The following is a 57671-nucleotide window of genomic DNA, read 5'->3' on the forward strand; positions in this document are numbered from 1 at the left end:
ATTGTCATGATAGGAACACTACCTACCTTACGACTGGGACTGAGCTTCGCTTCATTATGGGGAGTCATCTCTTTCTCCATCTCCGGATTTTCATTTCCGGTCATGGCGATGCATCCTGTTCTTCAGGCACTAAGCAACTTATTCCCACTACGTCATTACTTCCTGATTTATGTCGATCAGGCATTAAACGGATATAGCATGGCTTATTCATGGTCTAACTATATGGCATTGCTAATATTTATGATGCTTCCTTTCTTTGTGGTTCACCGACTGAAAGAAGCATTGATTTACTATAAATATATACCCTAAATGAAAGATATAAAATTAAAAGATAAGATAGCCCAAGGCATCAATGACCTGTTTTATATCTGGAAACATGAGTTTCAGACGACTTTCCGTGACCAGGGAGTACTGATATTCTTCCTCCTAGTCCCATTGGGTTATCCTCTGGTTTATAGTTTCATTTATGACAATGAAGTGGTTCGTGAAGTTCCCGCGGTTGTAGTAGACGATTCACACTCTTCTTTAAGTCGTGAATATCTCCGCAAAGTAGACGCTACACCAGATATACAAATTGTTTCATACTGTGCGGACATGGAAGAAGCTAAGCAAATGCTCAAGAACAGACGTGCATATGGAATCATTTATATACCTTCTGATTTCAGTAATAACATTGCCAAAGGCGAACAAACTCAAGTCAGTATTTACTGTGACATGAGCGGACTGTTATACTATAAGTCCATGCTACTCGCCAATACAGCCGTTTCATTGAACATGAACAAAGATATCAAAATAGCCCGAAGCGGAAATACAACGGAACGGCAAGACGAGATTACAGCTTACCCGATTGAATACGAAGAAATCTCTATTTTCAATCCGACTACCGGCTTTGCTGCTTTTTTAATCCCTGCGGTACTGGTCTTGATTATTCAGCAAACATTATTATTAGGTATCGGACTTGCTGCCGGAACTGCCCGTGAGCACAACCGCTTTAAAGACCTTGTTCCTATCAACCGACATTACAACGGAACATTACGAATTGTATTAGGAAAAGGACTCAGTTATTTCATGGTTTATATACTGGTGTCATTCTATGTTCTTTTCGTCGTCCCCCGTTTGTTCAGCCTCAACCAGATAGGACAACCAGAAGCCTTGGTGTTGTTTGTGTTCCCCTATTTAGCGGCTTGTATTTTCTTTGCAATGACAGCGTCTATCGCCATTCGCAACCGGGAAACCTGTATGTTGATCTTCGTATTCACATCAGTACCTTTATTATTTATTTCGGGGATTTCATGGCCCGGAGCAGCCATCCCTCCTTTTTGGAAATATGTTTCTTACCTGTTTCCATCAACTTTCGGAATCAATGGTTTTGTAAAGATCAACAATATGGGAGCTACTCTTAGTGAAGTTGCCTTTGAGTATAAAGCTTTGTGGATACAGGCCGGAATCTATTTTATAACCACCTGCCTGGTATATCGGTGGCAAATCATGATGAGTCGGAAACATGCAATTGAGAGATATAGAGAATTGAAAGAAAAAAGTATCATGAAGGAAGAATAATTTTTCCAATCTTCATCTTTAGAGAACTACAGTCTACAAGACCTAAAACCTGCAGACGTACAAATATATCTAGAAAATAAAAATCCCTTGCTCAATCGAACAAGGGATTTTTTATAAATATAGTATAATAAGTATACTAATCATTAGAACTTATAACCTACACCAATAGTAAAGTTCATATTTTTTGCAGAACCGTCAGAATCACCAAGCTTGGTCAATCCAAATTCACCAGTCAAATCAAAGAAAATCCGGTCAATTTCATAAGCAACACCTACACCCAGTCCACAATCAAATCTGTTTGCACCATTGTCTCCAAAGAAATCAGTCTTAACATCTCCAATTTTATATTTACCGGCAACACCACAAGCAAAATACGGACCCACTTTAACTACTACATTTTGATTATCAACAACTGCAAATCTAGCTGCAGCAAATACTGGTAATTCCAAATACATAGGAGTAGCTTTTACACCACTAACTTTAGCTCCTTTAGTAGTAAACATCAAAGAAGGTTGGATAGACCACATTTCAGTGAATTGATACTCCATACCAACACCGGCTTGGAAACCAACTTTCATATCCCAACCATCAGTAGTAAAGTTACTCATGTTCATACCAACTTTGGCATTCCAAGAAGTCTGTGAATAAGAAACGATAGAAATAAGTGCAAATAGCACGAAAATCAAACCTTTTTTCATATCTTTCAGTTTTTCTTGCTTTCCTCTTCCCCTTGGTCAGCATTGTTTATAAATCCATAAGTGCAGGGAAGACTTTCATTACTTTTTAAATAATGAAATGCACCTTTTATTTAATATTCGTTTTTCAGGTACAAAGGTATTTGATTTATTTTATATAAAAAAGACTTATGTAGCAGTTTTCCTGTGAAAATAAGTCATCAGTTTCCAACCCAATCATATTTACTAATGATAATAATACCACTTTCCAGACTCAATCACATTCCCCTTTAAAACATTGACACATATTCAATACATTTGCAATATTTAACCTGCTATCTATTGCTTGATTACGAATAATTCGTAGATTTGCGAAAGATTCGTAATTAAACAAATATCTCCATGGAAAAGTTAAGCATACAAGAAGAAGAAGTAATGATCTACATTTGGGAGTTACAAAGTTGTTTCGTAAAAGACATCGTAGCTAAGTTTTCACAGCCAGTGCCCCCTTATACAACTGTAGCATCCATCGTAAAAAACCTCGAACGCAAAGGATATGTAAAACCCAAGCGTGTAGGCAACACTTATGAATATACTCCCGCTATCCGCGAAAATGAGTATAAACGTCATTTTATGAGCGGAGTAGTGCGCAACTACTTTGAAAACTCATATAAGGAAATGGTTTCCTTCTTTGCTAAAGACAATAAGATTTCGGCCAATGACTTAAAAGATATCATTGACCTGATAGAGAAAGGAAAAGAAGAAAATAAATAAAAATATATTTTGCCATGACTCCGGAACTTACTTATTTTCTAAAGATTAACGTAGCAATTGCATTGTTCTACGCATTCTATCGGTTGTTCTTTTATAAAGACACCTTCTTCCGGTGGCGACGGACGGCTCTGCTCTGTTTCTTTGCAATATCTATCCTTTATCCTCTGCTGAATATACAAGAATGGATAAAGGCCAATGAACCTATGGTAGCAATGGCGGATCTTTATGCAACGATCATACTGCCAGAACAGACAATAGTAATGTCGCCGGAAACAAATTTCAATTGGCAAGAGCTACTTACATTAATTCTGGAATACGTTTATTGGGGAGTTCTATTACTTCTTTTACTACGTTTTCTGATTCAATTAGGCAGTATCATACGATTACATTTTCAATGTTCAAAAAGTAATATACAAGGTACAAATATCCATCTTTTAAAGAAGGAAAGTGGACCATTTTCTTTTTTTAATTGGATATTTATCTACCCACCTACTCATACGGAATCGGAAATTAGTGAAATAATCACTCACGAGAAAACTCATGCCCGCCAATACCACTCAGCAGATGTACTTATCAGCGAAATAATATCCATCGCTTGTTGGTTTAATCCCTTTATTTGGTTGATGAAACGCGAAGTCAGAAGCAATCTGGAATATATGGCAGACCATCAAGTATTAAAAACCGGACATGACAGTAAATCATACCAGTACCATTTATTGGGATTGGCTCATCACAAGGCTGCAGCAAATTTATCTAATAGTTTCAATGTTTTACCACTCAAAAATCGAATCAAAATGATGAACAAAAGAAGAACAAAAGGAATAGGAAGAACAAAATATCTAATGTTTCTTCCATTAGCAATACTGTTGATGATTGTCAGCAATATTGAGGTGGTGGCACGCACTACCACAAAATTTGCAAAGGAAATGATAGATGAAGTATTTGTGCAATCTACTCCTTCTCCGGCAGAAGTAACGATTCCACAAATACAAGAATCCGAAACTCCCAAAATTGCGAAACCACAACAACAAAAGGTAGCTCAACAAACGGAAATAGCTGCTACCAAAGACACTATTCCGGAAGATGTTGTTTTCGAAGTTGTAGAACAAATGCCTCAATTTCCAGGAGGGCAAAAGGCATTTATGCAGTTTCTGGGAAGAAACATAAAATATCCTACAGTAGCTCACGCAAAAGGAACTCAAGGACGGGTAATCGTACAATTTGTTGTTGGAAAAGACGGTAGCATATCAGACATAAAAGCTATAAACAACGTAGATCCTTATCTCGACAAAGAAGCCGAAAGAATCATTTCAAGTATGCCCAAGTGGATTCCCGGTCAGCAACGTGGCAAAACGGTCAGGGTAAAATATACAGTTCCTATTATGTTCCGGCTGAGCGGTCCAACGGCAGAAACAAAATTGACTGCACTAACCGGAAATGTGAGCCCATCTCTGCCATTAGAAGAAGTGAAAAAAGCTGTTCTATCAGAAGTGGTGGTTGTAGGTTATGCCCCAACCGAAACATCCAAAGAAGAACCTGTCGCTGATACAATAGAAAAGATGCCCAAATTTCCGGGAGGCGAAGCGGCCTTAATGCAATTCTTAGCCAAAAGTATCAAATATCCGACAATCGCGCAGAAAAATAAAGAACAAGGTAAAGTGATTTTAAGGATGACTGTCGGGAAGGATGGCAAAATATCAAATATAAACGTACAACAAAGTGTATCGCCTCATTTAGATGCAGAGGCTATCCGCGTAGTGAGTACAATGCCAGAATGGGAGCCGGGAGAAGACAAAGGACAACCTGTCAATGTAGAATTTACATTACCCATTACATTCCGCTTGCAATAGGTTATAGATATAAAAATAAAACTTCTTTCAAAAAAGAACTAGAAAAGGACAATACTTTATATATTGTCCTTTTTTCTGTTATAATGGGAAAAAGTACAAATATTTAATTATATTTGTACTACATTAAATATAATACTTATGAGAAAAGTCACATGGATTATGAGTTTTCTGTTTTGTACTCTCTGTATGGTACAAGCAAAAGATAGAGTTATTGAATGTCCTCCTTTTACTGCTTGGAATTCAACCACTCTCGAAATTGAAAAGATTGTCCTTAGTGATACATCCACAACTATATATATCAAAGCATTTTATGAGCCCAAACATTGGATAAAGATTGATGCAGGAAGCATTCTCAAAGATAATAATGGAAACTTATATCCAATCCGTAAAGGAATTGGCATTACACTAGATAAAGAATTTTGGATGCCAGAATCCGGAGAAGCCGAATTTCAACTCATTTTTCCACCGCTACCTAAAAATGTCACTTTTGTCGATTTTATAGAAGGAAATGATGAAAAAGCATCTAAGATTTGGGGAATTCAGCTCAACAAAAAAGCATTTGAAAAGCAAAAATTACCACAAGAAGTTATTGTACACAAGATTAACAAAAAAGCAGCTTTACCCATTCCAAAACTATCTTATGGAACAGCTGTATTGAAAGGAAGAATTCTGGATTATCAAAAAGATATGCCAAGCGAATGTAGAATACATGTATTCAACCCTGCTTTCAGAGAGGACAACACAAGTTATCTTAAAATCAATGCAGATGGGACCTTCCAAACAGAAATAGGAATTCCAACAGTTACAAATGTTGCACTAACTTTCCCTTACGGCAACGTATTATGTCTTGTAGCTCCACATGAAGAAACATATCTTACGATAAATCCTAAAGAGCTTTGCCGTCAGCAATCGCGCTTACAAAAGAAAACAAAAAGTTACGGAGCTACTGCCTATTTTAAAGGTTATCTCGCTAGTTTACAACAAGAGTTCTTAACAGTAGATTTAGATATGACACTAGGAGATCATGATTACATGGCTCACCTCAAGGCTATTGCCGGAAAAAGTGCAGAGGAATATAAAAATTATATATTGAAATCTATTCCAACAATCCGAAAAAAGATTGCACAATCTAAATATAGTGAAGCTTGCAAAGAACTATTAAACATTCAATTAGATATTATAGCAACATTCTGCATTGCTACCACAATCAGAGATTTAGAATATGCATATATAAAAATCAATAAGCTGGATAGAGAAAAAGCTGCCGAATATTTCAAAAATAATCCGATCAATACTCCGGAAGAATATTATAATGTATTGAAGGAATTTTCATCCATCAATACCACTAAAGCTTTATATAATGATAGGTATGCATCAATGGTGAATATTTTGGATATTATACCCGACAAGGAAAATGTCCTCAAAGAAGCATTAGGCACAGACAAAGGTTCTTTATTTGACTATATTGAGGTTAAGAAGATTTATTCAGCTTTAAAAGATCTTACACCTTTGACAGCAGAACAGAAAGTTCAATTAGAAAAGCTTTCCTCACCTGCTTACACGGAACTACTTACTCAAACAAACAAAAAACTACTAGAAACCATAGAATTGAATAAAAAGAAGAGTGGATTCACAATCAATGAAGCTGGAGAAGTTATAAACGAAGAGTTATTTCCCTCCATCATTTCAAAATACCGGGGATATGTGTTAATGGTTGATTTTTGGACAACTTGGTGCGGTCCATGTCTTAGAGCACACAAAGCATTGATGCCAATGAAAAAAGAACTGAAAGATAAAGATATTATCTATCTATACATTACTGGAGAAACTTCCCCCAAAGAGATCTGGGATAAAATGATACCTGATATTCACGGAGAACATTTCAGAGTAAAAGATAATCAATGGGATTATTTAATAGAAAACTTAAATATTCGGGGAGTACCAACATATTTAATCATTGATCGGAAAGGAAATATATCCTATAGGGAAACTGGATTATCTAAGGTAGAAGTTATCAAAGATCAATTAATGAATGCTTTGGATAAATAAAAGCTAAAATAATAATAAGAAATAAGCTGCATTAAAAGAGAAAATTGTTATCTCTTTTAATACAGCTTATTTCTATTATGAGAGATCCCTCAAAGAGATTCGTAATAGAATAACTATTTTTTCATTTCTACCACTTGAGTTGGTGCCATCTCTACATTCCGACGGTCGACTTGCCTAACAACACTTGCAGCTAATGACAAGAAAGCACGACCTGTTACTGTATTTTCATCTAACGCAACCGGTGTACCATTATCCCCACCTTCACAAATACTCTGCACAATAGGAATCTGTCCAAGCAAAGGTACATTCATTTCCTCAGCCAGTTTCTTAGCTCCCTCTTTGCCAAAAAGATAATATTTATTTTCGGGAAGTTCAGCAGGTGTAAACCAGGCCATATTTTCTACCAAACCGAGAATAGGAACATTTACCTTGTCATTCGTAAACATATTAATTCCTTTACGAGCATCAGCCAAAGCAACCGCTTGTGGAGTACTGACAACGATTGCACCCGTCATTGCTAATGTCTGAACAACAGTCAGGTGGATATCACTAGTTCCGGGAGGAAGATCAATCAAGAAATAATCCAAATCTCCCCAGACAGCATCACCAATCAATTGCTTCAAAGCATTGCTTGCCATACCTCCACGCCAAAGTGTAGCCTGATCGGGATCAACAAAGAAACCGATAGATAAAAGCTTTACCCCGTACTTCTCAACCGGAATAATCATGTCGCGACCATCCACACGTTCTGCATACGGACGAGCATCTTCTACCTGAAACATTTTTGGCATAGAAGGACCAAAGATATCTGCATCAAGCAATCCCACTTTATAGCCTAGTTTAGCCAATGCAACAGCAAGATTAGCCGACACAGTAGATTTTCCTACTCCGCCTTTACCGGAAGAAACGCCTATGATATTCTTTACTTGCGGAAGCAATTTTCCAACTTCAGGACGAGATGTCTGTTTGCTCTCAGTGGTGATTGTTACCTGTACATCTGGAGATACGTATGTATGAATAGCTGTCTCAGCAGCTTTCAACATCGATTTCATAAAAGGATCAGTCGGTTTCTCAAAAATCAAAGAGAAACTAACTGCCATACCATCAATGCGAAGGTTGTCTGCAACCATCTCCGCTTCCACCAAATTCTTTCCCGATCCGGGATAACGCACTGTTGCCAGCGCATCTAATATTAATTTTGGATAGAGTGTCATAATTTATAGTTTTTTATTTCGAAGTCTGCAATCCGCTCCGCTTGCTACGATTATAGCTACGGTACGAATCAAGTTCTATTTCCACATCCGGTTCCTTTAACTGACCGTCATGCGGAAGCCGGAACTTGATATACTTGATACTTAAACCACGATCAAGCCATTGTTGTTCATAATAAGTCTTGATACCTAGAATGTCATCAACCAGGTTTGAATGATATAAATCTTCTGTTATAAAATCAATGGGAAATTGATTGGTTTCAATCATATACTTGGTATAACTAAACATGAAGTTACTGTCCGTCTTGAGATGAACAATTCCATTCGATTGCAAAAATTTGCGATACCGTTCCATAAAATAAGTGGAAGTCAGCCTTTTGGTTACTTTCTTCATTTGAGGATCAGAAAAAGTAAGCCAGATTTCACTCACTTCACCTTCGGCAAAAAAGCGTTCAATAACCTCAATATTAGTACGCAAAAAAGCTACATTCTTCATTCCCGACTTTAATGCCTCCGTCGCTCCTGTCCACATACGAGCACCTTTGATATCAACTGCTATGAAGTTTTTTCCCGGGAACATTTTACCTAGTCCGACAGTATACTCACCTCGTCCACAACCAAGTTCAAGTACTATTGGATGATCATTCTTAAAAAACTCCTGATGCCATTTTCCCTTCATGTCAAAAGGCACATTATCTACTGCTGAATAAGGATATTCAAACACGTGCGGATAACTTGCCATATCGGCAAACTTCTCTAATTTATTCTTTCCCATCTCATTTCACTGATTAGAGCACAAAGTTACTTACTTTTGATGTAAACGGCAAAAACTATTCTGAATTTGTTAAAAACCACAGGTGAAGGAGATATTAGATCCCGATGTAAATATTACGGCCCCAAATCAGTAATTCAAAGAAAAGAAAGGGAAAAAGAAGAAACTTGTTGTGCAACAATTTATCAACATTTATATAAAGACGATACAATCGGTTCCCCCTCGTAAAAGCATCTGTAAGAAGTAGAACAGTCATGACCAACAAAGCCAACAATACGAGAAAACTATTAGGATTCATACAGAATGCATCCAACGGTTGGCCATGAAGGAACATGAAAATACCGCGAGTAGTGCCACAACCTGGGCAAGGCAAATGAAAAAAAAGTTTTGAAAGACAGGGGGTAAAACCTCCCTGTCCAGCAAAACATGAGTGATAATATAATCCAATATATGCACACACACAAAGTAAAGTACATAATTTATAGAATCCTTTTGGGGACATCAATTTAAAGGAATAACTGCAATTTCTTTAGATTTTCCTCGCGTGTAGCTTTGCTGATCAAGAACCAGTCAATAATAGCCCAGACACCCAGACCGCCACAAGTAAGCAATTTACCAACTCCCAATCCAACATTGCCAAGATAAAAACGGTCAATGCCATATGCTCCTAAAAAGATAGAAAGCACCAAAGCCACAGTAGTACTTTTAAACTGCAAAGCTGATACTATGGGCCACTTTGTATCGTCCAATTCCAATAACTTTTCTCTAATAATCATATTCTGCTCTTCAGGAAAGTTCTTTCCATTGGTAAGCATAAACATATCAACTTTTTGTGTATCCATAATATTAAATATAAAATTAATTATTCTACAATCGTCACCCATCCATGTGTATCCGGTTCGTCGCCATACTGAATACCACGCAGTTTATTGTACAACTTCGTACAAATCGGTCCCGGCTTTCCATCCTTGGAAATAACATATGATTTACCATTCTCCAGATCATCTATACGTTCAATCGGGCTAATAACAGCAGCTGTGCCACAAGCACCTGCTTCCTCAAAAGTAGCAAGTTCTTCTTCTGGAATAGGACGACGTTCTACTTTCAATCCCATATCTTCGGCCAATTGCATCAAACTCTTATTTGTGATAGACGGCAGAATAGAAGTAGATTTCGGAGTGATATATGTATTATCCTTGATTCCAAAAAAATTGGCAGCACCACATTCGTCGATGTATTTCTTTTCTTTCGCATCCAGATAAAATTCACAGGAATACCCTAAATCATGTGCCTTCTTATTAGCACGCAGACTGGCAGCATAATTACCACCGACTTTATAGATACCGGTTCCCAAAGGTGCCGAACGGTCGAACTCACGGATAATAACATACGGATTAGTAGAGAATCCACCTTTGAAGTAAGGACCTACGGGAGTTACAAATACCACGAACATATATTCATTAGCAGGATGTACTCCCACCTGAGCACTTGTACCAATCAACAATGGGCGAATATAAAGAGAAGCTCCTGTTTCATAAGGAGGAATAAAACGTTCGTTCAACTTCACTACTTTCAAAATAGCTTCCTTGAAACGTTCCGTTGGCAATTCAGCCATCAAGATTCCCTGGCAAGTAGATTGCAGACGTGCAGCATTTTCTTCCAAACGGAAAATACGTACTTTACCATCTTTGCCACGGAATGCTTTCAATCCTTCAAATGCCTCCTGACCATAGTGCAGACAGGTAGCCGCCATATGCAAATTAAGGTACTCTTCACTACTAACCTCTAATTCTCCCCATCCACCATTGCGGAAATTGATTCTCACATTGTAATCTGTCTTCATATATCCAAACGACAGATTCGCCCAGTCTATTTCTTTCATTTCGTTATGTATTAGTTTATTTTCTTATCCATTGATTCGCAAAAATAACTTTTATTCTTCAGATTGCCTCTTTTCTTGCAATAATTTTTCGACTTCCCGATCCACTTTCGTCAGTTTTTCGGTACAAAAGGCAATAATTTCATTGGCTTCCTTGATTTTTTCGCTCAAGATGTCAATATCCAGTTCGTTGTTGTCAATCTGGCGAACGATCTTTTCAAGACGTTCTATTGCCTGGGAATATGTTTCTTTTTTTGCTGCCACGATGATATATTATTTATAGTTGAAAATGAATAGCTTATAGCTATCACAAAAAATTTATTCGACAATGGAACGAATTTCTCCTTTCGACAAACGGGTTATAAGCTCTTCCCCCGATCTCAATGAAGAAGCATCCGTTACCGCTTTTCCATCTTTCAGAGTGATACTGTACCCACGTTTCAGAAGTTTATCCGGCGAAGCATCGGTTACACGTTGCTGCAACAGTTCAAGCCGATGACGATGCCGTGAAAGCAAAGCGAAAATTACCTGTGCCAGATCTTTCCGGACTGTTAATAAAGAGTAACGTGCATCCGAAAGTTTCCGGTGGACAAGTGCAGGAATACGGGTCTGAATTGTAATAATCCGCCTATGTTCCTGTTCAAGCAATGCGTAAGCTCCCTGTTGAACACGAATGGACAGTTCTTCTAAATATTCTGCTACTTCCGATACTTGATGAATCAGTAGCTCGGCTGCTGCCGTAGGAGTTTTCACCCGCGTGTGTGCAACAGAATCGAGCACTGTATCATCCCTTTCATGCCCGATACCTGTAATGATCGGTAATGGAAACTGTGCACAGGCGGCTGCCAACAAATATGTATCAAAACCAGAAAGATCGGAAGTGGCTCCTCCACCACGAATGATAACGACAACATCAAAATCATTGATGCGTGCATTGATGTGGTCCAATGCTTCTAATACCGATTCTTCTACCTGATTTCCCTGCATCAAAGCAGGAAAAAGCTCCGTATAGAAAAAGAATCCTCTCGCATTATGTTTCAATTGGTGACAGAAATCGCCATATCCTGCTGCTGTAGCAGATGAGATAACAGCAATACGCTGGGGAAGAAGCGGCATCGCCAACTCCTTATTCAGCGTCAAGACTCCTTCTTCCTCCAATTGCAACAATATTTCACGACGGCGGCGAGCCATATCACCTAATGTATATGTAGGATCGATATCCAATACTGTCAAACTATAACCATACAATTCATGAAACTGTACAGTCACCTTCACTAGCACTTTGATACCGGAAACAAATAATTGTCCGGTAGCCTCCTCAAAGTATGGTTTCAGCAGACGATAGATATTATTCCAGACCATTCCGCGCGCCTTGGCTACAAGACTATTGCTTCGAGGATCTTTCTGTACAAACTCCAGATAGCAATGTCCGGTCGTATTGGACCGTACATCGCTCAACTCAGCTTGTATCCAATATTCATCCGGTAGACATTGTTCCAAACTTCTTCGTACAAGTGCATTCAGTTCCAGAAGAGAAAGAGAATCCATATGCGCGGTGTTTATCGTTTTTTCTTTATAGTAGATTGATATGCTTTCCATAAATCAGGAATTCCATATCCGTAGATATTATCCGGAAAGTCCGACCGGTCACCTGACTTACGTACCAGTTTGATAATTTCTTTTGCCGTCAAATTCGGACAAGCCTGCCAGAGACAAGCTACCATACCGCACATGATTGGAGAAGAAAAAGAGGTTCCGTTTGCATGACGAAGATTGCCGTCTGTACCCATTACATCAGCCCAAAGACCAACTGCTACAACATCTGGTTTCACACGTCCGTCCGCAGTATTTCCAATCGACGAGAATGGAGCCAATAAACCTTTCTTATCGATAGCACCGACTGTGATTACATTTTCTGCATCTCCCGGAGGCGTCGTTTTTTTCCATGAATCCATCCCTGAGTTTCCGGCACTGCACACAACAATCATTCCCTTGTCTGCCGCCATTCCTGCTTCACGGGACATTAACGCATAATGTCCGTTCAGATCACGATATCTATAATTTTTGGTGGGATCATCAAATGTATAGTAACCAAGGGAAGTATTCACAAGGTCTACTCCTACACTATCAGCAAATTCGATTGCTGCTGCCCAATAATCTTGCTCTACCAAATTCTCAGAATATTCATCTTCACTACGCAGTAACCAGTACGATGCTTCAGGAGCTGTACCTACCATCACGTTCGGCTGATTCATACCCATACATGAAAGTACACACATTCCATGACTGCTCTCTGCATAGATGTCAGCTTCCGGATTTACAAAATCGTGTGTACCGAGAATATGGATATTATTCATCGCATCAATCTTATCTGCATTATGGAATCCGGCATCAATTACAGCAATCGTCATTCCCTGTCCTTTATAACCAGCTTCATGCAAACGGTCGGCATTACTCATCTGAATCTGAGTGATAGCCGGTCCATACAAACTATCCGTACGCAACGGTTTATTAATTATAGAATCTCTATTGAGAGCTTTCTTTACTTGTCCCTTCCATACCCTTTCTGTAGAACGAACAAAAGGAAGTTTTGCAATTTCATTGATCAATGTACTATCATTGCATGAAACAGTCACAAAATTATCCCACTTCCCGGTCACCAATATATGAACACCTTTTTCACGGATAGCATCCACATACTTTTTACATACCGGCAGATCGGTAACATTAACAGATAATCCTTGTCTCTTTCTCCGCTCAATGGACTTGGCAGACAGAAACATCTCAGGTCTCTTTACAGAATAGGTCGTTGCCTTTTTATCCTTCAAACTAATACGATACTTTAGCGTATCAGAGGAAGAAAACTGAGCAGACGCGCCTAAAACAATATTCAAAGCAAACGCTAATAGTACAAATTTCTTCATAAGTATTCTTTATTTTAAGCTATTAAAAAACTCCATTTTCTAAAATAACTAGCCCGATTCCTCGTTGGGAAGCTATAAATGCACCTCCCAATACACGTTTGCCATCGTAAAATACAGCAGATTGTCCCGGTGCAATAGCCGATGCTACCTCCAGAAAGTGTACCAATAAACGTCCATCTTCCAATCGTTTCACTTGGCAAGACAATGGGCGGCTACGGTAACGTATTCTTACGGTCAGGTTCTCGCATTGAAGTAATTCCCATCCATCAATAATCTTATCCTCTTCAACCAGCATATATTCAGCCTTTAGCTGTTCGGCGTCTCCGAGCATTACCGTATTTTTCTGTGGATTGATTTTCAATACATAGGCAGGTTTGCCCAAAGCAATCTCCAATCCTTTGCGCTGTCCGATAGTGTAATAAGGTGCTCCTTTATGTTGCCCTAATTTAACCCCTTCGGGACTAACAAACCATCCGGAACCTACTTCACAATCCAACTCAGGACATTGTTCACGAAGAAAATCACGGTAATCGCCTTTTATGAAACAAACTTCCATACTCTCTCCTTCTTTTGACTTCGCCTCGTATCCCTTTGCAGCAAGATATTCACGAACTTTCACCTTCGTATAATTTCCCAAAGGAAATATACAACGGGCTAGCACTTCCTGACTCAACTGCCAAAGAAAATAGGACTGGTCTTTCTTATCATCATCTCCGGCAACAATGTAAACATGACCGTTTCTCTCTTCCAATCGGGAATAATGACCAGTAGCTACCCAAGCACAATTCAACCTGTCTGCCCACTCTGTCAGAATACGAAACTTAAATAAAGGGTTGCACATCACACAAGGGTTGGGTGTCCGCCCCTTTTTATATTCGTCAATGAAATTCTTTACAATGGTCTCTTTAAAAGGAATACGCTCATCTGCCACATAATGTTCAATTCCCATTCGTTCAGCCAGTTTCTTGGCGTCCTGTGGCTCATCTCCCCATACACGCATCGTTACTCCTACAATCTCGTATCCTTGTTCTTGTAACATCAAGCAAGTTGCAGTGCTGTCTATACCACCACTCATGCCAACCAATACTCTCTTATTTCGTTCTTTCATCCAAATTTCCTACTGATTATATGGATACAAATGTACAAGTTTATAAGGAGAAAATAAATTAATTCTTTCACTTCCTTATTTTAGAATCAGCAGAATTTGTTTTTCTTATAATACGAGTTATCTTTATAATAGAATCTATTATTCCCAGACATACATTTGGGCATTTCCCGGAAAAGATTTAAAAATCCCCCACATACCCCATGAGAAGTGAAGTGACCCGATTTTTTGGAGCCTACCTTTTTGAGGATACTTTAGTCTGTACATTGTGTTTCAGTTTATTTGCTCGTTCCGACCTTTTTTATTTTCTTTGTACTCAAACAAGTTAAAAAGAGGTTTTAAGAAATAGATATTTGAATAAAAGACATATTACAAATAGCTTGTAAACAAGCTATTTAATTTTAGTAAATCTGATAAATTTGTTCAAGTCCCAAATGCTAAGTTATAAGGTTGGTTTGTAGCCTCGATAAGAGTAAAGATCTCTTTTCTTTATTTCTGCTAAAGGGCTTTATCAGAATTCACTAAAGTAAAAAAGTAAAAAGTTAAAGCTGTGTTGTTTATTCTGAAAACAACCTGATATAAATCTAAAGCTCAAGAATGTGGACTATAAACTAGAATACATAACACGTCTGTTTGCTAAAATTAGTAAGAAAAAGACGGAAACTTATGTGATAACTCGCATCTGGCATCAACTAAACGATGACAGAGTAAAGTTTGTTGTTCAACAATATATCAGAAGGACACAAGACAAGTATGCTCTGGCAGACTTGTACTTACCACAACTCAATATTTTCATAGAAATAAATGAGCCATTTCATAAACAAACTGAAAATAAGATTGAAATCGACAAAGTACGGAATGATGAAATACTACAAGTAACTCATTCCAAACCTATTGTGATTGATTGTGGAGATATTATAGATAATGGTGCGGTTAAATATAAATCTATTGAAGATATCCACTCTCAAATCTCGGAAGTCGTTCAAGAAATCAAACAAGCGATCAAAGAACAAGGCGACAAATTCAAACCTTGGGATGATGGTAATACTCTATCCGTAGAATATCACCGAAAAAAAGGTTATCTAAAAGTAGAGGATAACGAATATGTACGTACTATTGATGAAGCCTTTGCCATTTTCGGAGCAAAAGCCAAACATCGTGGATTCTTGCGTGTGGCAGGGGCTACCATTCCAAACAAAGAAAATGAAATAGTATGGTGTCCTAATAGTGTACATCGTATTTGGAGCAATGAACTTTTCGATAATGGTTTATTCATTCGGGAATATAATAAAACCAATCAACAAATACGTAAAGAACATGTAAATCTATGGACTTCCACCAATCAAAAACGAATAACATTCTTTCGGGATGAGGATGAACTCGGATTCCAATTCTACCGTTTTGTCGGTGTCTTTGAAATAAATAAAGAAAGATCAATACATGAAAATAAATGTGTCTGGGAACTTATCTCGGATTATTATCAATTATAAAGCCACTATTATTATGGGATTATTTAGTACAGACAAAAAAAAAGATATTGAAAAAATAAAAGAAAGAATTGAGCAGCAAAAACGAAATATCGAAATTGATAAGGGTAATATGGCACGTGCTAAAATTCAGTTGGCGAGTGCACGTAAACAAGGATATTCAACTGCTGGCATTCTAAATAATATTGAAGGTTATAAAAAAAGGATAGCTTCATTCAAAGCTTCAATTACTAGATACAACGATGAAATAAAACGCTTACGCAATAAATAATAAAGGATTATGGGATGTATTACAACTTTAATATTCTTATGCAATATCGGATTGATTATCGCTGCTGATATTCTGTTATGGATGTATTCAGCTACCATGGGATTATTTGGACTAATAGGAGTTATCGTATTTTTCATTGCTCATGCTTTGTGTACTCAAATGAGTCTTGCGCCACGTGATTTTTGGAGAAATTCAGAGTTTGATATTTTCATAAAGAAATTGGCTTTTGCTAACATCGCCGCTTTAATGGCATGGGGTGGTTCTTTAATTATTGCTTCCATGTGTCAAAATGAAGCGGTAATAGAGTTTATCGAATGGGCTGCTAATTAGAAAACAAGTGATCCATAGCGCTACAGAAAACCATTTTAAGCGGAATAAAAATTTTAAATTTGGAGATTACACAGATAGGTGTGTGTGTTTGACAAAAACAAAAAGACAAATAAGTTATCTATTACAAATCGATCAGATTCTATATAAATTTTATTATAGAATCTCCTATCACATGGTTTAAACACATATGACGAAGTTTACCCATAATAATCAAACCAAACATGAATTATAACTTAAAAACATTTATATTGCGCCATATTACATATTATTGAATATAAATGTATCACAGTATACATATTATATCAAAAGTAAAACGACATACTATTACGAACTGGCTAATCAGTCATTATACACAATTGGTATAGTCAAGTATATAGACGCAAAAACATTTGCCAAATAGCGCATACACGCGATAATTCATTCGTAAACTTCATTTCAGACATAATTAGAAGGCTGACAGGATATACGTTTTTGCCAAAGAAATCCTCTATTAATATTGAATTTAAACCACTAGAAAAGTTCTTTATTCCATTCTAAAATTACATCAAACTCAAGTTATGTAGTAAAAAGATTTGTTTTTGAAGAAACAATTTGTATATTTGAGATATACTTAAAAAGCAAACACAATTATGGCCAATCCAGAATTACCGGGTATCTCCGAAAGCGAGCAAGCCTTATTGTATGCCAAACTAAATGAATACAACCGAGGTAGAACTTCATTCAAAGAAGCAGGGGTTTATTTCGTGGTACTGCCCCCACCGGAAAAACCCAATTATTCACTATGGCTATATTCTCCTCTACTAGAAAAGCAATCTATTATTTACATACACGATCTGTCACCAGATATCAATGAATCATTACGAATGGCCAGTACAATGCTTTATTACTCAAAACGCTGCCTTATCCTCGTAGAGTATAATGAGAAGAGAATGCAAAGTAATGGTGACGACCTTATCTCTTTCGGAAAATACCGCGGTCATTTTTTGCATGAAATCTTAAAAATAGACCCACCATATCTTAGCTGGATTGCCTATAAATTTACTCCACGAATACCCAAACAGGAACGATTCGTAAAAATAGCTAAAGCTTATCACTCCGTACATTTGGACTTAATGTTGCGAAGAGTCAAAGAAACACGGCGAGAAAGCCGTTATCTCGGTGAACCCAGAGAGACACTGACAGAGTTAAGTTTGAAAGTTATACAAGTACATCTGGAAGATGACCCATATAAAACAAGAATAAACGGAAATATTCCACAATTCTATGTCAAACAGATATTAACCTTAAACGATGCCAGCGGAAATTTAGTGATCGTGACTCTTCCATCAAAAAATCCAAGTTCAGTATCATGCACATTGTCAGGACTGGAACATGAATACAAACCGGGACAAATTGTGTATGTAGCATCTGCGCGGGTATCACGTCGATATGAAAGTTACGGGATCAAATATACACGCCTCAGCCACGTGAAACTTGCTAATTTCAACGCTTTCTCCAATCGTCCTTGACAAAACTTGAAGGATAAAAGACTTTATCCACAACTCCATCTTTCTGACGAATCCAGGAAGTAAAAGTACGTGTACCTTCATTTAATTCGATAATGCGGGCGCCATTTGGCAAATGATTATATTCTGTATTTCCACCTGTAAAACGGCCATAAGCTAGCAAAACATCCTTCCACATTACTGCATAATCGTTATCATGGTCATGTCCCACAAAAACACCCATTACATCTCCTGATTCTTTCATTGCTGCAAACATTCCTGTATTCAACTTTGGAGCACAAGCTTCTTCCATACGGGTTCCTCGAAGAATGGCATTTTCATCGGAAGCTGCTTCATTATACTCCGATAAAGGAATATGGAAAAAAGCAAGTGCAGGCAAAGGTTGCCCATCATTTTGTGCTGTGTAAGCAGCACTCCTCTCACGATACCAAGCGACCTGATCGAATGTAAGCCAAGCATAACCTTTCACATCTTTCAACGGAGAATAAGAATGGGAATCCATGCAATAAAGTACTGCCGCATCTTTTTTTGCATTTGAAGAAGCTTTTACAGTCAATACATAATCTGGAGAAACAACATCTCCCCGATCGGGTAATATATTCCCAGGAACTTCACGAATAATATCATATAACTGTTCTCGTGTCATTTTTTGCTCATCATCATGATTCCCGAAAGTTACAACAAAAGGAATTTTACGCTTACTAACCGGTTCCAAAACCTGTAACATTCCGGAATCTGCCGGGGCAGAATAAACCACGTCTCCTGTAAAAATGACTAAATCAGGTCGTTCAGCATCAAGTATCTGATTGATACGTTCTAATGCTATATCCGAAGCGGGATTCTTATATTTAAAGTGCACATCAGTAAACTGTACTATCTTAAATTTACCATCTTTATTAAATTTCAGTTCGCTTTTTTGTGCCCAACAGAAAGTCGTCATCATAAAGGAAGTTAATACCCAGAATATTCTTAAAGTCAAATTCATAGTCATTTATTATTAAAGAAATAATCTATTTATTAATGAAGGATTTATTCTTTTTCTATTAATACGGTAGCATAGGCTGAAATTCCTTCTTCACGACCGGTAAAACCTAGTTTTTCCGTAGTAGTTGCTTTAATGGATATATCATCAATATCTACACCCATTACAGAAGATAATGTTTCCTGCATCAACGGAATATGTCCTTTCATCTTCGGCCGTTCGGCACAAATTGTTGCATCAATATTTCCCACACGATATCCTTTTGCAGCAAGTAAGTCTACTGTTTCTTTCAAAAGGATCTTACTATCGATATTCTTAAATTCTTCGGCTGTATCCGGAAAATGATAACCAATATCCCGCATATTGGCCGCTCCTAATAATGCATCACAAATAGCATGAATCAACACATCAGCATCCGAATGTCCCAACAAACCTTTTGTATGTTCCAAGAGAATGCCACCCAACCATAATTCTCGTCCTTCGACTAATTGATGTACGTCGAAGCCAAAACCGACTCTTATTTTCATTATTATTATTTAAAATACCTGATTTTATTTACTATATTTGCAAAAGTACAAACAAATGTTGGAATGGTTATGAAAAAAAGGAATAATAGTTCTTGCATTTATCTACATAGCTATTAACCAAGTAATGGGACAAATAAATTACTCAATTACAAATAGTGCACACCTAGCTTCCCGTCCTGATTCTTGTATGTTGCTTCTTTCACAAATGCTAACTTACCAAACACAAAGAGTTGAAAATTATTGTTTTTTTAAAGAAAAAAAGTATGTACAGAAGCCCAAACCGGTACAAGAAAAAACAAACAAACTTATACATTTTTCTCTGATAGTTGGCAAGATTTTGATATAAAGAAGCTATACCTTCCACAAGGGAACAATTATAATTAAACAAAAGCAGCAGATATCTTATTCGGAGTTACAAGTCTTTTTTTAGATATTACAAATCCAGGTTTATAAGCAAATGAGTTCAACGAACATAAAAGTCAAGTAAATTTTCTCCTTCAAGATAACCTTGTAAATGCTGTCCTACACTTATAGGTCCTACTCCTACCGGCGTACCTGTAAATAGCAAGTCGCCAATCTTAAGTGTCACAAACTGACTGACATAAGCAATGATATCATCAACTTTAAACAGCATATCCGCGGTACACCCACGTTGCACCTCCTTGCCATCGATAGTTAAAGAGAAATTCAAGTTTTGAATATCTTTATAGCGACCTACCGGAACAAAATCTCCGATAGCAGCCGATGAGTCGAATCCTTTAGAGAGTTCCCAAGGACCTCCTTGCTCACGAAATTTCCGTTGAAGGTCACGGGCAGTAAAGTCGATACCTACGGTAAGAGCATCATAATAACGATCGGCAAAACGGGAAGCTATATTTTTGCCCAAACGATTGATTCGAACAACTAGTTCCGTTTCATAATGTATCTCATTAGAAAAGTCAGGAATGAAAAACGGTTTGCCATCCTTCAGAATAGCTGAATCCGGCTTCATAAAAATTACAGGGTTCGTATTTACTTGTGTATGTCCCAATTCCTTATTATGTTGGGCATAGTTCATTCCTACTGCAATAATCTTCATTATTTAATCTCGTTAAAATTCAATCGGTTAAACATAACAGCTAAGTGGGCATACAAAGAGGTATTCTGCACCACAATACTCTCAGGGACACGAATACGGAATGGAGTAAAATTCCATACTGCTTTAATACCTCCGGCTACCATCTTGTCGGTAATTTCTTGAGCTATACTAATGGGAACTGTCAGCACACCAATATTGACATCATATTCGTGCATCTTCGTCTCAAAATCATTGGAATGAAAGATAGGAATTCCATTCAGATCCTTTCCGACTAAGTCTGGATTTATATCAAACGCAGCTACTATTTCCAATCCGAAATGATGCAAACCTGAATCACGAAGCAAAGCAGCTCCTAAACTACCAACGCCAAACAAGAAAGCTTTGTGCATATTCGTAAATCCAAGAAAGCTCTCTAAGACTTCAATCAAAGCATCCACATTATAGCCTACCCTCGTACGCCCTGAAATATCTACATATGACAAGTCTTTGGCGATCTGAGATGCGTCAATATTTATTTCTTTAGAGATTTGAGTAGAAGATACATATTGTTCTCCTCTCTCCTTCATTAGTTTTATATTCGACAGATACCAGGGAAGTCTCCGCAAGGTAGGCTCCGGCACTTTATCCGCCTCTTTTCGTATAGAAGTGCTCATACTGCTTACAAAATTTGGTATTTTGCAAAAGTACACTATTTTTTGAGACTGACAATCCAAGACTGTAAAACCTTAATAGAGATTAAACAAAACAAGGAAAACTGACACAAATTTTGCGCATTTCGGGAAGTTTAATACTTTTGGAAAGAAATAAATAGAACAGGTATGAAAGAAAATGATTGGAAAGATAGATTGAATGTGGTATATTCTACCAACCCAAACTTCAGTTACGAAATGGATGACGATGAGGAACAAGTTACTCTTGATAAAGCCAAACAAAATCTCCGAGTTTCCATTGACAAAAAGAATAGGGGTGGGAAAGTGGTAACATTAATTACCGGTTTTGTTGGTACGGAAAATGACTCAAAGGAACTTGGAAAATTACTGAAAAGTAAATGTGGAGTCGGTGGTTCAGCCAAAGACGGTGAGATCATTGTACAAGGTGACTTCAAAACTAAAATTATAGAACTGCTGATTAAAGAAGGATATGTTAAAACTAAAGGCGTAGGAGGATAAAGCCTCTGAAATCTGAATTTTATTTATCAGCCTTCAATGAGATTTGAATGATATAAAAAGAGCCGCCTCAATTATTTGAGACGGCTTTTTCTTTATATTTTTCGTTTCGAGAAATTATTCAGCTCTCAAAGTGAAACGTTTGAATGCAGTTACAGTCAAATCTTTATCTTGAGATTTCAAGAACTCAGCAACTGTCATTTTAGCATCCTGAATATATTCTTGCTTCAGCAAACAAACTTCTTTGTAGAACTTACTGATACGACCCATAGCGATCTTTTCAATCATGTTCTCAGGTTTGCCTTCCTGACGTGCTTTATCAGCAGCAATTTCTTTTTCTTTTTCCAATATCTCAGCAGGAACATCTTTCTCGTCGATAGCGATCGGATTCATAGCAGCGATTTGCATAGCAACTTCATGACCTACTTTCGGGTCTACTTCCTTATTCAATGCAACCATTGTGCAAAGGAAGTTCTTGCCTTGATGGTTGTAAACAGAAATAGCAGTACCTTCTACAGTTGCATATCCGTCCAATTCCATCTTTTCACCAGTAATACCGCTTCTGTCTGTTACAGCATCAGCAATCGTACCTGTACCCATCGGAAGAGCTTTCACTTCGTCCAAAGTCTTACATTTGTTAGCAATAGCAGCATCCAAAATATCTTGAGTCAGCTTAACAAAGTCCTCGTTCTTAGCAACAAAGTCCGTTTCGCATTTCAAAGCGATCATAGCACCAAAGCCGTTTTCTGCTTTAGCTAGTACACAACCTTCAGAAGCTTCGCGGTCAGAACGTTTTGCAGCAACAGCCTGTCCTTTTTCACGAATAATTTTCATAGCACCGTCGAAGTCACCATTTGCTTCATTCAATGCATTTTTGCAATCCATCATACCAGCTCCGGTCATTTTACGCAGCTTGGTAATATCAGCCATAGTTACAGCCATAGTATTTCGTATATTTAAATGAATAATAATTTTCAAAAACAAAAAATGTGCCAATCTGCCAATCAAGATGCAAGTATGTAAATACACTCTTGCACATTAGCAAATTGGCACATTATTATATTAAGCCTCTTCGTCTTCCTTGATGAAAGCAGCAGCTTTAGCTGCGTTGATAGCTTCTTCGTCAGATTTGTCGAGTCTTGCTTTAGCCGATTTCTTCTTGCCTTTGTTAGCAGGAGCTTCACCAGCAGCTTCCATATCGATCTTTTCTGCCTTTCTTTCTTCCAAACCTTCTTGCATTGCAGCACAGCAAGCCTCCAAGATAACTTCTACTGACTTAGTAGCGTCATCATTAGCTGGAATTATGAAATCAACATTTGACGGATCAGAATTAGTATCAACGATACCAAATACAGGAATACCCAGACGGTTAGCTTCACGAACTGCGATATTTTCTTTCATTACGTCGATAACGAACAATGCAGACGGCAGACGAGTCAAGTCAGCGATAGAGCCTAAAGTCTTGTCCAATTTTGCACGTTGACGAGAGATCTGAAGTATTTCTCTCTTAGATAGATTAGAATAGGTACCATCGTTAGTTAATTTATCGATAGTAGCCATTTTCTTCACAGCCTTACGGATAGTCGGGAAGTTAGTAAGCATACCACCCGGCCAACGCTCGATTACATAAGGCATATTTACAGATTGAGCTTTTTCAGCTACAACTTGTTTAGCTTGTTTTTTAGTAGCAACAAAAAGAACTTTCTTGCCAGATTTAGCAATCTGCTTCAAAGCTTCAGCAGCTTCGTCTACTTTTGCAACTGTTTTGTGGAGATCAATGATATGAATACCATTGCGTTCCATGAAAATATAAGGAGCCATTGCAGGGTTCCACTTTCTCTTAAGGTGTCCGAAGTGGCAACCAGCCTCCAATAAAGTATCAAAATTTGTTCTTGACATCTTGTTTTTCTTTAATTCGTTTACTTTCTTTTTTGTTTTTTCTAAACCAACCGCCGGGTAGTCGTCTAATGAGTCCCAGTAGTTTAGATACTAAACGTACTTCTCTCCAGAGATTCCTCCAGTAGATATTAACGTTTACTGAACTGGAATCTTCTACGAGCTTTCGGTTGTCCCGGTTTCTTACGTTCAACAGAACGAGGATCGCGAGTCATGAAACCTTCAACACGAAGAGCTGCTTTATCTTCAGCATTCATTTTAACCAGTGCACGAGCAATTGCCAAACGCAAAGCCTGAGACTGACCAGTAAAGCCACCACCACACAAATTTACTTTGATGTCATACTTCTCAGTAGCACCCAGCTTGTTCAATGGTTGTTTTACAACATACTGAAGTATAGTTGATGGAAAGTACTCTGCAAGGTCTCTCTTGTTAATAGTAATCTTTCCTGTACCTTCGCTTACGAATATGCGCGCAATTGCACGTTTACGTCTGCCTAATGCATTTACTACTTCCATTATATCTTATTTATATGAATTAATATCAATCATTTTGGGATTCTGAGCATCATGTTTGTGTTCGCTACCAGCGTAAACATATAAGTTACTCAATATTTTAGCTCCCAAAATATTCTTAGGAAGCATACCCTTTATTACTTTTTTAAGCAATCTTTCTTCACCATTCGGTTTAGCGATCAAACGAGCAGGAGTCATTTCTCTTTGACCACCAGGATAACCAGTGTAAGACAAATAAACTCTGTCATTCCATTTATTGCCACTCAATTTTACTTTGTCTGCATTGATGATAATAACGTTATCACCGCAGTCTACGTGAGGAGTAAAGTTCGGTTTGTACTTTCCTCTCAACAATTTTGCAACTTTCGCTCCCAGACGACCTAGAGTTTGGTCTGTAGCATCAACGATAACCCATTCTTTGGTTACAGTTGCCTTGTTTGCAGAAATGGTCTTGTAACTTAAAGTATCCACTCTTAATTTTGTTTTTTAAATGTTACTACTAAATTCTTTCTTCACCACTTATTAGCCTCCCCGGACAAAGGACAACTAACTTGCTATGAATTAATCTCTTATCATTTCGAGATAATAATCGGCTTGCAAAAGTACGGCTTTTCTTTGAAATGGCAAACTATTTCTATCTTTTTTTGGATATATTCGATTGAAAGACAAGGCAGAGAAACATGATAGGGCTAGGTTTAGTAATGGCCAAACCTATTTCCTGCAAATGCAAAACCAAAGTTATTTTTGGGTATTGCAATCCCCTTACTTTACCACTTCAAATATTAGAAAAGAGTAAAGCAAAAGGATATTAAAAAAACTCAATTGACAGGTATCTCAATTTTGAATTATCATATTGAGAACAGTCTTACTCTTTTAATTGAATTTTTTTCGTTCTTTATATCGCGTTAATGCTTCCAGATAATAATAATCAGCATAATTTAGCGGTACATCGATTTCACTATTACCAGGAAAGTTACCAACCGAATGTTTCAAAATAAATCCTTTATTCTCACTTTTTTTCGCTAAATAATCCGATGAAGAAAGTTGTTTCAAAATGTTTTCAGCATATTCTATACAGCTATCACTCAATTTGCTATCTTTTATATATTCACCTAATTCGAGCAAAGCCGAGGCTGTAATAGCTGCTGCTGAAGCATCACGCGACGCATTTGGAATATCAGGCGTATTATAATCCCAATAAGGAATATAATCCTTATTCGAGGGACGATTCTCCATAATGAAATGAGCAATCTCGCACGCAGCATCTAAATAAGCAGGATTTTTTGTGAACCGATAACACATCGTATAACCATAAAGCCCCCATGATTGTCCGCGTGCCCATGCTGAAGAATCAGAGTATCCCTGAAAAGTCCCTTTAGATTCGACATCACCACTTGGAACAGAATAGCTGACTACATGATAAGATGTCATGTTCTCACGAAAATGGTTTTTCAAAGTTTTATCAGCATGGGCTATTGCAATATCATGGAATTTAGAATTCCCAGTTTGTCCGGATGCCCAGAAAAGGAGTTCAAGATTCATCATATTATCTATAATGACCGGATAACTCCATTTACCAAAATCCCAAGAACGAATTAATCCTACCTCAGGATTAAAACGTTTACAAAGACTATTCGAAGTATTTACCAATATCTCCGTATCTTTTTGTTCCGGTTTCAAACGAAGAGCATTACCATAACTACAATACATCATAAAGCCGACATCATGATTCCCAGTATAGTATTGAATTTCTTCCAAAAGATTAGTATATTTCCGAGCTTCTTTTGCCAAATCCTCATTGCCGGTCAATTTATAAGCCAACCACAACGAACCCGGATAAAATCCACTTGTCCAATCTTGTACTTTCGCCATAACATAACTTCCATCTGCTTTAAGGGTACGTGGGAAGTAGGCTTTGCCTTGTACATCCTTCAATTGATCTGCCATAAAAAGCAACTGATGATTAGAAGTTTTCACTGCATTCTTAAACCATTTTGGTGTATTTGCCCACGAAGCACAACAAACAGCTAGCAAGCTTATTGCACAAACGACAACATACATTTTTTGTCTGATTCTCATATTAACAATGTTAGTGTTAAATTAATAATAGTCCATCGTCTATTTTTTATCCATACATCAAATAAGAATTTGCCAAAAATATAGAAAAATTGCGAACTTCTACTCTATAAAAGAAGAAATACGCAATTTTTATACAATAAGAATAATTACTTATCTCACAATATTTTCAGGAAATTTGTCTGGCATTACCACTCTTTTCCATGTTTCATTATACCATGTATTCAACTCATTCCCATTCAAATCTTTTTGAATAAAAAACTTCAAATGCAAGTAATCATTATCCTTGATTTCGAATTCCAGTATATTATCCTTATTATCCAACATCGGAAGATGAATATTTCTCTCGATACTTTCTTTATAAGAATCGTCCGTTAGTTGTTTCCACGTACCATATCCGGTAATAATTGCATCCCAACCGGGTATAATAGTAAAATTCACAATTCGTCCGTTATCACTCAAGACCTTAAAAGTATTACTAGGTTTTAAATAACCTGCAGCATCCTGACTTTCGGACACATAATGGCATAATTGCCAGATCCCTCTTAATTCGCCCGATTTAAACTTTGTTTTCTTTTGGGCCATCGCACCTGTTGCTGCCACCAGCATCACCGTCAAAACAGTAAAGAAATAGAGTTTTTTCATGGTAGTATAATTTAAATTAACACTCTTTCAATGCATATGCCCAAATATAAAGATTTATTTTGAAATAACAGTAATTAAGAACACAAAAAACTCGCATAATCAAAAGATTATGCGAGTTTTACATAAATATACCTAAATATTAAAATTCAGCATTTCTTGGTGTACGCGGGAACGGTATTACGTCACGAATATTCGACATACCTGTCACAAATAGTAACAGACGTTCGAAGCCAAGACCAAAACCAGAGTGAGGACAAGTTCCAAACTTACGAGTATCCAAATACCACCACATATCTTTCATTGGAATATTCAGTTCTTCAATACGGGTAACCAACTTGTTATAGTCTGACTCACGTTCGGAACCTCCAATAATTTCACCAATTTTCGGGAAAAGAACATCCATTGCACGTACTGTCTTATTATCTTCATTCATCTTCATATAAAAGGCCTTGATCTCCTTCGGATAATCAGTCAGAATAACAGGACGTTTAAAGTGCTCTTCTACCAGATAGCGTTCATGCTCCGAAGCTAAATCCACTCCCCAATAAACCGGGAACTCAAACTTATGTCCTTTTGCTATGGCATCTTCCAGTATCTTAATACCATCCGTATAAGGCAAACGAACAAAGTCGTCCTTCAAAACACTTTGCAGACGTTCTATCAATTCCTTATCGAACATATCATTCAGGAATTTCACATCATCTGCACAGTTATCCAACGCCCATTTCACACAATACTTAATGAACTCTTCCGCCAAGTCCATATTATCAATAATATCATTGAAAGCAACTTCTGGTTCAATCATCCAAAACTCAGCCAAATGGCGTGGAGTATTAGAGTTTTCAGCACGGAAAGTCGGACCAAATGTATAAATAGATCCTAAAGCAGTAGCTGCCAATTCACCTTCCAACTGACCGGATACAGTCAAACTAGCCTGCTTGCCAAAGAAGTCTTCCTCATAAACGATAGAGCCGGATTCATTTTTTTTCAGGTCATAAAGATTCATTGTAGTTACCTGAAACATCTGTCCAGCTCCTTCACAATCGGAAGCTGTGATTATTGGGGTATGGAAATAGAAAAATCCTTTCTCATGGAAAAACTGGTGAATAGCAATCGCCATATTGTGGCGAATGCGGAACACTGCACCAAAGGTATTGGTACGCGGACGCAAATGAGCTATCTCACGCAAAAATTCCATGGAATGACCTTTCTTCTGCAATGGATATGTGTTATCGCAAGCACCCAGCACTTCAATTTCCTGAGCCTGCACTTCCACCTTCTGACCGGAGCCTACAGATTCCACCATAACTCCGTTCACGCTTAGACAAGCACCCGTAGTAATTAGTTTCAGCATTTCTTCGTCGAAATTAGCTAAGTCTACCACTACCTGCACATTATTTATTGTAGAACCGTCATTCAGTGCGATAAAATTTACTTGTTTGCTACCTCTGCGGGTGCGAACCCATCCTTTCACATTGATCATAGCTCCAAAATCTTCGCGCTTTAACAGATCAACAATTTTCGTTCTACCAATCTTTTCCATAAAACTAATTTAATACAATATTATATATTACTCAAACGCTCCCATACGGAGATAGTTTACCTCTATTTCTGTCAGGTAACGCCAGTCTCCGCGACGCAAACCTTTTTTGGTAAGCCCTGCAAAAAACACACGGTCGAGTTTTATTACTTTATATCCCAGTGATTCGAATATACGGCGAACAACGCGATTCTTACCGGAGTGAATTTCGATACCTACCTGGTTTTTCTTAAAATCATCTGTATAGCTAATACCATCTGCATGGATTTCACCATCTTCCAGTTCAACTCCAGCTGCAATTTGATCCATATCCGCTTTCGTCAGATTCTTATCCAAATGAACATGATAAATCTTCTTCTTCAGGAATTTCGGATGAGTCAGCTTAGAAGCCAGATCTCCGTCATTCGTCAGTAACAATACGCCTGTTGTATTACGGTCCAGACGACCTACCGGATAAATGCGTTCAGCACAAGCGCCCTTTACCAAATCCATTACCGTACGACGTTCCTGAGGATCATCAGAAGTTGTTACCGTATCTTTCGGTTTGTTCAGCAATACATATACTTTACGTTCAATACTAACCGGTTCGTCATGAAACTTAACAATGTCTACACGTTTAATCTTAGTTCCCAATTCCGTAACTATTTCACCGTTTACAGAAACTACACCGGCAGTGATAAACTCATCAGCCTCACGCCGAGAGCAAACACCGGCATTTGCCAAAAACTTATTCAAACGAATTGGTTCGTTCGGATCAAGAGATTGTTCCTTATACTCAATCTGTTTCTTTCTGCTATATTTAGCATTCGGATCATAGTCATTGGTACGTGGACGCGGGCGGTAACCACCTTGTGAACGATCATTATTGAAACGAGGACGATAGCCACCTTCATTATTATCATTGAAACGAGGACGATAAGGGCGGTCACCCCCCTCACGATTGTAGGGACGTTGAGGGCGGTCGCTACCTTCACGATTGAAAGAAGGACGATAAGGACGATCTCCATAAGAGCGTTGTTCGCCTCCCTCACGATTGTAAGGACGCTGCGGACGATCACCACCTTCACCATTATTATTGAAACGAGGACGATACGGACGATCACCATAAGAGCGTTGTTCGCCTCCCTCACGATTGTAAGAAGGACGTTGAGGACGGTCACCATAAGAGCGCTGCGGGCGTTCACCGCCTTCGCCATTACTATTAAAGCGTGGACGATAAGGACGATCGCCACCTTCACGATTATAAGCAGGACGTTGAGGACGGTCACCATAAGAGCGTTCACCACCTTCACGATTGTAAGAACGTTGAGGACGGTCACCGCCTTCATTGTTAGCATTGAAGCGCGGGCGATAAGGCCGATCGCCACCTTCACGATTGAAAGAAGGACGATAAGGACGATCGCCACCTTCTCTGTTGTAAGACCTGTTACCATCACGGCCGGCACCTGTATTCTCTTCATTAAAAGAATTTTCGCGCCATTCTTCGTTTTCTGTGCTCATTGTTTTATTCGAATAAAATTAGACTTTGGCCTCACGGCCTGATTTAAAAACACTTTTATCATATAGTAAACAATTAAAGTCCCGTATAAGTATGCGGAGTAATTGCTCTTAACTCTTTTTTAATATCTTCGCTTACATTTAAGGCTTCAATAAACTCTTTAATAGAACTTTCCGTGATAGCCTGATTCGTTCTTGTCAATGCCTTCAAGGCTTCATACGGATGCGGATAAGCTTCACGGCGTAAAATAGTTTGCACTGCCTCAGCCACTACACTCCAACAGTTATCCAAATCACGGCATATAACAGACTCATTGAGCAGTAATTTACGAAGCCCCTTCAAAGAACTTTGAATAGCAATAACAATATGCCCGAAAGGTGCACCGACATTACGCAACACAGTAGAATCTGTCAAGTCACGTTGCAAACGCGACACAGGAAGCTTCGCAGCTAAATGCTCCAAAATTGCCGATGCAATACCTAGATTGCCTTCTGCATTTTCAAAATCAATCGGATTAACTTTATGTGGCATAGCACTTGAACCTACTTCTCCGGCTTTAATTTTTTGCTTAAAGTATTCCATTGAAATATATTGCCAGAAGTCACGATTCATATCCACCATTACAGTATTGATACGCTTCATTGCATCAAATATAGCAGAAAGATTATCATAATTAGAAATCTGCGTAGTATATTCCTCGCGTTCCAATCCAAGTTTTCCAGCAACAAAACGATTGCCAAATTCTTTCCAGTCATACTGCGGATAAGCTACATGATGAGCATTATAGTTTCCAGTTGCACCACCAAATTTAGCAGTAATCGGACAAGCTTTCAAAGTTGCCAGCTGACGCTCCAAACGGTAAACAAACACCATTACTTCCTTACCCAAACGAGTCGGAGAAGCTGGCTGTCCATGGGTTTTGGCAAGCATAGGAATATTTTCCCATTCCGTTGCATAACTCTTCAACTGTGCTATCAACTCCTCTATCAATGGATAATATACATTTTCCAAAGCATCCTTGATAGAAAGCGGAACAGATGTATTATTAATATCCTGAGAAGTCAGTCCGAAATGAATAAACTCTTTATAGTCATCCATTCCACCCAATTTATCAAATTCTTCTTTCAGGAAGTATTCTACTGCCTTTACATCATGGTTAGTTACACTCTCGATATCTTTAATGCGCTGTGCATCGGCTTCTGAAAAATTACGGTATATATTCCGCAAAGTTTCAAAAACATCCTTGTCGATTCCTTTTAACTGAGGCAAAGGAAGTTCACACAAAGCAATGAAATACTCCACTTCCACCTGCACACGGTATTTAATCAGTGCAAATTCTGAGAAATAAGCTGCTAAAGCCTTAGTTTTGCCTCTATATCGACCATCAATTGGAGATATGGCCGTCAATACATCAAGTTCCATACGTTTTTTAGATAATTATCAGACTGCAAAATTAACTCTTTTTCCTGATTAACAAGTTAAAAGGATGGATAAAGTTTCTATAAAAGTGCCTAAAAAACAATGAGTAACAAACACCATCCTTCATAACTACCTATTTTACTATTCGTTTTTTCATTTTATTTCCAATAGAACCAGGATTTAAATTGATCCGGTATCAGCAAACCACACAAAAAAAAGAGTTCCGCAATACAATTACGAAACTCTTTTAAAGTGGGCGTTGACGGATTCGAACCGCCGACCCTCTGCTTGTAAGGCAGATGCTCTGAACCAGCTGAGCTAAACGCCCTTGTTAATGAGCCGGAAGTGTTTGTATCTTTTGTGTGGGCGTTGACGGATTCGAACCGCCGACCCTCTGCTTGTAAGGCAGATGCTCTGAACCAGCTGAGCTAAACGCCCTTACACTTCCGTTTCAAAAGCGATGCAAAGGTACGCTTTTTTTCGAAACCTGCAAACATTTACTGAATTATTTTTCAATAATCTTTTTACAAAGAAAAGAAACTCATTGATTATCAACAAATAATAAATTATTTTTTTTCATGCAACTTACACTTCCTTGCAATCTTTAATTAAAAGAATAAGAACTGCACACCAAAGATGTCTTTCACATCAAATATCACTAAGAGCTCAACTTATGATATGGAGACATTGTAGGTATACAAAAGTCCGGGAAATTTAGTTCCCGAATATTCAGAGCTAATCTTTTTTACGAATAATACGAGCAGGATTTCCTACTGCAACACTGTCGTCCGGAATATTTTTTGTAACAACACTTCCTGCTCCTATCACGCAACGATCACCAATCGTTACTCCAGGACATATAATAACTCCACCGCCTATCCAGCAATCTTCACCTATTGTCACCGGATAAGCATATTCCTTCGCCCCCCGACGCTCAAGATAGTCCATCGGGTGATGGGGAGTATAGATCTGCACACAAGGCCCAACAAGGGTGTGGGCCCCTATCGTTATATATCCTCCATCCAAAAAAGTGCAATTTGAATTGATAAAAACGTGCTCACCCAATTTGACACCATCCCCATGATCACAGTGAAAAGGAGGGCAAACAATCGAAGTCTTCGGTATTCCAGGTATCAATTCTTCTAAAAGTGTCCTGTATTCCTCATCATATGTACTCAATACACACATTCGAACCAACAATTTTTTAGCTCGCTCAAAACTTATCTGTAACTCCGTCACTGACATATCCGCCAGTTGGCAGCTCCGCATTTTTTCTACTTCTGTCATTTCTTTACTTTTCTTTACCATTAACAAATACATACTGTTTCTCATCCGAAAGAGATTCATCAAACTCAAACCCTTCCCATGAAAAACTTTTTAGTTCTTCCAAATCCTCTATCTTGTTTTTTAGAATACAACGAGCCATCTCACCACGACACATTTTAGTATATACAACAACTGTAGCCAGTTTCCCGTTTTTCCACACATGAAATTCGGGAGTCATTACACAAACTTCCTTTTCAACCTGTTTCCAATCGAATAAGCCCTTCATTTCGTCACTTGCCAGATTACATAGTACTCCCCCGCCCTTCTTAATATCATCAATAAACACATCTGTCAGCCGTGATCTCCAATAAGTAAACAAATTCTGATTACCAAGTTCCGGTAACACAACATCTCCTTCCAACCTATAAAGACGAATCACGTCCAACGGTCGCAACAGACCATAACAAAAAGACGTCAATCGTAAATGTTCCTGTGCATAATAGAATTCGTCTATTGAAAAATCTCTCGGGTTCAAACGTTTGAATACAATTCCGGAATAAGCTAAGAAAGCGGGCAATTCAGGAGTACCTTCTGCATGGAAACCCTGATACCGCTTATAATTCTCAACAGCAATCTTAGAATTCACTCGAAGAACCCTTTCCAACTCTTCCACAGAAAATTGCGACATTTGTAGAGCAATTTCAGAAGCCTCCTGCTGAAAGCGCGGAGTTGTTTCAAAAGGAGCGATTATCTTAGACGAATCACTCATTGTTTTAGCACAAGACAACAATACAATCATTAGATATCTCTATTTTTATCAATTAAAAAACAAATATAAATTATTTTATTGTACCTTTGTTCTTATCTGACAAAAAAGAGAGTTAAACACCATCTTACATAAAAGATCATGGTAGGACAAAGAGCAAACAGAGAAAATGACAGCGTCCCGGAAACAAAGGAAATAGTGTTAGACTACAACACTATTTTCAACGCTGCTCCAGTAGGACTAGAGTATTATGACAAAGACGGGATTTTGATCGATATAAACGAAACCGCCTTACGTATCTATGGATGTACTAGCAAAAAACATCTATTAGATAGTCGTATATGCCTTTACGACAACCCCAATTATAAATCACAGATAAAAAATGAAGCTGACAGATACCGTCTCTGTACCTGTAATTTCTACTACGATTTTGATTTGCTCAAGAAAGAAAACTATTACCTTAATAGTGAACGCTCAGGAAAAGTCAGAATTCAGAATAAAATAGAGCCTATATTAAATAAGCAAAGAGAAATTGAGGGATTTATTATTTCCACGCTGGATATTACCGATGATCTTAATTTGAATCATCAATACGAACAACTCTACCGCGAAAAAGAGGTTATTACGGAAGCACTCCCTATAGGGCTAGCTATATATGATAAAGATGGTTATCAACAATTCATTAACCCGGCATTAGCTTCTATCTTTGGAATAGAAGATATCAAAGCGCATCTGGCCAAACACATCAATTTATTTGAGGACCCAATAATCCCGGAATATCTGAAAGAACGCGTACGCAACCACGATATTGCAGAAGCAAGCATTGAATATAATCTTCAGGTTGCCTCTGAAGCCAATTATTTTGATACCGGAATGGCAGAATCTACCATATACCTAAACTGTAAAACAAGAAAAATAAAAGATGAATCCGGTTCAACGCAAGCTATCATGTTGCTCATATCTGATGCTACCAACTATGAAAAGAAAAATCAGGAACTTCAAGAAGCTCACCAGAATCTGGGTTTAGCCTTGGATGCGGGGGATATGGCTGCATGGATGTATGACATTGATAAAAAAATGTTTTATGCCATCTTAGGCAATGCATTAGCCGGTACCGGTATCACTTTAGAGCAAAATTTGAAAATACTACACCCTGACGATCATCAGATGCAACTAGATTTATTAGACTCTGTGGCTCGGGGAGAAAAAGAAAAGGGAATTGCCGTATTCCGCTATTTAGCGGAGAATGGAGAATATCACTATTATGAAAGCTGTATCATCGCCAAAAAGAAAAATGGAAAGATAACACATCTCACGGGAACACAGAAAGATGTTACAGAATGGTACAAATTAACAGAAGAGCTGAAAAGAATAAATAAGCAAAACACGCTGATTCTGAATAATATCAATTCAGGATTAGTCTATATCTCTTCAGATTACAAAGTGATTTGGGAAAATGTATCTTTCATTTTCCCTGCACAAGCCGATGGAAAACGATACTACGAAGCCGGTAAACTATGCTACAAAAGTGCCAGAGATTCCGACACGCCTTGCCAAGGATGCGCCATGATGAGAGCAATGGAATCCAAAAGTATCGAACACTCTGAAATTGCTATTCCCAGTGGCACATTAGAGATTTATGCTAATCCGATTCTGAATGAGCAAAATGAGGTAGAAGGTGTCATATTACGAATTGATGATATTACACACCGCAAAGAGATTCAGAATGAATTGGAGGCAACAAAAAACGAGGCACTCGCTTCTAATGAGCAGCTAAAACTGGCAAAAGAGAAGGCAGAACAATCAGATAAGCTCAAATCTGCATTTCTTGCGAATATGAGTCATGAAATCCGTACCCCTCTGAATGCAATTGTTGGATTCTCTGAACTGCTGCATATGACAACTGATGAGAAAGAAAGTGCAGAATACTGGAATATCATTTCTACGAACAACAATTTGCTTTTAACGCTTATAGGCGACATTCTCGACCTCTCAAAAATAGAAGCAGGTTATGTTGATTTAGTTTATGGAGAGTTTGACGTTACTCAGCTTTTTGAAGAGTTGGCTACTCTTTATAAACAGAAGATGAATAATGATGTGAGTTTCTCTTCTAACACTCCTTATCAGAACTATATTGTTAATCTTGACAAGAATCGTTTGACTCAAATCCTGACCAATTTTGTCAATAATGCCATCAAGTTCACTAAAGAGGGTTCTATCGAGATAGGATATACCATTCACGATAGCTTATTAAGAATTTATTGTTCCGACACAGGTCTGGGAATCTCGAAAGAAAATACCGTCAAAGTGTTTGATCGGTTTGAAAAGTTAAACGATTTTGCGCAAGGCACCGGCTTAGGACTTTCTATTTGCAAAGCAATAGTAGATGCACAAGAAGGTAAAATTGGAGTAAATTCGGAAGTAAACAAAGGTTCTACATTCTGGGCTGAATTACCACTAAAATAAATAAAAAACTCCCTCTTTCAATTTGCTAAAAGAGGGAGTTTTTATATTTACTACCAACAAGTTTTATTTATATTCCTGCCAGCTCTTTATTTGAATATCACTCATATTCAATTCACAGAATGCTTCGATAAAAGCACTTGCCAAACGAGCATTGGTAATCAAAGGAATGTTATGGTCAATAGCACCACGGCGGATACGGTAACCGTTTGTTAATTCGCGTTTGCTGTGGTTCTTCGGGATATTTACGATCAAGTCGAACTTATGATCTGCAATCATCTTCATTACATTATCTTCAGCACCCGTCTTTTCATCCGGCCAATAAACCGGAGTAGCCTCAACACCATGAGCATTCAGGAATGCTGCTGTTCCAGAAGTTGCATAAATCTGATAACCTTTAGCAAACAGCATACGGCTTGCATCCAGCAGATCGACTTTTGATTTCATCGCACCTGAGGAGAACATAACTGCCTTTTCAGGGATCTTGAATCCTGTAGCGATCATTGCATTCAGCAACGCTTCAGAGAAGTCATCACCAATACAACCAACCTCACCTGTAGAAGACATATCTACACCCAATACTGGGTCAGCCTTATGTAGACGCGAGAAAGAGAATTGAGAAGCTTTTACACCAATCCAGTCAATATCAAAAGCAGACTTGTCAGGACGAGTATAAGGGGCATCCAACATGATACGGGTAGCAGTTTCGATAAAGTTACGTTTCAGAACTTTAGAAACAAACGGGAAGCTACGAGAAGCACGCAAATTACATTCAATTACCTTAACTTCGTTGTTACGAGCCAGGAACTGGATATTAAATGGACCGGAAATATTCAATTCTTTTGCAATTTCACGGCTAATCTTTTTAATTCGGCGCGCAGTTGCAAAGTATATTTTCTGAGCGGGGAATACCAATGTAGCATCACCAGAGTGAACTCCTGCAAACTCTACATGTTCTGAAATAGCATATTCAACCACTTCGCCATTTTGAGCAACAGCATCAAATTCGATTTCTTTTGTATTTTCAAGGAACTGAGAAACAACAACCGGGTATTCTTTAGAAACTTCAGCAGCCATCTTCAGGAAGTTTTCCAATTCTTCGTCATCGTAGCAAACATTCATTGCTGCGCCTGAAAGGACGTAAGAAGGACGAACTAAGACCGGATAACCTACTTTATCAACAAAACCTTTCACATCTTCAAGGCTGGTCAGTTCCTGCCAAGCAGGTTGATCAATACCCAACTGATCGAGCATAGCAGAAAATTTGTTACGGTTTTCTGCACGGTCAATAGATATTGGAGAAGTCCCCAATACCGGAACAGACTGGCGATAGAGTTTCATTGCCAGATTGTTCGGAATCTGTCCGCCTACAGAAACGATTACACCACGCGGTTGTTCCAGGTCGATTACGTCAAGCACACGTTCGAACGATAATTCGTCGAAGTACAGACGGTCGCACATATCGTAGTCAGTAGATACAGTTTCGGGGTTGTAATTGATCATGATAGATTTATATCCCAATTTACGGGCAGTCTGTACAGCATTTACAGAACACCAGTCAAACTCTACCGAGCTACCGATACGATAAGCACCCGAACCTAAAATAACTACAGATTTCTCATTTTTGTAATAATTCACATCGTAACCTTCTGCTGCATAGGTCATATACAGATAGTTAGTCAATTCCGGATGTTCTGAAGCAATTGTATTGATACGTTTCACGGCCGGAAGAATACCCAATGCTTTGCGATGTGCGCGTACTGCAAGATTTTCTTTTTCCATATTGCCTGTCGGATTCAATACGAAACGTGCAATCTGGAAATCAGAAAAACCTAAAACTTTAGCTTCACGCATTACGTCAGCCGGAATATCCTCCACCTTATTATAAGAAGCAAGTTTAACTTTGTAATCAACAATATTTTTTAATTTACCAAGGAACCAAGGATCTATTTTTGTCAGTTCATGAATACGTTCGATTGTATATCCTTCTTCCAAAGCCTTTGCGATAGCAAAAACACGTAAGTCTGTCGGACGGGAAAGTTCGCGATCAATATCGTCGAAATGTACATCATCGTTACCAACAAAGCCATGCATTCCCTGACCGATCATACGCAAACCTTTTTGAATAATTTCTTCGAAAGAGCGACCGATAGACATGATTTCACCTACCGACTTCATACTAGAACCAATCTCACGAGATACACCCGCAAACTTCGTCAAGTCCCAACGAGGAATTTTACAGATCAAGTAATCAAGCTGCGGAGCAACATAGGCTGAGTTCAAAGTTCCCATTTCGCCAATCTGGTCGAGTGAGTATCCCAATGCAATCTTTGCAGCAACAAATGCCAACGGATATCCCGTAGCCTTAGAAGCCAAAGCAGAAGAACGGCTCAGACGAGCGTTTACTTCGATCACACGATAATCATCCGTATCAGAGTTGAAAGCATATTGTATGTTACATTCACCTACGATACCTAAGTGACGGATACACTTTGTAGAGAGATCTTGCAGCAATTTCAATTCTTTATCATCAAGTGAACAAGTAGGAGCTACAACGATTGATTCACCTGTATGGATACCCAGAGGATCGAAATTTTCCATACTTGCCACAGTGAAGCAGTGATCGTTGGCATCACGAATTACTTCAAATTCGATCTCTTTCCAACCTTTCAAAGATTCCTCTATGAGGATTTGCTTAGAAAAAGCGAAAGAACTTTCTGCCAATTTCAGGAACTCTTCCTCATCAGCACAGATACCGCTACCAAGACCTCCTAATGCATAAGCCGAACGTACCATAACCGGATAACCTATTTTGCGGGCAGCAGCAATAGCATCTTCCATGCTTTCTACAGCCCGGCTCACCGGAGTCTTCATATCAATTTCGTTCAGTTTCTTAACGAACAAGTCACGGTCTTCAGTATACATAATAGCTTCTACCGAAGTTCCCAATACTTTCACACTATATTTATCAAGAATGCCTTGAGTGTACAGTTCAGCACCACAATTTAGAGCAGTCTGTCCACCAAATGCCAACAGAATACCATCCGGACGTTCTTTCTTGATAATCTCTTCTACGAAATAAGTAGTTACGGGAAGGAAATACACCTTATCAGCAATTCCTTCAGAAGTCTGAATGGTTGCGATGTTCGGGTTTACCAGTACCGAGCTGATACCTTCTTCTTTCAAAGCTTTCAGTGCTTGTGAACCTGAGTAGTCGAATTCTCCGGCTTGTCCGATTTTGAGTGCTCCAGAACCCAAAACAAGGACTTTCTTGATTTCCTTTTCCATTTCTTTTATTGTTATAATAAGTTATTATTTCTAAAGTTCATTATAAAAAAAATGCGTTACCCTCAAAAAAGGATTAACGCATTACCAAAGAACTAAAATATCGTTTTTGGAATAAAGAGAAGAAGCTGACCGATTCCGGGTGAAATACATCCGAATGGAGATAATACTTACTTCTAATTTCCTGTTGATTCATTTTGTCTTCAAAATTTGTGCAAAGTAACGATATATTTTGGACATAGCAAAAAGAAATATTTATTTTTTTATAAAATCTTTCTATGGTTGGTTTGTTAGACTTTTAATTCATGTAGAACATTAAAACGATCTATTACCAATCTAACTAATGTGTCAATCAGTTATGGTCATTTCCACAAATATTTAGTTTCTAAATACCTCTCTAAGCAAGCCGAATCCCCATTATTTTATCTCCTTGCATGGGAATCTAAAAATTATCACGTACATTTGGAAATTGAAACGATCTTAGATCAAATATTAATTCAATCTTATTCTAAAACCATGAAAGTAGTAATAACTAAATCGACTACAGGACTACTCGCAACATGCGCGATGACATTGGCTTTGTTTAGCTCTTGCGAAACAAAACAGAACGTACTAACACCCGAAGAAATTGCTGATGGCTGGCAACTTCTCTTTGACGGTGAAACTCTCGACGGCTGGAAAGACTACAACGGAACTGAACTTACTCAACCTTGGCACGTAGTGGATGGTTGCATCCAGGCGAAAGGTGATGGCAGTGATGCCAGCGGATATATCGTAACGGATAAACAATATGAGAACTTCGAACTTTCATGGGACTGGAAACTTTCAAAAGGTGGTAACAGCGGAATGCTGTATCACGTAGTGGAACGTCCGCAATTTGCCGTACCTTACGTTACAGGTCCGGAGTATCAGTTGATTGACGAACCGAACTTTCCGGAACCGCTCGAAGAATGGCAAAAGTTGGGTGTAGACTATGCGATGCATTTGCCTGACACATCCAAAATGAAAGTCAATGCACAAGGGGAATGGAACAATTCAAAAATCGTATTCGACAACGGACATGTAGAACATTGGTTGAACGGCGAAAAGATACTGGAATTCGAAGCTTGGACAGACGATTGGCACGCAAAGAAAAACAGTGGCAAATGGGCGAACGCACCTGAATATGGTTTGGCTAAAAAAGGTGTACTTTGCTTGCAGGACCACGGTTATCCTGCTTCTTTCCGAAATATTAAAATCAAAGAACTTCCCCGGAAATCGAAAGAAGTCGATTTATTCAATGGTACCGATCTTACAGGTTGGGAACCTTATGGAACGGAACTCTGGTATGTAAAAGATGGTTTACTGGTTTGCGAAAGCGGTCCGGACAAACAATACGGATACCTTGCTACACGCGATTATTATGATGATTTCGACTTAACAGTGGAATTCAAACAGGAAGCAGATGGTAATTCCGGTGTATTTATCCGGTCTTTTATTGAAGAGGGTACAAAAGTAAACGGATGGCAGATAGAAGTGGCTCCGAAAGGTAATGATACAGGTGGAATTTATGAGTCATACGGCCGTGGTTGGTTAGTACAAATTCCGGATGAAAAAGAAAATATCCTGAAAGAAGGCGACTGGAATACTATGCGCATCAAAGTGCAGGGTAACAATGTACAAACGTGGTTAAACGGTCAAGAAATGGTCAATATAGATGACGAAAAGATTGGAGTCGGACAAGGACGTATCGCTTTGCAGATACATGACGGCGGTGGTATCAAGATCCTTTGGCGGAATTTAAAGTTAAAAACTTTATAAGGATAGAGCACCATCCTTGCTGTCTGATTAAGAACAGGTAAGGAGAGGAAAAATAGCTCCAGAACGGAAAAGTCCGGTTTTGGAGCTATTTCTTTTGTCATAACAATACATAAACATTCCGTAATCTATTTTATCGTTTAAGGGAATAGTTACAGATTTGCAGCCAATAGTACTGCCAAGCCTCTAATCATTAGAAAATAATTTGTTAAAGATTTCATTCAGAAACAATTGAAACTTAGGACTTCTAATATAAAAACATCATTTCCTCTATCAACCTATCACTCCACAAAGATGGAGAAGACAAAACATTCCAATCATAGGAACAAAGTTTATCATTATTTCAAACCAGGCAACACACTACTCGGTAAAAGAAAATACCTGATTAATTGGTCGTAACAACCTACAAAACAAAGTGTTCAAAGGCCTAGCAAAAAGTGTTCGAGGCCTTGTAACAAAGTATTCTACCTATTGACCAGATATTAATACCCCTCATCTCAACTATTAATGGCTGACATCTCAACCATTAATAGTTGAGATGAGGGGTATTAATACTCTAGAAAAGATATATATATGTCTGAATAGTTCAATAATTAATATATCATCAAGGTGATTGGTGATAAATGGAGTGATAAGTTAAAACCCAACCTATAGCCATCTAAAAAAATGATGAATAAAGGAGTACAGAAGATTGGTAATAGGTTGATAGAGAAAATGATACTTTTTCTATAGTTCTCCAATCTATTCTGTGTCTCTTATTTCAATGTCAAGAAAGAAATTATTTCTTTGTCAGAAATAGGCGTTGTAATAATTACATATCTACCTCATTCTGAGGTTTAAACTTATCTGACGCCATGTACTCCAAGAGACTTTGTTTAAATTGAGCAGTAGATAATCTGTTCGTCAAATTAGTATCCAGATCCATACCACAAGCCATTAAGTTGCCCTGCCCTACTTTACCTTCAAAAAGCACACCCGGTTTCCTATTCTTACACCAGTCATCAATCACATAAATCAATGGCCTGAAATTGTGGGAAAAATCATCCATTATCATGGCATTGCAACTTACGGCAAGGTCTTTCCATTGGAAGTTTGAATAACCATCCTTGGGGAAAGAAGCAAAAACAGGATGAGCAGGATCACACAGGAAACCTAATATCTGAGAAGGAACATTGTTGATCCAAGCTGTATTCCCAAAAATAGGAGTAAACGCGACTCTGGTATCTCCACCCTTTTCCGGAGTCACCTTTCCATACGAAAGGAACAGCACATTTTCTCCCTGTTTCAGCTTTTCGATAGCTTTATTATCCAATCCATAGGTGATGTAGGACATCTTATCAAGAACTTTTTTCTGCGAAAGATAAACCCATACGTCTCAGCTATTGGTAAACTCCGTATTTTCTAGAAAGAATTCAGGACACCCACTAAGGCAGTTACCTGACCAGGCAAATCGTGCAAGTCGAGTAACTGGAACTACTATAATTAATATTACAAACATAGTGGTTTTGTCCAAACATATAAATAGATAAGAAAAGGAAAGAAATAAATTATCTTATTTTTCTAACATTGGAGGAAAACAAGTTCAAACCTAACATAAAGACTTTAGAAATAATGTAATAGTAGAGTAATATAAGTAAAAAAAACAATGAAGAGATAGAAAAAAGATATGTATTAGGTTATAACAAATAGTTACGATATCCTATAGTGATAATTTAAGAACAGATAATGCCGCAGACTTTCATTATTTATTTATTAAATTAAATTTTACCGAACTATTTACAATGATAAGTCCATAAAAAAGAATACTTTTGTTATCACAATACAATTTAAGCCATAATGAAACATTTATTTAGCACATATTTATTCACGGTCTGCCTATTATTAGGTATTTGTCATATTAGTTTGGTAAAAGCTCAAATTACAACAGGCGAGTTTAAAAACCCTCCTATCAACTATCGACCTATTCCTCTTTGGTTTTGGAACAATAGCACTATTCAGGGAGAAGAACTGCAAACACAATTCCAGCAGATGATAACGAAAGACGGATATGGAGGTTCTGCTATTCTTCCTTTTGGCAACAGATTTCGTCCTAAATATCTTTCGGACGAGTATTTTACTCTTTACGGAAAGGCAATAGAAGAAGCCGAGAAAGCAGGAGTAAAGTTGTCATTGTATGATGAATATGGTTTCCCCAGTGGAAGTATGGGAGCTATCAATGGAGACGATACTCCACGTTTTATGAACAAATATCCGGATGCTACCATTAAACGACTGGATAAGATAGAATATTCGGTATCATCAGGAGGCATATTCAACCAATCTATTCCGAAAGGCGATATAATGGCAGTAGTTGCGATGGATACAATTACTTTCAAACGAATATCATTAAGAAACCAGCTACAAAACGGCAAAGTGAATTGGAATATTCCACAAGGGGCATGGAAGGTGTTTTTCTTTGTCTGCGTAAAAGACGGTGATCCTAATGTGGACTATTTATCGCCAGATGCCGTCAAACTATTCATAAAGGAAACACATGAATCTTATTATAAACATTTTCCTAAAGCTTTCGGTAAAACCATTACCACCACCTTTTTTGACGAGCCTACCATGTATAGGGCAAGTGGAAGAATATGGACGAATGATTTTAACGACAAATTCATCAAACAATACGGATTCTCACCAGATTTGTTATATCCAGCACTATGGTATAACATAGGTGAAGACACTGCCGCCGCACGTAATTATCTATTCGGGTTCCGTTCGCAACTGTATGCAGAAGGATTTATGAAAACGATTCAGGAATGGTCAGAAGAACACAATATCCAATCTACCGGACATCAGGACCAGGAAGAGATTCTAAATCCGGTGAGTGTCTCTGGGGATCTAATGCTATGTGGAAAATATATGGGTATTCCGGGTATAGATAAAATAGGAGGAGGACGACCGACGGAACAATTCTATAAAGTAGTATCTTCTTCTGCCCATAATTGGGATAAAGCATTCGTGATGTCCGAAACATATGGAGCCATGGGAAATATTTCCGTGAAAACTCTTTATCAGATTGCTATGGAGCAGTACACAAAGGGAATCAATCACTTGATCCCTCATGCTGTATGGTACAATGATCAGTCTGTGACATTCCTTCCCGAACTGTCATATCGTAATCCTCTTTATAACAAAGATTTACCTGAGTTCAATCAATTTCTATCACGCTTAAATTATGTTTTAGCCAGAGCAGGTAGCCATGTAGCTGATATTGCGATGGTCTATCCAATAGAATCTTTACAAGCTGAACACTATCTGGACGGTTCTAAAGGTTATTATGAAGGAGGAGTAGACATACCCAATGTTGATTATACCCATATATCAACCATATTGACAGACAGTATAGGAAAAGATTTCACTTATTTACATCCTGAAGTTATCAACGACAAATGTCAAATAAAAAACGGTAAGTTAATTCTCAATAATAAAATCAATAAAGAGAAATACAGTATACTGATTATACCCGGCATGAAAACAATATCAGTAGCCAATTTAAAAATAATAGAAAGGTTTTATAACGCCGGTGGATGTATATTGTTTACCACTCAACTTCCTGAACAATCTGTTGAATTCGGTCAAAACAGGAAAGTCAAAAGTATTATTCAAAGGATGCTAAATAACAATAAAGGCAAAGGAAAAACTTTCTTTATCCCAGACCCTTCGTCGGAAACCATAAAAAGAATATTAGATACGTGCGAACTTACTTTCGATGTAGCTTTCACAAACCAACAACCGCTGAATTACATACATAAAGTATATGATGACTGTTCTGTATACTACTTTGCCAACTTAGGCGAGTCACCACGTAATTCGGAAATAGTACTTAAAGGAAAAATAAATCCGGTTCTATTCAATCCACATACAGGTGAAACAAGTAAAGTATCCTTTAATCATCAAACGATGAATAATACGGATGTTACCATACTAACATTACCTTTACAAGGCAACTCATCCGTATTCCTGATAGAGCAATAGAAGAATGAAATGCTTGTCAATAAATCGTTTCCTTATTGGGTCATTCATACGATTTCGACAAAAGATAAGCAACATATAGCATTATAATGCCAGCTAAGAAAACGTATTTTATTTGTATCTTCTATGGTTTCTAATTATCTTTGTACCTCCATATTAAATATATAGCAATGAGCAAAGAAAAAATTATACTGACGGGGGACCGTCCTACCGGAAGACTCCACATAGGACATTATGTTGGTTCACTGAAACGCAGAGTTGAACTGCAAGATGCGTGTGACTACAGCAAGATGTTTATTTTTATCGCTGATGCGCAAGCATTGACCGACAATATAGATAACCCTGAAAAGGTACGGCAGAATGTGATTGAGGTAGCTCTTGATTATCTTGCTTGTGGACTAGACCCTGAAAAGGCTACTATTTTTATCCAATCTCAGATACCAGAACTATGCGAACTGAGTTTCTACTTTATGGACCTCGTTACAGTGTCTCGCTTACAGCGTAACCCAACTGTAAAGTCAGAGATCCAGATGCGTAACTTCGAAACAAGCATACCAGTAGGTTTCTTTACTTATCCAATCAGTCAGGCAGCAGATATTACTGCTTTCCGTGCAACAACTGTTCCTGTAGGTGAAGATCAAGAACCGATGCTCGAACAGGCGCGCGAAATTGTACGCCGTTTCAATTATATCTATGGTGAAACTCTTGTTGAACCGGAAATACTGTTGCCGGATAACGCTGCTTGTCTGCGTCTGCCGGGAACCGATGGTAAAGCTAAAATGAGCAAATCTTTAGGTAACTGTATCTACCTTTCGGAGAGTGCAGATGAAATCCAAAAGAAAATCATGAGTATGTACACCGATCCGGGACACCTCCGCGTACAAGATCCAGGAAAGATTGAAGGTAATACTGTATTTACTTATCTGGACGCTTTCTGTCGTCCGGAGCATTTTGAACTTTATTTACCGGATTATCCAAATCTGGATGAACTGAAAGCTCATTACCAACGTGGCGGACTGGGCGACGTGAAAGTGAAACGTTTCTTGAATGCTATTATGCAAGAAATGCTCGAACCGATCCGTAACCGCCGCAAAGAGTTCAGCAAAGATATTCCTGCTGTTTATGAAATGTTAAAGAATGGTTGCGAAGTAGCAAGAGCTGCTGCAGCCGATACACTGTCAGATGTGAAAAAAGCAATGAAAATCAATTATTTCGACGATGCGGAATTGATTGCGGAACAGGTGAAACGTTTCTCTGAGCAGGAATAAATAACTCGTAAAAAGAAAACGATATTATAAACTTTATTAATGTGCACCCCAAAAGTTAAATATAAAATTTTTGGGGTGCATTGCATATCTGTATACGATTACACCAATATGATAAATATGGAGAAGCCGGCTTAAATAGAAAGACAAATAATACAAAACATATCCCGCAAAGGTAACTGCCTTGACAATGCAATGGCTCAGAACTTCTTTGGTATCATGAAATCTGAGCTGCTCTATGTAGAGAAGTATGAAACGGTCACTGCTTTTAGGAGGGCTTTATAAGAATATATAGAGTATTACAACAAATTAAAATTAAGAAGAAAGAGTCCGGTGCAATATCGAACTCTTTCTTCTTAATTCTATTAATATTTTAACCTGTCCAACTTTTTGGCGGTCACTTCACAATCAATTATTAGACTCTACCAATACTACACGGTTCAAAATCGGCTGACCAAACTTATCAACACCACCACCAGCAGTGATAGATAATCTATCTGCTGAGATACCATACTTCTTAACTAATAAGTCCTTAACAACTTGGGCACGTTCCATACTCAGTTTTTGGTTAATGGAAGGAGTACCTGTCGCAGAGTCTGCATATCCATTGATTACATATTTAGAATTTGGGAATTCTTTCATCTTGCTTACAAGATATGACAAGTTCATTTCTTCTTGCGGAGACAATTTGTATGAACCAATCGTAAAGAATACAGTACGCGGAGCAATATTTGCATCAGTTACAACAACCTCTTCAGTGTCTTCCACCTCAACCGGTTGTTGTGCATTTGCCAATTGCTGTTGTAAAGCTATGTTAGCAGCTGCCATTGCATTCATCTGATTACGCATCTGTTGTAACTCGAGTTCTGAGATAATCTGAGGAACTGGACGTTGGAATCCACGATTTGGGAAATAATAAGTTAGACCAAGTGTAGCACCAAGCATACCATCATAATCACGTTTACCTCCGTGTTCACCATCAAACTTACCTTCCAAACCCGTTGCACTTAATTCCAGATTCAAGTCAAGCGCATTCGACAAACGGAAACGGTTGATAATACCTGCATTGAACGTAGCCGCATTTACATGAGGTCTTGTGTATGAATGAGTGAATCCAGCACCAATATACGGAATGATTTCATACACACGATTAGGATTGTAACCACCAAACAGAGCATTCAGATTAAACATGATGTCACCATGCAAATTCATATAGTCCCATCTTTGTTTATAACTACCATCGTCTCTAGGACCACCGACTACATATTCTGCAGTCTCACTGGTAGTGAAACCTTTTGCTTGCAATCCGCTATATTGCATACGTAATCCCAAGCCGGGAGTGAACCATTTGCCAAGTGAAACATTCAGTGTAGGAGCTACGCGGTCTCTGAATTTACCAATATGATCATTATTACCAAACAGAACCTGAGCACCACCTCCCACTGAGAAGAACCAGTTACTCCAGAACGGGTTCGTTAATACTTGATATTTGTCTTGTACCTGAATTACTTCGTATTCAGTTACGGTCATAGTCTGTTGCGCAGAAGCGACAGAAGCAACGCCGGCAAAAGCCAGCAACATGAGAATCTTTTTCATATACCTTAATAGTTAAGTGGTTATTATATTCTTTTCTTTGTTGAACTATTTAAATAACACGAACAGAACTAAAAGGTTTTAAGAAAAGATGATTTTATTTGTTTTATTTGAATAATCTTTCGATATCTTCTTCCTTGATAGTTGTCAAAACGATTTTTCCATCTGGGGTATAATTAGGTGAAGGACAGGCAAAAAGACTATCCACCAAACTTACCATTTCATCGTTCCTTAACACCTGACCATAAACAATTGCTGATGCGCGAGCCAATGTTAAAGCTAAAATATTTTGGATTTCTTCTTTGACATCATTTCCTTTTTCCATAGCTGTATGTAGCATATTGCGCACCAACTCCACCGGATTCAATCCTTCAACACCTGCCGGGATACCATTAATAGCATAACTTCCTCCTCCCAGATCACTCAAATCAAAGCCTATTGCCAATAAATCATCCATAATACTTTGTAATACGGCTGCTTCCGAGGCAGGTAACTGTAAGATATCAGGGAAAAGTACCCCTTGTGAGACACCTTGTTTTTGACGTATCTGAAGCATATAGCGATCAAATAGCACACGAATATGTGCCCGGTGTTGATCTATTAGCATTAATCCTGATTTCACAGAAGTCAGAATAAACCGCCCTTTGAATTGCAAATGAAGATTCCCTTTTTCCATCACGGATTCATCAGTATATAATGTAGATGAAATAGCAGACACAGTTGAAACAACACTTTCCTCAGCTATAACCGATTGTTCCACAGAGAATAATTTTTCCCAATCTTTCTCTGATTCAGATTGCAGTTCATTCATTTTGCTAGCTTTAGTCAGCCCACTATACAATCCTTCCCATTCTACCTTCTGACGATTATATGATCCACCATTACCACCTCCAGTGGAAGTTTTGAAAGGATTAAAATCTGAATCATAATGTACTTCCGGAGGTGCAGGAGGGCGATTTTGTTCGAATGCAGGAATATCCGGCATATCCTCCGTATCAAAATCAATAGAAGGAATAGCACTAAACTTTCCTAATGACTCTTTAACGGCCGCCGAAAGAATTTGCCAGATAGCTTGTTCATTCTCAAATTTGATTTCGGTCTTAGTTGGATGGATATTCACATCAATATTAGCCGGATCTACCTCAAAGTAAATAAAGTAAGAGACTTGTTCACCAACAGGAATCAGCTGTTCATAAGCCTCCGTCACGGCCTTATGGAAATAAGGATGACGCATATAACGTCCATTGACAAAGAAATATTGATGTGCTCCTTTCTTACGGGCAGTTTCCGGTTTGGCAACAAAACCCGTTATCTTTGCCATAGTAGTATTAACCTCTATATTTAGCAACTGCTGATTAAGCTTCTTACCAAAAATAGCCATAATACGTTGTCTTAAAAGAGATACAGGTAAATTGAATAATTCTGAATCATTGCTATATAATGAAAAAGCAACTTCCGGATGTACCAGAGCAATACGTTCAAATTCAGCCAGAATATTACTTAACTCTGTAGAATTTGCCTTCAAAAATTTCCGCCGTGCAGGTATATTAAAAAACAGGTTTTTCACAGAGAAGTTACTTCCTTTCGCACAAGAAACAGCTTCCTGACTTTCAACTTTAGAGCCGGCAATGACCAATCTTGTACCTAATTCTTCCGATTCAAGACGTGTTTTCAATTCTACTTGAGCCACAGCAGCAATAGAAGCTAAAGCCTCCCCACGGAATCCCATCGTACGTAAAGCAAATAAATCAGCTGCTTCCCGTATCTTGGAAGTCGCATGACGTTCAAAGGCAAGCCGCGCATCTGTCTCCGACATACCCTTTCCGTCATCAATGATCTGAATGCAAGTTTTTCCCGCATCAGTCACTAACACATGGATATTTTGGGCATCTGCATCAATTGCATTTTCTACCAGCTCCTTGATGACAGATGCGGGACGCTGTATCACTTCACCGGCAGCAATCTGATTAGCTACCGAATCAGGCAGCAAATGTATTATATCGCTCATAATTATCAATTTAAAAGGTAAAAATGAAGAATCCGGCCCACAATCTATATCATAAGTCTTTAATCTTCGATTAAAACGACCAATTTCCTGTATGTAAATAATGCCACAAGAACAGGAGAAAAGCTACAATAAGCAATATGATTCCAAAAGAAACAGGCTTTCGACCACTAGCTTTTCTTCGTTTCAGGTGTGTAGTTCCTTCAACAAACTTTCCACGAATGTCTTCCGGAGTAAACTCTTTCTCAGGAAGCATCCCCAAATCACGTTTTGCCTTATCCTCCATCTTAGCAAGTTTTTCCTTCCGCTCATCCACATAAATATATTGATGATTAAATCTGCGAGGTTTTCTCATTGAATTGAAAAACATTCCCATACTATTTCATATTAATCAGGTTTCGCTTATCTGTTTTCGGTTTCCTATCAGTTGTCGGTTTCAACGACTCTCCTGCCTTCTTGCCCCTCCAATCAAATATATCGTCTTTACTCAAAGGACGAATATAATCGAACCAAGCAAATGTGGGCAGACGTAACTTATCGGGTGGTATCTGGTCCATTGGATACATGGTTCCATTCGACTTACCGTCAAATTTTCCTTTCTCCATTTTCCTTTCTTTCAAAAAAAGATGGAGTAAACTTCCTTCCGAGTTATTAAATCCAGTCATTGTACTATCTTTCTCTTCCGGATAAAAAGCTGTTTGAACATTGCCAATCACTTCAATATGCCGCATATCACCATCTACAAAGTATGCTTTCATTTCTTTTCCGGCTACTTGATTGTAATGAATTGAATCTTTCATCTCTACTGTCAGTGCCTGATTAATAATATGTACCCAATCAATCGTACTATCATTCATATAGATTTTAATCTCTTCACCTAGTAACTGTTGTCCTTCATTCCAAAGAATCGGGTCACGATACATGGTCATACATGAATCCTTTGAATTATAAACCAATGAGTCGCAAACTCCTTGTACATCCGTACGATACATACGCACTTTGTGGTATGCCTTCATCAAACGATACAAAGAATCTGTATTCAAGTTATAAGATACAACCTGCAAAGTATCTCCATGCAAGTATAAGCTGTCACCTTGAGAGTAATCTATTGCAACGGCGCGTTTTGTAGCAAAGGCAGAGTCAGTCAATTCATTATAAAAACAATAATCGCCTGTCAGTATATTCTTATTAATAGTATCATTCATTCGTACATTTTCAAATGCCTCACCATATCCGGCTTTCCTATCGTAGAATAAACTGTCACCGACCAATTTCTTACCTTGATTCGTCAAAATGGAACGATCCAGTAATTCCGCCTGTTCACTCAATGTATTATAAAGGCCCCGTTCAGAATAGATATGATTATTATCACTTACAATATTAGAAGGACCTAGGATATTGGCTACTTTATTGAATGTATTATACCTCAATGTATCAGACGTCAATACAAATTTTGGATTTACCAGTTTTACATCATGGTTGAATACAGACTGCTTGGTAGCGGGACTGTATTCTCCCCAATCTGAAGTTAGCACATTTTCTTCGTCCATGAGCGTTCCACCCTCAAAATAGTACCCAAGATCGTATAGACGGTCATAGTTTAAGCTATCAGTCAGCAAAGTGGTATTCCGATTAACCATCTTCACATTTTCACGTAATTGAGCTATTTGCGTTTGTCCATCGTAGTAAAGATAATCTGCATCAATAAACAAAGTATCTCCTTGGCGCATTTTGACATTATCAAATGCTTCAAATGAATTAGTCTTCTCAAAAAGCAATGCACTGTCACAATACATATACATACTGTCATGGCGAATCTCGACATTACCAATTAAGATTTGTATATCAGGACGTAGTTGCTTATCAGCATGCACTTCATCAGAATGCAACAAATGGACTTTTGTTTTTTTATTCTGTGGCTGCATATTGGTACTTTGCTTTGTTTTAGACGTATCATTAGTCGTCTTCGTTCTGGAATCCGAAGCATTTAATTTCTGTCCGGTAGGTTTTATCTGGGCTACAAGACATACGCCAAACAGGCATAGAAAGGCTATCAGAAGCCATCTATGCCTGTCTTGTTGTTTTTCTTTTTTATTCAGTTTCAGCATAAAATCAAGCTGTTAAACATCAATCCTTCTTAATCCAACCCGGATATTTGAAGTCACACTTTTGCCAGTTTTCGTTGATGCGAACATAAGTATGTCTCTGTTTTTCAAGAATCCACTTATGCAATACTTCTTCCCGGCGTTTTGCCATCACAATGTCCCTTAAATCCTGATAGTCCTCCGCAATGGTCGCCTTATGTCCATTGATCTTAGCTTTCAATTTTACAATGGCGCAAACTTCTCTACCATCCTTCTCATTGATCATAGGAAATGCCTTTGAAACCTCACCAACATTCATTTGATCTACGATTTTAGCAACATCCTGAGGAAGATCCTGCATCTCAAACTTAGAAGTAGTCACACCTGTATTCTCATTGATATTAACCATGATTCCATGATTGTTACGGGTATCTTTATCATGAGAAATAACAGCTGCCGCATCATCAAAAGAGAACTTGTTGTTACGAATTTGATCAGCAACTGAATCCAGGCGAGCACAAGCCTCCAACAACTCCTTGTCTGCAACTTTCGGCTTCAATAAAATATGACGAGTTTTAATACGGTCACCACGTTTCTCAATCAACTGAATAATATGATAACCAAACTCAGTCTCCACAATCTTAGATACCTTCTTGGGGTCTTGCAAACTGAATGCCACATTTGCATAAGACGGTTCTAACATACCACGTCCCATAAACTCCATCTCACCGCCTCTGTATGCTGTACCCTTATCTTCGGAATACAAACGGGCTAAAGTAGAAAAATCAATTTCTCCCTTCGTTATACGGTCTGTATATTCACGCAACTTTTTCTTTACATCCTCTATTTCGGACACTGGAATTTTGGGTTGAAGAGTAATAATCTGTACTTCTACCTGAGTAGGAATATAAGGAATACTATCTGAAGGAAGATCTTTGAAGTAACGACGCACTTCCGAAGGAGTGATTTTAATTTCTCCAACCAATTTTTGTTGCATTTTCTGTACTGTTATGCCATCACGAGCATTATCACGTAGAGCTTCACGGATCTGGTTAGGAGTCTTATTCTGATTCTCAAAGAAATACTCTTCCATCTTTTCCCTAGAGCCTAGTTGATCTATATAATAGTTAAGTAATCCATCCGTACGTTGAATTATTTCCGATTCCGACACTTCAATACTATCCAGCTTAGCCTGATGTAAAAATAACTTCTGAACGGCAATTTCTTCAGGAATTATACAATAAGGATCTCCATCAAACTTGCGTTGTTTATACAGGGCATCCATACGTGCCTCTTCTACATCCGATTTCAAAATAGCTTCGTCACCAACTACCCAAACTACTTCATCAATCACATTGTCCTGTGCATATGTTTCCATATTAACAAATATCGCCAAGACTAGGATAACAACAAATCTAAAGTTTATAAACTTCTTCATTCTTTGTATTTAATAATTATATATAATCTTTTTCTTATCTACTGCTCGTTGATACAGATCACCTTTTACTTGTTCCATAAAGTCCACACATTTTTGATTGACCAATAAGTCTTGCACTTCTGAACGAGCAAATTCATACGGTTTTTCATCTCCTACTCCTCGATAATCACTAACATTCAGAAAATAGTAAAATGCCGTATCTTTTAATTCCACCTGACGGTGCTTGTTCACATATTCTTCCGGTGACTCCATATCAAGTGGAATCATATCCAATATATCTGTTACAGAAACCCATTTATTATAGAAATACTCATACTTTACAGCATTTTGTAAACTATACTTCTCCAACATTTCCACCACATCCTGCTTCTCCGTTTTATACCAACGACGCACATTATTCAGTTGAGGAGCAGTTAGTGGAACCTTAATAAACAAACCTTTAATCAATGGATGCTCCAGCTTGAACAATTCTTTATTTTTTTCATAATAATCCAATACTTCTTCTTCTGGAATATCATTTGTTAACTTCTGATTGATCAGTTCCTGTTGATAAGTGTGCATAATCAAAGCTTTTCGATAATTTTCCACTAACTTATCTACATCCATATTATCGGGAATATTATTCTCTGCTTTCTCATATAACAAAATATCTTCTGCCCAACTACGAATATAATGCTCAGCAAAAAGAGTACTATCATCTTTTGACAATCCGACCGGAAGTACAGACATCAAATCTTCTTTATATAAAAAGTTACCGTGCACCTCTACTAAAGGAGTCTTTCCTTTATGGTCATGCATTTCTTTACACGCTCCAAAGCAAAGAAGGGTTATTAGCAAGAAGACTATTATTCGCATTGTCTATTAGAATCTACTATTTCAGGTACGAAGATAGTGAATAATCGGTTACATCAGTTATTATTAACGGTTTTTAAAACCTCTTGGTTAATTTCAACCTTACCGGAAACCTGCAATTCCCGCTCCCAATGTGTATCAAGATAGTTTTTATAATCCTTTCTCACCTGTTCTAGGACCTCCCTATAATCGTCCGGTCCCTTCTTTTTTTCGCCCACTACAATAGTAAAAGGATAGTACATATCTGATTCAAAACCACTTCTTTTAAAAACCAATTTATCTACATATTTATTATCTCCGTCGCCAAAATTACCTTGTTCGAATTTTATCTTTTCCGCAATGGATGTATTAAATGTTTTCCGTAATGTATCTGCCCACTCTTTTTCAGGTACTTTCTTCAAAAGCTTTTTAGCTTGTTTGGCTATTTTTTTATCAGCACAATGCAAAACGATACCTTTGAATTTTGGACTTACCCACCGATAATTTGCTTGATGAAAGTTAAAATAAGTAGCCAGTCCCGCCCGATCATTCATTGACGGCAAATCAACTTGCTGACGTTTCACCTCTGTAACCAGATAATTTTCTTCATATTCCTGCATAGCAGAATGAACTTCCGGATGTTTACTTTCCAATTTTTCACTTTCGAAATCCAGTAACGACTTTGCTATAAAACTATTCAACTGCCGCTTTACAGACAAAGGATAGGAAGAAGCAAACCGTTTAAACATAGCATCGGTATACTTCTGCCCATCAATAGTAAACAGTTCTAGCGTAGTTACTCCGTTCTTCAATAGTTCCTCTATCCCTTGTTGATTAGAAGTATAATGATAGTCTTTTTTCAAACGTTCAACTACTGCTCGCGTACCTCTATTCAAAATTTGTAAGTCATTCAATTGTTCTGAGAGTTTACCTGAAAGACTCTCATATGCAGGTAATTCTTTCTGATCAACCACTTTTAAAATATGCAATCCTTCAGGAGTAAAAAAGGGCTTAGACACCCCACCTTTTGGCAAAGAGAAAGCGATTTCCTCAAACTCAGAAGTTGTTTGTAAAGACTCTACCCATCTACAACGTTTATCATCAGAATATTTCTCCACCAAAGCAGCAAAATCTATTTCAGGCTTCTCTACTATAACTCTATATAAAGAGTCCATCCGGTTCTGTTCCTCCTGCAGATGTTTAACAGATACAGTCTGAGGCAGATATTTAAATAGTTGCATCACTTGCACTTGCCCTTTTCCATGCGTTAATTGCATTTTCTGATACAGCACGCGAGAGCAGCTATCCATTGCCAATGTATCTATAAGATAAGATTTACGTAAATATTCGAGGTACTCTTTTCGTCGATCACGAAAGTTTAAAGTAGTATCAAGCCCTATCGTTTTTGCAGCATCAACCTTCAACTTATATAGAATGAAAGATTTAGTATATTCCATTGGAGAAGGCTTTACTTCTGAAATCTCAATATGACGCCGATAAGCATATTCAAACTCGGAGCGAAGTATTTCTTTCCCATTAATTCTCATCAACACCGGATCCTCTTGGGCAAAAGACAATGCTCCGCAAAGACAAATTCCTCCTAACAATAAACTCCTTTTCATACCATATTCTTAACTTTTCAAATGACATACAAATAGCGAATGGTAAAATAACACAAACGGTGAATGGTAAGCGCCATACGTAAAGCATAGCTGTTCACCGTTCACCGTTCATTATTTACTGTTTCTTATATCTTATTCCGGACGACTGTAGTTAGGCGATTCACTAGTAATCGTAACATCATGCGGATGACTTTCCATTACTCCGGCATTAGTGATACGTGTAAACTTCGCATCATGCAATTTTTCTATACTAGCAGCACCGCAATATCCCATACCTGCACGTAAGCCACCCGTCAGTTGATAAACCACTTCAAAAAGAGTACCTTTATAAGGAACACGGGCAGCAATACCTTCCGGAACCAACTTCTTCACATCAGCTGTTCCACTTTGGAAATAACGATCTTTTGAACCATTCTCCATTGCTTCCAAAGATCCCATACCGCGATAAGATTTGAATTTACGTCCATTAAAGATAATAGTATCACCTGGAGACTCTTCTGTTCCTGCAACCAATGAGCCAATCATTACACAATATCCTCCAGCAGCCAATGCTTTCACAACATCACCGGAATAGCGTAAACCACCATCGGCAATCAAAGGAATGCCTGTTCCTTTTAATGCTTTTGCCACATCATATACAGCAGAAAGCTGAGGAACACCAACACCGGCAACAACACGGGTAGTACAAATAGAACCCGGACCAATACCAACCTTTACAGCATCAGCGCCTGCTTCTACCAGTGCTTTTGCAGCTTCACCGGTAGCAATATTACCTACTACTATATCAATATCCGGAAACCGTTTCTTTGCCTCTTTCAATTTTTCAATCACATACATCGAATGACCGTGAGCAGTGTCAATTACGATAGCATCTGCACCCGCAGTTACCAAAGCCTGCATACGATCCAAAGTATCAGCTGTCACACCAACACCAGCGGCTACACGTAAACGCCCCTTAGAATCCTTGCAAGCCATAGGCTTATCTTTTGCTTTCGTTATATCTTTATAGGTTACAAGACCTATCAATTTTCCGTCTTTACCAACAATCGGCAGCTTTTCAATCTTATGTTCCTGAAGAATTTGAGCAGCAGATTCAAGATCTGTAGACTGGTTAGTTGTCACCAATCGTTCTTTCGGAGTCATCACATGATCGATATGTTTGTCCATATCCTTCTCAAAACGCAAATCTCTATTAGTAACAATACCGACTAGATAACCCTCATCATCCACCACAGGAATACCACCGATTTTATATTCAGCCATTATGTTCAAAGCATCAAGTACAGTAGAGCCTCTCTTGATCGTGATAGGGTCATAAATCATACCATTTTCGGCACGCTTTACGATAGCAACTTGTCTTGCCTGGTCCTCAATAGACATATTTTTGTGAATCACACCAATACCACCTTCGCGAGCAATGGCAATAGCCATTTTCGCTTCAGTAACCGTATCCATGGCAGCCGTCACAAAGGGAATTTTTAACTCAATGTTTTTTGAAAACCTTGT

General features: G+C 38.1%; 48 protein-coding genes, 2 tRNA genes and 3 pseudogenes (1 of these 53 running past the window's edge). 16 read left to right on the forward strand and 37 right to left on the reverse strand.

What is annotated here, in order from left to right:
- Positions 1-309: pseudogene (locus PHO71_RS16260) on the forward strand (ABC transporter permease); the annotation flags it as partial.
- Complete coding sequence (locus PHO71_RS16265) at positions 310-1560, forward strand: ABC transporter permease (RefSeq protein WP_300205316.1); 1251 nt, start codon at positions 310-312, stop codon at positions 1558-1560.
- Positions 1561-1703: 143 nt separating this feature from the next.
- Here the strand turns inward: PHO71_RS16265 and PHO71_RS16270 are convergent, their stop codons facing one another.
- Positions 1704-2258: a porin family protein gene (locus PHO71_RS16270; RefSeq protein ID WP_300205318.1), complete on the reverse strand. Its 555-nt coding sequence runs from the start codon at positions 2256-2258 to the stop codon at positions 1704-1706.
- A gap of 378 nt (positions 2259-2636) precedes the next feature.
- On the opposite strand from PHO71_RS16270, the gene PHO71_RS16275 reads away from it, so the two are divergent.
- From PHO71_RS16275 to PHO71_RS16285, 3 genes are all read left to right on the forward strand, one after another.
- Positions 2637-3008: a BlaI/MecI/CopY family transcriptional regulator gene (locus tag PHO71_RS16275; RefSeq protein ID WP_300205320.1), complete on the forward strand. Its 372-nt coding sequence runs from the start codon at positions 2637-2639 to the stop codon at positions 3006-3008.
- A 14-nt stretch (positions 3009-3022) separates the two neighbouring features.
- A complete protein-coding gene (locus PHO71_RS16280) occupies positions 3023-4858 on the forward strand; it encodes a M56 family metallopeptidase (protein ID WP_300205322.1) in 1836 nt (611 codons plus the stop codon).
- A 138-nt stretch (positions 4859-4996) separates the two neighbouring features.
- A complete protein-coding gene (locus PHO71_RS16285; RefSeq protein ID WP_300205324.1) occupies positions 4997-6907 on the forward strand; it encodes a TlpA disulfide reductase family protein in 1911 nt (636 codons plus the stop codon).
- A 113-nt stretch (positions 6908-7020) separates the two neighbouring features.
- Here PHO71_RS16285 and PHO71_RS16290 read toward each other — a convergent pair whose 3' ends face one another.
- From PHO71_RS16290 to mnmA, 9 genes are all read right to left on the reverse strand, one after another.
- Entirely contained in the window at positions 7021-8121 is a 1101-nt protein-coding gene (locus PHO71_RS16290) for an Mrp/NBP35 family ATP-binding protein (protein ID WP_300205326.1), read from the reverse strand.
- 13 nt (positions 8122-8134) lie between these two features.
- The gene (gene trmB, locus PHO71_RS16295; protein ID WP_300205328.1) at positions 8135-8893 is read right to left on the reverse strand and encodes a tRNA (guanosine(46)-N7)-methyltransferase TrmB; all 759 of its coding nucleotides are present in this window, start codon (positions 8891-8893) and stop codon (positions 8135-8137) included.
- Between the two features lie 94 nt (positions 8894-8987).
- Positions 8988-9392, reverse strand: coding sequence for a DUF2752 domain-containing protein (locus PHO71_RS26250; protein ID WP_367279911.1), 405 nt, complete (start codon positions 9390-9392; stop codon positions 8988-8990).
- Between the two features lie 4 nt (positions 9393-9396).
- Positions 9397-9732 carry a TM2 domain-containing protein gene (locus tag PHO71_RS16300; protein ID WP_300205330.1) on the reverse strand — a complete coding sequence of 112 codons (336 nt, stop codon included), beginning with the start codon at positions 9730-9732 and terminating at the stop codon, positions 9397-9399.
- Positions 9733-9752: 20 nt separating this feature from the next.
- Positions 9753-10772 carry a branched-chain amino acid aminotransferase gene (locus tag PHO71_RS16305; RefSeq protein ID WP_300205332.1) on the reverse strand — a complete coding sequence of 340 codons (1020 nt, stop codon included), beginning with the start codon at positions 10770-10772 and terminating at the stop codon, positions 9753-9755.
- A 51-nt stretch (positions 10773-10823) separates the two neighbouring features.
- On the reverse strand, positions 10824-11033 hold the full coding sequence (gene xseB / locus PHO71_RS16310; protein WP_300205334.1) for an exodeoxyribonuclease VII small subunit: 210 nt from the start codon (positions 11031-11033) through the stop codon (positions 10824-10826).
- Between the two features lie 54 nt (positions 11034-11087).
- A complete protein-coding gene (gene xseA, locus PHO71_RS16315) occupies positions 11088-12317 on the reverse strand; it encodes an exodeoxyribonuclease VII large subunit (RefSeq protein WP_300205440.1) in 1230 nt (409 codons plus the stop codon).
- 11 nt (positions 12318-12328) lie between these two features.
- Complete coding sequence (locus tag PHO71_RS16320; protein ID WP_300205336.1) at positions 12329-13693, reverse strand: S8 family serine peptidase; 1365 nt, start codon at positions 13691-13693, stop codon at positions 12329-12331.
- Positions 13694-13715: 22 nt separating this feature from the next.
- On the reverse strand, positions 13716-14801 hold the full coding sequence (gene mnmA, locus PHO71_RS16325; RefSeq protein WP_300205338.1) for a tRNA 2-thiouridine(34) synthase MnmA: 1086 nt from the start codon (positions 14799-14801) through the stop codon (positions 13716-13718).
- Between the two features lie 596 nt (positions 14802-15397).
- Between mnmA and PHO71_RS16330 the strand changes: the two genes are divergently transcribed.
- The 4 genes from PHO71_RS16330 (at position 15398) to PHO71_RS16345 (ending at position 18394) form a co-directional block, all read left to right on the forward strand.
- Positions 15398-16288 (forward strand): AbaSI family restriction endonuclease, encoded by an 891-nt coding sequence (locus tag PHO71_RS16330; RefSeq protein WP_300205339.1) that lies wholly within the window; start codon positions 15398-15400, stop codon positions 16286-16288.
- A gap of 13 nt (positions 16289-16301) precedes the next feature.
- Entirely contained in the window at positions 16302-16556 is a 255-nt protein-coding gene (locus PHO71_RS16335; RefSeq protein WP_300205341.1) for a hypothetical protein, read from the forward strand.
- 9 nt (positions 16557-16565) lie between these two features.
- Positions 16566-16886, forward strand: a complete 321-nt coding sequence (locus tag PHO71_RS16340) for a hypothetical protein (protein WP_300205343.1) — start codon at positions 16566-16568, stop codon at positions 16884-16886.
- 629 nt (positions 16887-17515) lie between these two features.
- Complete coding sequence (locus tag PHO71_RS16345; protein WP_300205345.1) at positions 17516-18394, forward strand: hypothetical protein; 879 nt, start codon at positions 17516-17518, stop codon at positions 18392-18394.
- Here the strand turns inward: PHO71_RS16345 and PHO71_RS16350 are convergent.
- From PHO71_RS16350 to PHO71_RS16365, 4 genes are all read right to left on the reverse strand, one after another.
- Positions 18369-19376, reverse strand: coding sequence for a metallophosphoesterase family protein (locus tag PHO71_RS16350; protein ID WP_300205347.1), 1008 nt, complete (start codon positions 19374-19376; stop codon positions 18369-18371). The two genes, PHO71_RS16345 and PHO71_RS16350, sit on opposite strands and share 26 nt — an antisense overlap.
- Positions 19377-19420: 44 nt before the next feature.
- Positions 19421-19900, reverse strand: coding sequence for a 2-C-methyl-D-erythritol 2,4-cyclodiphosphate synthase (ispF, locus tag PHO71_RS16355; RefSeq protein ID WP_300205349.1), 480 nt, complete (start codon positions 19898-19900; stop codon positions 19421-19423).
- Positions 19901-20363: 463 nt separating this feature from the next.
- Complete coding sequence (locus PHO71_RS16360; RefSeq protein WP_300205351.1) at positions 20364-20978, reverse strand: fumarylacetoacetate hydrolase family protein; 615 nt, start codon at positions 20976-20978, stop codon at positions 20364-20366.
- Complete coding sequence (locus PHO71_RS16365) at positions 20978-21631, reverse strand: redox-sensing transcriptional repressor Rex (protein WP_300205353.1); 654 nt, start codon at positions 21629-21631, stop codon at positions 20978-20980. The genes PHO71_RS16360 and PHO71_RS16365 overlap by 1 nt, the downstream gene beginning before the upstream one ends.
- A 165-nt stretch (positions 21632-21796) precedes the next feature.
- Between PHO71_RS16365 and PHO71_RS16370 the strand changes: the two genes are divergently transcribed.
- Positions 21797-22147 carry a translation initiation factor gene (locus PHO71_RS16370; RefSeq protein ID WP_300205355.1) on the forward strand — a complete coding sequence of 117 codons (351 nt, stop codon included), beginning with the start codon at positions 21797-21799 and terminating at the stop codon, positions 22145-22147.
- A gap of 114 nt (positions 22148-22261) precedes the next feature.
- Here the strand turns inward: PHO71_RS16370 and tsf are convergent, their stop codons facing one another.
- The 4 genes from tsf to rplM all read right to left on the reverse strand — a co-directional run bounded on the left by tsf (position 22262) and on the right by rplM (position 25026).
- The gene (tsf, locus tag PHO71_RS16375) at positions 22262-23086 is read right to left on the reverse strand and encodes a translation elongation factor Ts (protein ID WP_300205357.1); all 825 of its coding nucleotides are present in this window, start codon (positions 23084-23086) and stop codon (positions 22262-22264) included.
- Between the two features lie 120 nt (positions 23087-23206).
- A complete protein-coding gene (rpsB, locus tag PHO71_RS16380) occupies positions 23207-24043 on the reverse strand; it encodes a 30S ribosomal protein S2 (RefSeq protein WP_300205359.1) in 837 nt (278 codons plus the stop codon).
- 128 nt (positions 24044-24171) lie between these two features.
- Positions 24172-24558, reverse strand: coding sequence for a 30S ribosomal protein S9 (gene rpsI, locus PHO71_RS16385; protein ID WP_300205361.1), 387 nt, complete (start codon positions 24556-24558; stop codon positions 24172-24174).
- Between the two features lie 6 nt (positions 24559-24564).
- Positions 24565-25026: a 50S ribosomal protein L13 gene (gene rplM, locus PHO71_RS16390; protein ID WP_300205363.1), complete on the reverse strand. Its 462-nt coding sequence runs from the start codon at positions 25024-25026 to the stop codon at positions 24565-24567.
- A gap of 19 nt (positions 25027-25045) precedes the next feature.
- Here rplM and PHO71_RS26255 point away from each other — a divergent pair.
- A pseudogene (locus tag PHO71_RS26255) lies at positions 25046-25239 on the forward strand (hypothetical protein).
- Between the two features lie 189 nt (positions 25240-25428).
- Here PHO71_RS26255 and PHO71_RS16395 read toward each other — a convergent pair.
- The 9 genes from PHO71_RS16395 to yaaA form a co-directional block, all read right to left on the reverse strand.
- A complete protein-coding gene (locus PHO71_RS16395) occupies positions 25429-26628 on the reverse strand; it encodes a glucuronyl hydrolase (RefSeq protein WP_367279912.1) in 1200 nt (399 codons plus the stop codon).
- Positions 26629-26784: 156 nt separating this feature from the next.
- The gene (locus PHO71_RS16400; RefSeq protein ID WP_300205367.1) at positions 26785-27276 is read right to left on the reverse strand and encodes a DUF4488 domain-containing protein; all 492 of its coding nucleotides are present in this window, start codon (positions 27274-27276) and stop codon (positions 26785-26787) included.
- A gap of 139 nt (positions 27277-27415) precedes the next feature.
- The gene (asnS, locus tag PHO71_RS16405) at positions 27416-28819 is read right to left on the reverse strand and encodes an asparagine--tRNA ligase (protein ID WP_300205369.1); all 1404 of its coding nucleotides are present in this window, start codon (positions 28817-28819) and stop codon (positions 27416-27418) included.
- A 27-nt stretch (positions 28820-28846) separates the two neighbouring features.
- On the reverse strand, positions 28847-30316 hold the full coding sequence (locus PHO71_RS16410; RefSeq protein WP_300205371.1) for a pseudouridine synthase: 1470 nt from the start codon (positions 30314-30316) through the stop codon (positions 28847-28849).
- Between the two features lie 73 nt (positions 30317-30389).
- Positions 30390-31736, reverse strand: a complete 1347-nt coding sequence (gene purB / locus PHO71_RS16415) for an adenylosuccinate lyase (protein ID WP_300205373.1) — start codon at positions 31734-31736, stop codon at positions 30390-30392.
- A gap of 250 nt (positions 31737-31986) precedes the next feature.
- A tRNA-Val gene (locus tag PHO71_RS16420) sits at positions 31987-32061 on the reverse strand.
- Between the two features lie 35 nt (positions 32062-32096).
- Positions 32097-32171: transfer RNA gene (locus tag PHO71_RS16425), tRNA-Val, on the reverse strand.
- 297 nt (positions 32172-32468) lie between these two features.
- Positions 32469-33020 (reverse strand): sugar O-acetyltransferase, encoded by a 552-nt coding sequence (locus PHO71_RS16430; protein ID WP_300205375.1) that lies wholly within the window; start codon positions 33018-33020, stop codon positions 32469-32471.
- A 4-nt stretch (positions 33021-33024) separates the two neighbouring features.
- Positions 33025-33798, reverse strand: a complete 774-nt coding sequence (gene yaaA / locus PHO71_RS16435; protein ID WP_300205377.1) for a peroxide stress protein YaaA — start codon at positions 33796-33798, stop codon at positions 33025-33027.
- Between the two features lie 108 nt (positions 33799-33906).
- Between yaaA and PHO71_RS16440 the strand changes: the two genes are divergently transcribed.
- Positions 33907-36231, forward strand: a complete 2325-nt coding sequence (locus tag PHO71_RS16440) for a PAS domain-containing hybrid sensor histidine kinase/response regulator (RefSeq protein ID WP_300205379.1) — start codon at positions 33907-33909, stop codon at positions 36229-36231.
- Positions 36232-36294: 63 nt separating this feature from the next.
- Here PHO71_RS16440 and carB read toward each other — a convergent pair whose 3' ends face one another.
- The gene (gene carB, locus PHO71_RS16445; protein ID WP_300205381.1) at positions 36295-39516 is read right to left on the reverse strand and encodes a carbamoyl-phosphate synthase (glutamine-hydrolyzing) large subunit; all 3222 of its coding nucleotides are present in this window, start codon (positions 39514-39516) and stop codon (positions 36295-36297) included.
- Positions 39517-40029: 513 nt separating this feature from the next.
- Between carB and PHO71_RS16450 the strand changes: the two genes are divergently transcribed.
- On the forward strand, positions 40030-41313 hold the full coding sequence (locus PHO71_RS16450; RefSeq protein ID WP_300205383.1) for a DUF1080 domain-containing protein: 1284 nt from the start codon (positions 40030-40032) through the stop codon (positions 41311-41313).
- A gap of 808 nt (positions 41314-42121) precedes the next feature.
- Here the strand turns inward: PHO71_RS16450 and PHO71_RS16455 are convergent.
- Entirely contained in the window at positions 42122-42643 is a 522-nt protein-coding gene (locus PHO71_RS16455; protein ID WP_300205385.1) for a hypothetical protein, read from the reverse strand.
- Positions 42644-43146: 503 nt separating this feature from the next.
- Here PHO71_RS16455 and PHO71_RS16460 point away from each other — a divergent pair.
- From PHO71_RS16460 to PHO71_RS16470, 3 genes and pseudogenes are all read left to right on the forward strand, one after another.
- Positions 43147-45330, forward strand: a complete 2184-nt coding sequence (locus PHO71_RS16460) for a glycosyl hydrolase (RefSeq protein ID WP_300205387.1) — start codon at positions 43147-43149, stop codon at positions 45328-45330.
- Positions 45331-45497: 167 nt separating this feature from the next.
- Positions 45498-46595, forward strand: a complete 1098-nt coding sequence (gene trpS, locus PHO71_RS16465; protein ID WP_300205389.1) for a tryptophan--tRNA ligase — start codon at positions 45498-45500, stop codon at positions 46593-46595.
- Between the two features lie 147 nt (positions 46596-46742).
- Positions 46743-46952, forward strand: a pseudogene (locus PHO71_RS16470) (IS3 family transposase); the annotation flags it as partial.
- A 48-nt stretch (positions 46953-47000) separates the two neighbouring features.
- On the opposite strand, the gene PHO71_RS16475 reads toward PHO71_RS16470, so the two are convergent.
- The 8 genes from PHO71_RS16475 to guaB all read right to left on the reverse strand — a co-directional run.
- Positions 47001-48188, reverse strand: a complete 1188-nt coding sequence (locus tag PHO71_RS16475) for an OmpA family protein (RefSeq protein WP_300205391.1) — start codon at positions 48186-48188, stop codon at positions 47001-47003.
- 103 nt (positions 48189-48291) lie between these two features.
- Entirely contained in the window at positions 48292-50193 is a 1902-nt protein-coding gene (mutL, locus tag PHO71_RS16480; protein WP_300205393.1) for a DNA mismatch repair endonuclease MutL, read from the reverse strand.
- A 70-nt stretch (positions 50194-50263) separates the two neighbouring features.
- Positions 50264-50566: a hypothetical protein gene (locus tag PHO71_RS16485; RefSeq protein ID WP_300205395.1), complete on the reverse strand. Its 303-nt coding sequence runs from the start codon at positions 50564-50566 to the stop codon at positions 50264-50266.
- Position 50567: 1 nt separating this feature from the next.
- Positions 50568-52298: an OstA-like protein gene (locus PHO71_RS16490; RefSeq protein WP_300205397.1), complete on the reverse strand. Its 1731-nt coding sequence runs from the start codon at positions 52296-52298 to the stop codon at positions 50568-50570.
- Positions 52299-52317: 19 nt separating this feature from the next.
- A complete protein-coding gene (locus PHO71_RS16495; protein ID WP_300205408.1) occupies positions 52318-53712 on the reverse strand; it encodes a peptidylprolyl isomerase in 1395 nt (464 codons plus the stop codon).
- 9 nt (positions 53713-53721) lie between these two features.
- Entirely contained in the window at positions 53722-54567 is an 846-nt protein-coding gene (locus tag PHO71_RS16500) for a peptidyl-prolyl cis-trans isomerase (protein ID WP_300205410.1), read from the reverse strand.
- Positions 54568-54620: 53 nt separating this feature from the next.
- A complete protein-coding gene (locus PHO71_RS16505; protein ID WP_300205411.1) occupies positions 54621-56165 on the reverse strand; it encodes a peptidylprolyl isomerase in 1545 nt (514 codons plus the stop codon).
- 132 nt (positions 56166-56297) lie between these two features.
- On the reverse strand, positions 56298-57671 hold the 3' portion of the coding sequence (gene guaB, locus PHO71_RS16510; RefSeq protein ID WP_300205412.1) for an IMP dehydrogenase. 105 nt of this gene lie beyond the right edge of the window; 1374 of the gene's 1479 nt are visible here — the last part of the coding sequence; the start codon falls outside the window, past its right edge; the stop codon is at positions 56298-56300.

The organism is Bacteroides sp., assembly GCF_028690125.1.
Taxonomy (GTDB): Bacteria; Bacteroidota; Bacteroidia; order Bacteroidales; family Bacteroidaceae; genus Bacteroides.

Bases quoted from the DNA above. Each gene is read 5' to 3' on its own strand.
- PHO71_RS16265 (WP_300205316.1), top strand. From the start codon at position 310: ATGAAAGATATAAAATTAAAAGATAAGATAGCCCAAGGCATCAATGAC.
- PHO71_RS16270 (WP_300205318.1), bottom strand. From the start codon at position 2,258: ATGAAAAAAGGTTTGATTTTCGTGCTATTTGCACTTATTTCTATCGTT.
- PHO71_RS16275 (WP_300205320.1), top strand. From the start codon at position 2,637: ATGGAAAAGTTAAGCATACAAGAAGAAGAAGTAATGATCTACATTTGG.
- PHO71_RS16280 (WP_300205322.1), top strand. From the start codon at position 3,023: ATGACTCCGGAACTTACTTATTTTCTAAAGATTAACGTAGCAATTGCA.
- PHO71_RS16285 (WP_300205324.1), top strand. From the start codon at position 4,997: ATGAGAAAAGTCACATGGATTATGAGTTTTCTGTTTTGTACTCTCTGT.
- PHO71_RS16290 (WP_300205326.1), bottom strand. From the start codon at position 8,121: ATGACACTCTATCCAAAATTAATATTAGATGCGCTGGCAACAGTGCGT.
- trmB (WP_300205328.1), bottom strand. From the start codon at position 8,893: ATGGGAAAGAATAAATTAGAGAAGTTTGCCGATATGGCAAGTTATCCG.
- PHO71_RS26250 (WP_367279911.1), bottom strand. From the start codon at position 9,392: ATGTCCCCAAAAGGATTCTATAAATTATGTACTTTACTTTGTGTGTGT.
- PHO71_RS16300 (WP_300205330.1), bottom strand. From the start codon at position 9,732: ATGGATACACAAAAAGTTGATATGTTTATGCTTACCAATGGAAAGAAC.
- PHO71_RS16305 (WP_300205332.1), bottom strand. From the start codon at position 10,772: ATGAAAGAAATAGACTGGGCGAATCTGTCGTTTGGATATATGAAGACA.
- xseA (WP_300205440.1), bottom strand. From the start codon at position 12,317: ATGGATTCTCTTTCTCTTCTGGAACTGAATGCACTTGTACGAAGAAGT.
- PHO71_RS16320 (WP_300205336.1), bottom strand. From the start codon at position 13,693: ATGAAGAAATTTGTACTATTAGCGTTTGCTTTGAATATTGTTTTAGGC.
- mnmA (WP_300205338.1), bottom strand. From the start codon at position 14,801: ATGAAAGAACGAAATAAGAGAGTATTGGTTGGCATGAGTGGTGGTATA.
- PHO71_RS16335 (WP_300205341.1), top strand. From the start codon at position 16,302: ATGGGATTATTTAGTACAGACAAAAAAAAAGATATTGAAAAAATAAAA.
- PHO71_RS16340 (WP_300205343.1), top strand. From the start codon at position 16,566: ATGGGATGTATTACAACTTTAATATTCTTATGCAATATCGGATTGATT.
- PHO71_RS16345 (WP_300205345.1), top strand. From the start codon at position 17,516: ATGGCCAATCCAGAATTACCGGGTATCTCCGAAAGCGAGCAAGCCTTA.
- PHO71_RS16350 (WP_300205347.1), bottom strand. From the start codon at position 19,376: ATGAATTTGACTTTAAGAATATTCTGGGTATTAACTTCCTTTATGATG.
- ispF (WP_300205349.1), bottom strand. From the start codon at position 19,900: ATGAAAATAAGAGTCGGTTTTGGCTTCGACGTACATCAATTAGTCGAA.
- PHO71_RS16360 (WP_300205351.1), bottom strand. From the start codon at position 20,978: ATGAAGATTATTGCAGTAGGAATGAACTATGCCCAACATAATAAGGAA.
- PHO71_RS16365 (WP_300205353.1), bottom strand. From the start codon at position 21,631: ATGAGCACTTCTATACGAAAAGAGGCGGATAAAGTGCCGGAGCCTACC.
- PHO71_RS16370 (WP_300205355.1), top strand. From the start codon at position 21,797: ATGAAAGAAAATGATTGGAAAGATAGATTGAATGTGGTATATTCTACC.
- tsf (WP_300205357.1), bottom strand. From the start codon at position 23,086: ATGGCTGTAACTATGGCTGATATTACCAAGCTGCGTAAAATGACCGGA.
- rpsB (WP_300205359.1), bottom strand. From the start codon at position 24,043: ATGTCAAGAACAAATTTTGATACTTTATTGGAGGCTGGTTGCCACTTC.
- rpsI (WP_300205361.1), bottom strand. From the start codon at position 24,558: ATGGAAGTAGTAAATGCATTAGGCAGACGTAAACGTGCAATTGCGCGC.
- PHO71_RS16400 (WP_300205367.1), bottom strand. From the start codon at position 27,276: ATGAAAAAACTCTATTTCTTTACTGTTTTGACGGTGATGCTGGTGGCA.
- asnS (WP_300205369.1), bottom strand. From the start codon at position 28,819: ATGGAAAAGATTGGTAGAACGAAAATTGTTGATCTGTTAAAGCGCGAA.
- PHO71_RS16410 (WP_300205371.1), bottom strand. From the start codon at position 30,316: ATGAGCACAGAAAACGAAGAATGGCGCGAAAATTCTTTTAATGAAGAG.
- purB (WP_300205373.1), bottom strand. From the start codon at position 31,736: ATGGAACTTGATGTATTGACGGCCATATCTCCAATTGATGGTCGATAT.
- PHO71_RS16430 (WP_300205375.1), bottom strand. From the start codon at position 33,020: ATGACAGAAGTAGAAAAAATGCGGAGCTGCCAACTGGCGGATATGTCA.
- yaaA (WP_300205377.1), bottom strand. From the start codon at position 33,798: ATGATTGTATTGTTGTCTTGTGCTAAAACAATGAGTGATTCGTCTAAG.
- PHO71_RS16440 (WP_300205379.1), top strand. From the start codon at position 33,907: ATGGTAGGACAAAGAGCAAACAGAGAAAATGACAGCGTCCCGGAAACA.
- carB (WP_300205381.1), bottom strand. From the start codon at position 39,516: ATGGAAAAGGAAATCAAGAAAGTCCTTGTTTTGGGTTCTGGAGCACTC.
- PHO71_RS16450 (WP_300205383.1), top strand. From the start codon at position 40,030: ATGAAAGTAGTAATAACTAAATCGACTACAGGACTACTCGCAACATGC.
- PHO71_RS16455 (WP_300205385.1), bottom strand. From the start codon at position 42,643: ATGTCCTACATCACCTATGGATTGGATAATAAAGCTATCGAAAAGCTG.
- PHO71_RS16460 (WP_300205387.1), top strand. From the start codon at position 43,147: ATGAAACATTTATTTAGCACATATTTATTCACGGTCTGCCTATTATTA.
- trpS (WP_300205389.1), top strand. From the start codon at position 45,498: ATGAGCAAAGAAAAAATTATACTGACGGGGGACCGTCCTACCGGAAGA.
- PHO71_RS16475 (WP_300205391.1), bottom strand. From the start codon at position 48,188: ATGAAAAAGATTCTCATGTTGCTGGCTTTTGCCGGCGTTGCTTCTGTC.
- mutL (WP_300205393.1), bottom strand. From the start codon at position 50,193: ATGAGCGATATAATACATTTGCTGCCTGATTCGGTAGCTAATCAGATT.
- PHO71_RS16485 (WP_300205395.1), bottom strand. From the start codon at position 50,566: ATGGGAATGTTTTTCAATTCAATGAGAAAACCTCGCAGATTTAATCAT.
- PHO71_RS16490 (WP_300205397.1), bottom strand. From the start codon at position 52,298: ATGCTGAAACTGAATAAAAAAGAAAAACAACAAGACAGGCATAGATGG.
- PHO71_RS16495 (WP_300205408.1), bottom strand. From the start codon at position 53,712: ATGAAGAAGTTTATAAACTTTAGATTTGTTGTTATCCTAGTCTTGGCG.
- PHO71_RS16500 (WP_300205410.1), bottom strand. From the start codon at position 54,567: ATGCGAATAATAGTCTTCTTGCTAATAACCCTTCTTTGCTTTGGAGCG.
- PHO71_RS16505 (WP_300205411.1), bottom strand. From the start codon at position 56,165: ATGAAAAGGAGTTTATTGTTAGGAGGAATTTGTCTTTGCGGAGCATTG.